This window comes from Sphingobium chlorophenolicum (assembly GCF_000722875.1).
Classification (GTDB): domain Bacteria; phylum Pseudomonadota; class Alphaproteobacteria; order Sphingomonadales; family Sphingomonadaceae; genus Sphingobium; species Sphingobium chlorophenolicum.
Genome location: NZ_JFHR01000030.1, coordinates 1 through 54,119, shown reverse-complemented (window position 1 = coordinate 54,119; position 54,119 = coordinate 1). Strand labels below are relative to the sequence as shown.

Genomic DNA, 54,119 nt, shown 5'->3' with positions numbered 1-54,119 from the left:
TCTAGATATCGAGGCCGATGCCGGGTCAGGGCTGGGGCTATTCAACGCTCTGCATGACGCCCCCAATGGTGGTGTCCTGTCGCAGCGGATCACCGTAGCAGAACTGTTCGCGCGTCAGGCGGCTAGCCAGCCCTCCGCGCTGGGTTTTCGGCAGCTCGCAGCCGTTCTGTTAATCCAGGCGGATTATGCCCTTGAGCAAGGTGAGCATCGGTTGGCGGCCGCCAAGACTGGCCATGCTGTGGCGATCTATGATCTGCTGGCGGATGCTGACGTTGGGAATGCGCCCGCGATCATCGAGCAGATGCTTGATGCGGCCCAATCAGCGGGCCTGCGGGAACAGGCTGTCTCCATTGCGAAGGTGCTGGCAGGCAGGGATCTGGCCTGCGTCTGAAACTAAAGTAGGGGAAAATAGATGACGCGCGCGAAGTCAGGCGGGCGACAGAAGGGCACGCCGAACAAGACCACGGCCATGATGAAGGCAGCGATCGAGGACGTTTTTCAAAAGCTTCAGGATGGGGATGGTGGGGACAATGCCCACTTCCTCGGCTGGGCGAAAGAGAACCCGACTGAGTTTTACAAGCTCTCGTCCAAGCTGCTGCCGCTTCAACTCACGGGCGCTGATGGAGGGGCGATCGAACTGAGCATTGCGGACAGGATCAATCGTGCCCGCGAACGCATGAACGGCAAGGATCAAGATCATGGCGAATGAGCAGCGCTGTATCGATGCGTCGACAGGGATGGCTGGCTTCGGTGCTCAGCTTCGGTCGCTGCGCAGAAATAAGCTCGGCCTGACCCAGCGCGGCTTTGCCGAGCGGTACAATCTGGGTCCGCGAACGATCCGCGACCTTGAGCAGGGAGTGACGAACCCCACTCCTGCCATGCGCCTTATTGTAGCGGCCATAGACCGCGATCCCGGAGGCATGGAGGAGGCGGCGATTATGGCTGCCAAACCGTCCGTCACAGTGTGACGAAATCACGGGCCCCGCTCCCCATCTTGACGACGCAGCCCGGGGGCTGGTTATTGCGAGAATGTTGCCCACGAATATTATGTACCGAACCTTCAAGGTGCGCTCTGTTCACGATGATGAAGGCACGGCTTTCACGGTTGACGTTGACGGTCGACAATATCTCATCACTGCGAAGCATGTGCTTGGCGGCACCGGAGAAACTGAATTTGCGTTTCTCAATAATGGTACTTGGCTAAGCACCCGAGGGACTTTCGTGGGCGAATCCGACGTAGACGTGTCGGTGTTAGCTTTGCCGCATCGGCTCACGGACCCCGGCTTTAAGGTAGATTTGACGCCTGGCGGGTTTCACATAGGTGAGGAAGTCTGGTTTGCCGGCTTCCCGTTAGATCTCTCGATGCAGGGGTATGAGCCACAGTTTGCTACCCCTAGTAAAGCATGCCTATATCGCTGGCGCTGCCGATACGGTGCCGAGAGGTCCATTCTTTCTAGATGCCATGGTGAATGAGGGATTCTCAGGCGGCCCGGTCTACAGGATACTCAACGGGGGAAAAGCCTTCGCTGTGTGCATGGTGATTTCCTCCTATCTCGCGGTGTCACAGCCAATCATCGATCGGCACGGTGATCCGACCGGGCACTTCGTTCATGCGAATAGCGGGATCGGACAAGCTTATAACATCAGTCACGCACTGAAGCTGATCCAATCCAACCCGATAGGATTTCCGCTTTAGTATTGGGGTCAGCCCATCGGTGAACCGGGACGACACTGATGCCGGTGCGCGGGCCTTATCAACGGCGCGAGAAATCGTCTGTACAGCAACCGGCCTCCGTCCCACACTGACGAGCATGGCATTTGCTGAATCATGGCGCGTCGGGTTCGAGCTTGAGCTGATCTTGGGCGATCTGAACGATCCCCGCTTCGAATATTTCAATTCGGATCCCATGGACGTCGCCAGTCACGAATATTGCCGGGCTGTAGCCGCTGATCTGACGCGGTTCACTGGCAAGCGATGGCTGGCCGCCCAGAAGAAGCAGCGCCGAACGGGATATTTCGTCTACCCTGAATATGATCTAGACCCCCTGGACTGGCCTGAGGGCACGGTCGCGGGCGTCGAACTGGTGACGCCGCCGCTATCGATCGCAGAGGCCGATGATCTCCGACGGATGATAGCCGAATGGGTCTACGAGGTTGATGGCGACATAAACTCCTACCCTAACCGGTTCTCGCTCGGCTCGGGCTGGCACATCAACATTGATCCGGGCGAAGATAGCCGACGCTTTGATGAGCCTAAGATCCTTCTCGGCGCAGACGAATTGCCCCCGTGCTGGGCATTGGTCGGTCGGATCATCAGCGGACCAGGCCAGTTTGACCGCCTCCAGGATGAATATGCCCGCGCCATGGAGCCGCTGGGGCTATGCCGGGGCGAGGTGAAGAGCGGCCGGAAGCATAAGCCGGTGCGCGGATATCTGGCCGAACTAAGGGCACAGGAGGTGGCGAATGCCAAGCAGGCGGCCGATTTGCAGGCTGAACTGGCCCGTCTGCGTGATCGGGCTTTGCGGACGGAAGTGGATCGTAGGGTCGCGCATAAGGACCGGCAGGCTGCCGCTTCGGCCAAGGCGGCGTGGGAGCAAGCCCGCGCGAAAGTGGAGGCGGAGCGCCTCGCGGTCGAAGAAGATCGGCGCCTGATTGGTCGCCTCTTCGATGCTCTGGGGCATACCAACAGGGTGGCGACGAAGTTCATGCAGATGGTGAAGCGGTTTCCCGAAAGCCGGTGGTCCGAGGAAACGTTGATGATGGCTGAAGCGGCATCAGCGGCTGCCGGGCCGTCCCTGGATGCGGTGGGTCGGCTGCGAGATTACATGGCGCTGACGCAGGGGCGGGGCCGGTGAGATGGCCCCCCTCTAACGGGCAGCACCAGGGAGTTGCGGGGGGGGGGGCTTCGAGCCCAACTGTCCCCATTATCCTATTGCCCCGAGGGTGCTTTCCCATATCCTACGCTGATGATGACCCGCGATCAGGAGCTATAGGGCATCGCTTGGCTGTTGCTCGATCAGCATGCAGATGGCGCGCCGCTGCTCGGGGCAGAGCAGCTGGTGCTGGTGCGGGCAGGCCAGCGAGGATGTCCTTGTACGGAATTGTTGGCCAGTGACTTGCCAACCTGAACGACTTCCTGCCGTTTTCATCGCGCGTGTTTCACGAACCGCCACCGCAGTGGTCGAGAACATTTGTGGAAAATCGCGCGAACGAATCGAGGTGCTGAGAAATTCAGGCGGGGGTGTAGCGTTTCAGGCGTCCACTACTCGAGACTGACTTTTTCAATTCGGAGTTGACTAAAATTTGCCCCAAACGGGTAGAACTGACTTTTTCAATCGCAAATTGAGTTCCTCAATCCTAAACTCGTAAAATGCCAACCCAACTTCCCGGCCGCCCATTCAATGCCCAACTTATGGGCTACGCGCAGTTAATCGAGGATTTTGAACTCGATTGCCCTCCCCCCCGGAGGATGACTGCACTGATGCCAATCGGTCAGAAAACCACGTCCGTGCGGGAAGGCGTTGAATGGGTTCTCCTTCCTCGCAACGCGAACTACCGCGTGCCCGAGCAGAGGATCGAGCACCTCACAGTTGCACTGAAACACGAAGGCGTCGATCTCCGAGTGATTAGCCAGTTGTTCCGCTGCAAGGGCATAACGGAGGAACTCACCGAGTTGGTCGCGGCTAAGCCGCGAGGTGTTTATATCAGGCGTGCCTGGTTTCTCTATGAATGGCTCACCGGCGAGCGACTTCCGCTCGAAGATCTTCAGGGAGTGCCATACATTCCTCTTTTGGATCCTAACCAATATATTGGCCGCCGCTCGACGCGCGCTCCCCGCCACAAGATCGAGAACAATCTGCCTGGCGTTCCGGGTTTCTGCCCATTGGTCAGGCGGACCGAGCGCCTCAGCACCGAAAGGATTGAGGCACTAAAAAATGAAGCGAAGGAGACGGTGGCTCGCGCAGATCCCGCCATCCTGAGACGAGCGACCAACTTCCTGCTGCTCAACGAGAGCAAGGGCTCTTTCGGCATCGAAGGGGAAGCACCCCCCCGTAACCGCTTGGAGCGTTGGGGCCGGGTCATTGCCGACGCAAAGGAGGTCGAGCTTTCCGTTCCTAGTCTGGAGAGCATGCACCGATCGCTGTTCGATCCGAAAGAAAGCCGGTTCGTTGTATATAACCTGCGGCAGCAGGGAGGCTTCGTAGGGCGGCACGATCCGCGCGACCAGACGCCCATCCCTGATCACATTTCAGCAAGGCATGAAGATCTTCCAGACCTTCTCGACAGCCTTTTTGCCGCTTACGATCTCTGCTTGCGGTCCCGTTTCGATCCCGCGCTCAACGCCACCTTGCTCGCATTCGGCTTTGTCTTCTTTCACCCATTCGAGGACGGCAATGGTCGTCTCCATCGCTTCCTTATTCAAAAGGCGCTGGCGGATGCCGGCTTTAATCCGGATGGTGTAGTTCTTCCCGTGTCGGCCGCGATACTTGAGGATCTACCCGGGTATCGGGTGGCTCTCGAGGACTACTCTACGGGTACTCTTCCATATATCGAGTGGCAGGCCACAGCGGACGGCAATGTCGAGGTGTTAAATGACACCGCGTATCTCTATCGCTTCTTCGACGCGACGCGCCAAGCGGAATATCTAATGGACAGGCTCGAGCGAACAGTGCGCTTCTCCCTTCCGGCTGAGCTCGATTATCTTGAGCGGTTTGACGATGCTAAGCGTCGATTGGCCAACAGGATCGATCTTCCCGACCGGCTATCCAGCCTCTTCATCCAGTTCTGCACGCAGAACGGAGGGCAGCTTTCGGCACGGAAGCGCGAGCAGTTTTTCCCCCAGCTGACAGATGACGAAGTGTCGGAACTGGAGGGCATTGTCGCAGCAGCCGAGGTGCCGGCGATGCAGGGAGGGTTGGGTTAGCAGGAGTTGCGCTCAAGCTCCTGTTTCTCCCGAAACTCATCGCCGTGCTTGCTATGTGATTGCTGGAACGAAAACGCCGCTCCTCGCGCTGAGCAAGAAACGGCGGTTTTCCTTGGTCGGGACGAGAGGATTCGAACCTCCGACCCCCACACCCCCAGTGTGATGCGCTACCAGGCTGCGCTACGTCCCGACCGGAGGGGCGCAATTAGAAGCAGTTTGAATTTTATGCAACCCCGACAATGTACGCTTTTTGCGCTTTCGTCCCAAACCCTAATCATGTTGCCTCCCCCGGCCCATCTGTGTTAGCCGCCCGCCTTTGATTTGCAGGCGCCCTGTGTCTGCGACTGGACAAGAGAATAAGGCGAAAGTCCCAAGCATGTTCATATCTCCAGCCTTTGCCCAGACCGCGGGCGGGGAATCGTCCGGCGCCTCCATGCTGGTGCAGATGGCCCCGCTGCTCCTCATCTTCGTCGTCTTCTATTTCCTGCTGATCCGCCCCCAGCAGAAGAAGATGAAGGAACATAAAGCCAAGATCGACGCCGTGAAGAAGGGCGATCAGGTCGTGACCGGCGGCGGTCTGGTCGGCAAGGTGGTCCGCGTCGACGAGTTCTATGCCGAGGTCGAACTGGCGCCGGGCATGAAGGTCAAGGCGGTGAAGTCGACCCTGACCGACGTGATCGACCCCGCCACCGCCAAGCCCGCGAACGACTGAGTCCGTCATGCTGAACTTCCCTCGCTGGGCGGTCGCCGGAATCCTGCTGCCGCTGCTGATCGGCATCTTCTGCGCCGTGCCGAGCTTCCTGCCGGACCGCGTTGTCGAGCAGATGCCCAAATTCATGCAGACCCGCGTGAATCTGGGCCTCGACCTGTCGGGGGGCAGCCATTTGCTGCTGGAAGCATCGACCCAGGACGTGGCGAAGCAGCGGATCGCCAATATGGAGGAGCAGGTCCGCACGGAACTGCGCCGGGGCGATACGAAGATCGCCATCGGGGACATTTCCAGCCGCGACGGGAAGCTCAGCTTCATGGTCCGCAATCCGTCGGAGGTCGACGCCGCCGTCGAGCGCATCCGGCCGCTGACCCAGGGCGCGGGCCTGACCGGCCAGCGCGACTTCAATGTCGAGGTGGTGAACAGTTCCACCATCGTCGTCACGCCGACCCAGGCGGGCATCGACAATGCGGTGAAGGGCGCGATGGAAGTCGCGACCGAGGTGATCCGCAAGCGCATCGACGAAATGGGCACCCGCGAACCGACCATCCAGCAGCAGGGCGCCAACCGCATCGTCGTGCAGGTGCCGGGTCTGCAAAATCCCAAGGCGCTGAAGGACCTGCTCGGCCAGACAGCGAAACTTGAATTCAAACTGGTCGACGTCAACGCCAACCCCGCCGAAGTGGCGCAGGGCCGCGCGCCAGTGGGCAGCGAAGTGCTGCCCTATCCGACCAATCCGGCCGGACCGCCGGTGATCGCCGTTTATCGGCAGGTGATGGTTTCCGGCGAAGACCTGACCGACGCTCAGCAGGGCTATAATCAGCAGGGCAACGAGCCGATCGTCAACATCCGCTTCAACGGGGCGGGCGGGCGCAAATTCGGCCAAGTGACGTCGCAGAATGTCAACCGGCCCTTCGCCATCATCCTGGACGGCAAGGTGCTGTCGGCGCCGAACATCAACGAACCGATCCTGGGCGGCAGCGCGCAGATCAGCGGCAGCTTCACCGTCGAAAGCGCCAACCAACTCGCCATCGCACTGCGTTCGGGCAAGCTGCCCGTCGCGTTGACCGTGGTTGAGGAGCGTACCGTCGGGCCCCAGCTTGGGGCCGATTCGATCAGGGCCGGCCTGACCGCCTCCATCATCGCTGTCGCCGCCGTCGCGGCCTTCATGTTCCTGAGCTACGGCCGTTTCGGCATGTATGCGAATCTGGCCGTCGCCATCAACGTGCTGGTGATCCTAGGCGTCATGGGCATACTCGGCGCGACGCTGACCTTGCCCGGCATCGCCGGTTTCGTGCTGACCATCGGTACGGCGGTCGATGCGAACGTGCTGATCTACGAACGCATCCGCGAGGAACGCCGCCGTGGCCGGAACGTGGTCCAGTCGATCGAGCATGGCTATAAGGAAGCCAGCCGCACCATTTTCGAAGCGAACGTGACCCACGCCATTGCTGGCGGCATCATGCTCGCGCTGGGATCGGGGCCGGTTAAAGGCTTCGCGATCGTGCTGCTGATCGGCATCGCCACCAGCGTGTTCACCGCCGTCACCTTCACGCGCCTGTTGGTTTCATATTGGGTCCGCGCCAAGCGCCCGACCGAAATCCACATCTGACGGGGCGGGAGAGAGAATATGAAACTGCTTAAGCTCGTCCCCGACAACACCAATATCGGCTTCGTCAAGCTGCGCCACTGGGCCTTTGCCCTGACGGCGTTGCTGACGGTGCTGGCGGTCGGCGCGACCTTCTACAAGGGGTTGAACATGGGCGTCGACTTCGTCGGCGGCTTGATGATCGAGGCGAAGTTCGAAACGCCGCCGCAGACTGACAGGGTGCGCACCGTGATCGACCGTTTGGGGGTAGGCGACGGCTCGCTCCAGCAGTTTGGCGACCCCCGGACTGTTCAGATCCGCCTTCCGCTGCCTGAGCAGGGCGGCGCGGGCGCGGCCAACGCCATCGTCGAAAAGGCGCGCAAGGCGATGACGGCGGAATTCCCCGGCGTCACCTTCTCCCGCTACGACACGGTGTCGGGCAAGGTATCGGGCGAGTTGATCCAGAACGGCGTGCTGGCGGTGATGCTGGCGGTGATCGGCATCGCCATCTTCTCCTGGCTTCGCTACGAATGGCAGTTCGGCGTCTCCACCTTCGTCGCGATCATGCATGACGTGTTGATGACGCTGGGCTTCTTCGCCCTCACCCAGTTGGAATTCGACCTCAACATCGTCGCCGCCGTGCTGACCATCGTGGGCTATTCGATCAACGACAAGATGGTGATCGACGACCGGATCCGCGAAAATATGCGCAAATATCGCAAGATGGACATGAAGGCGCTGATTGACCTGTCGGTCAACGAAACGCTGCCGCGCACGGTCATGACCTCTGTCACTGTGCTGTTGGCGCTGGGCGCGCTGCTGCTGCTCGGCGGGCATGTGCTGCGTGGCTTCACGGCGGCCATGATGCTGGGCATCATCGTTGGTACCTATTCGTCCGTCTATGTCTCTTCCTCGCTGCTTATCACGCTCGGCCTGTCGCCCGCGACGGCGGAGAAGAAGGCGGCCAAGGCCAATATCGCCGCCCAGGCCGAACGCATGGGCCCGCGCGATGATGGAGCGAAACCCTGAACGAAAAGCGGACAGGCATCGAACTGCGCCGCTATGAATCGGGGCAGGGACCGATCGTCACCGGCTTTCAGGGCAGGGGCTTTCGGGTCAGGGACGATGTCTTTCCTGATGGGCTGCTGCTTTCTCCGGTGCGGGCGCTGGCATGGCAGAATGCGCCTGTCGTCGATGCGCTGACCGTCGCCGATCTGGGCGATCTGCTCGACCTCGAAATCCAGCCCGAATTCCTGCTGATCGGCACTGGCGCGGGCCTGCGCCAGCCGCCCCGTTCCTTCGTGCGCGAACTGGAGGCGAGGGGCATCGGCGTCGAAGTCATGGGCAGTCGCGCCGCCGCCCGCGCCTGGGGCGTGTTGCGCGCCGAGGAGCGGTGGATCGTCGCCGCATTGCTTCCCCTCCTCTAGGGGCTTTTCTACCCCTCCTTGCGCTTTCTTTTTCCTTTGCCTACTCTTGGGGCAAGTTCCGGCGCCTTTCGGTGCTGGCGAAGAAGAAAAGAGATACGGCCATGGTGCAGCACAGCCGCCCATCGCCGCAGAGTTCCGGCCCAGCCGGCGGAGTTTCGGGCAAGGGGGTCCGTTCCGGTCAGGGCAATGGGAGCAAGGCTGCGGCCCTCACTCCCCCGGCGAAATCGCGGGGCCTTTCGCCTCATCCGCTGCGGGGGCGTCGTTCCTATGCGGCGATTGACCTGGGCACCAACAATTGCCGCCTGCTGATCGCCAAGCCATCGGCCGACGGCTTCATCGTCATCGACGCCTTTTCGCGAATCGTGCGGCTGGGGGAGGGGCTTGCCGCGTCGGGTCGGATCAGCGACGCGGCCATCGAGCGAGCCATTTCGGCGCTGTCCGTCTGCGCCGACAAGCTGCGCCGCCGCCATGTCACCCTGGCCCGATCGGTCGCGACGGAGGCATGCCGCCGCGCCTCCAATGGGGCCGAATTCATCCAGCGCGTCTATCGGGAGACCGGCATCGCGTTGGACATCATCAGCGCGCAGGAGGAGGCGCGGCTGGCGGTGTTGGGCTGTCATGCGCTGCTGGAGCCGGGCGACGGACCCGCGCTGATCTTCGACATTGGCGGCGGATCGACCGAACTGGTGCTGGTGGACGCCAATTGCCAGGGCGCGCCCCATATCGTCGATTGGGTGAGCGCGCCCTGGGGCGTGGTGTCGCTGACAGAGAGCGAGCCGTTCGACCATGCCGATCCCATGGACCGGCTGTCGGCCTATGGCCGGATGCGCGCGCGCGTGGCAGAGGCTTTCGCGCCTCTCGCCCGGCGCCTGCCCGATGCGCGGGCGGATATTCGCCTGTTGGGCACGTCGGGAACGGTGACGACGCTGGCCAGCCTGCATCTTGACCTGCCGCGTTACGACCGGCAGGCGATCGACGGACTGATCGTGCCGTCTACGTCGATGCGGTCGATTTCGGCGCGGCTTTCCTCCATGCCTTTGGCGGAGCGGCAGAAGCTGCCCTGCATCGGGACGGAGCGGGCCGATCTGGTCGTGGCGGGCTGCGCCATATTGGAATCGATCCTCGACATCTGGCCCGCCGAACGATTGGGCGTGGCCGATCGCGGCATTCGCGAAGGCATATTGCGCGGCCTGATGGACCGCGACGGAGTAAAGATGTGAGAGGCACTGGTGCCGGCAAGGTGCGGGTCAAGACGGCGAAGGGGCGGACGGCGCAGTCCACTCGCTGGCTCGAACGGCAGTTGAACGATCCCTATGTCCGCCGCGCCAAGGCGGAAGGATGGCGTAGCCGCGCCGCCTTCAAGCTGATCGAGCTGGACGAGAAATTCCACTTCGTGAAGGGATCGCGGGCGGTGGTCGACCTGGGCGTGGCGCCGGGCGGCTGGGCGCAGGTGGTGCGCAAGCTTTGTCCCAAGGCGAAGGTGGTGGGCATCGACCTGCTGCCGACCGATCCCATTCCGGGCGTGACGCTGTTCCAGATGGATTTCATGGACGACAAGGCGCCTGCCCTGCTGGCTGAGGCGCTGGGCGATGCGCCGGATCTGGTGATTTCCGACATGGCGGCGAACACGGTCGGCCATGCGGCGACGGACCATCTGCGCACCATGGGTCTGGTCGAGGCAGCGGCGATGTTCGCCGTCGAGAATCTGCGCAAGGGCGGCACTTTCGTCGCCAAGGTGTTCGCGGGCGGGACCGATGCCGACCTGCTCGCCATCCTCAAAAAGCATTTCACGACGATCAAGCACGCCAAGCCGCCTGCCAGCCGCAAGGGCAGCGTCGAATGGTATGTCGTCGCGCAGGGGTTCAAGGGGCGGCCAGAAGAAGGCTGATCGCGCCGGGTTGTGGGGATAGTCCTCCTGATAGCAAGAGATTGAAATGCCTGTGTGTTCCTGCGAAGGCAGGAACCTGGTTCGGCCCTCGGAACTGGACTCTTGCCTTCGCAGGAGTACGGCGGAGGCAAGCCGAATGGCGCAGGGGGATAATCATTGGTTTCGACGGTATCGACGGTCGCCTATCTGGGACTGGAAGCGCGGGGCGTGGAGGTTCAGTGCCAGCTTGTTCCGGGGCTGCCCAATTTCATCGTCGTCGGTCTGCCTGACAAGGCGGTGGCCGAGAGCCGGGAGCGGGTCCGCAACGCCATTGCCGCCATCGGCCTCTCGCTGCCGCCCAAGCGGATTACGGTGAATCTTTCGCCCGCCGACCTGCCCAAGGAAGGATCGCATTTCGACCTGCCCATCGCGCTGGCCCTGCTGGGCGCGATGGGGGTGATCGATGCCGAGACGCTGGCGGGCTATGTCGTCGTTGGCGAGTTGGGGCTGGATGGCCGGATCGCGCCGACGCCCGGCGTGCTGCTCGCGGCCCTGCATGCCGGGGAGCGGGAATTGGGGCTGGTCTGCCCGGTGGCGCAGGGTGCGGAGGCGGCCTGGGCCGGGCAAGTGGAGGTGATCGCCGCGCCGGATCTGCTGACCATTCTCAACCATTTCAAGGGAACCGTCGCCCTGTCGCCGCCGCAGCCGGGCGAAGTGGAGCCGCCGGTGCGCACCGCAGACCTGCGTCAGGTGAAGGGGCAGGAGACGGCCAAGCGGGCGCTGGAGATCGCGGCGGCGGGCGGTCATAATCTGCTGATGATCGGGCCGCCCGGCGCGGGCAAGTCCCTGATGGCGAGCTGCCTGCCGGGGATATTGCCGGAACTGACGCCGGGGGAGGCGCTGGAAACATCCATGGTGGCGAGTGTCGCCGGGACGCTGGAGGGCGGGCGGATCAGCCGGGCGCGGCCCTTCCGCAATCCGCATCATAGCGCGTCCATGGCGGCGCTGGTCGGCGGCGGGCAAAAGGCGCGGCCGGGCGAGGTCAGCATGGCGCATCTGGGCGTGCTGTTCCTCGACGAATTGCCGGAATTTCAGCGGACCGTGCTGGATTCGCTACGGCAGCCGCTGGAGTCCGGCGAGGTCATAGTGGCGCGGGCGAATGCGCATGTGACCTTCCCGGCGCGGGTGCAGTTGGTGGCGGCGATGAATCCTTGCCGGTGCGGGCATCTGGGCGATCCGGCGCTGGCTTGTTCAAGGGCGCCGCGTTGCGCGGCGGATTATCAGGCGAAGGTGTCGGGGCCTTTGCTGGACCGCATCGACCTGCATGTGGAGGTGCAGGCGGTGACGGCGGCGGACCTCGTGTTGCCGCCGCCCGCCGAAGGATCGGCCGAGGTCGCTGCGCGGGTGGCGGCGGCGCGCGAGGTGCAGACGCGGCGCTATGAGGGAACGCGCGTACGGACCAATGCGGAGGTGGATGGCGAGCGGCTGGAGGATGTCGCCGGGCCGGATCAGGCCGGGCGCGAGTTGCTGGCGCAGGCCGCGGCGGCGATGAAGCTGTCGGCGCGGGGCTATACGCGGGTGCTGCGGGTGGCGCGGACCATCGCCGACCTTGCCGGAGCCGAACGGGTCGGGCGGGTGCATGTGGCGGAGGCGCTGAGTTATCGGCGGCGGGCGCCGGTGAATTGATTCGGGAGAGATAGCCGGTTTTGGCCATGAGCGGACATCAATTCCTCCCTACGCGAAGCGTGGGGAGGGGGACCGTGCGAAGCATGGTGGAGGGGAAATTGCGGAGGTCGTGCCCCATTCCCCTCCACCAGCCTTCGGCCGGTCCCCCTCCCCATCTACCGATGGGGAGGAATAGGATAGGTCCGCTTCCCACCCAAACCGGCCGTCCCGTTCAAGTCCCGCTGTCGTTGGCGATCAGCTTGAGTTCGCCTGTTGCGACCGGACCGTTTTCCTTGTGGGTGAAGCGCCCCTCGATGCGGCTGCCCGGTGCGATGGAGATGCTGGCATAGAGGACGTCACCGGTGATGCGGGCGCTGCTTTCCACCACCAGTTCCTCCGCCGTGATCGATCCGTCGACCAGCCCGGCGAGGCGCGCGCTCTGCGCCGTGACATGGCCGGTGATGCGGCTGTCCGGACCCTGCACCAGCGCGGCGCAGCTTATGTCGCCCTCCACCATGCCGTCGATGTGCAGATCCACGCTGGCGGTCAAGTTGCCGCTGATCGTCACGTCGCCGCCGATCAGGGAGAAGGGGGTGTTCTTAGCCCCGGTCGCCGACATCTGCGAGGCGCGCCGTGGCGATTTGCTGGATCTGGAGAACATCTTTGCGAGCCTCTAGGAAGCGGCGGGGATTGATGGCGTTGCCATTCACGCGCACTTCGAAATGAAGGTGCGGGCCGGTGGAGCGGCCGGTCGAGCCCATGCGGGCGATCTTTTCCCCGCGCGCGACCGACTGGCCGATACGGGCGTCGAAGCGGGACAAATGGGCATAGCGGGTCATCAGGCCGTTGCCGTGCGTGACCTCCACCACATTGCCATATCCGCTGCGCTGGCCGACAAAGCTGACCTTGCCGGACGCTGCGGCCAGGATTGGCTGGCCCATGCTACCGGGGAAATCCAGCCCGGCGTGGAAGGCGGCATGGCCGTTGAACGGATCGCTGCGATAGCCGTAGCTGCTGCTGAGCATCGGTGTGGCGGTGGGCTTGCCGGAAGGGATGGCAAGCAGGCTGGCTTCTAGGAATTCCATGCGGGACAGCGCCTGGGCCAGCTTTTCGAACTCGTCTGGCATCGCGTCCTGCCCTTCCCACGGGACGAAGGGTCCGCCCTGGGAGCGGGCGGCCTTCCGCGCGAGGCTGTCGGGGTTAAGGCCGAAGCTGCGGATCGCGGCGGCGGCCTTGTCGGCGCGCTGCTGCACGGCATTGGTCAACAGGGCAGCAAAGCGGCGCTGGCGCGCGTCGATCTTGAGCAGCGGGGCGGCTTCGGGGGCGGCGCTGATCTTGGTGTCCAGCTTGTGCGCGCCTGTTTTGGTCTGTGCATCGGCTTTGCCGACTATATTTGGGGCAGGAGCCGCATCCTCCTTGCCAAAATGGGTGCGGTAGAGGTCGTCCATGAAATCCTGCCGCTCCTCCAACTCCTGGGCGAGTTGGTCGACGGACTTGCGATAGGTGGCGACCTGGCTGGCGGCGGTGGCGACGGCCTTGCCCTGGGCGGCAAGGGAGGCGCGCTCCTGTTCGGCCTTGGCGCTGCCGACGGCCATGGATAAGGTGAGACCGGACCCGCCGATCAGTGCGCAGGAAAGAAGGGAGGCGGCGGCCAATTGGGCCCTGCGCGAAATCCGGATGAACTTCACCTGGCCGCCGGAGCGCAGGAAAATCTCCCGTTCCGGGCACAATTTCGCGCACTGGGCAGTCATCCTGGCCCAGAGGCGTGCTGCCCCCATCTTGCTCTGCTGCGACAATTGCGACCCCGATCTTTTGCTGAACGGGGCGCTAACAAAAGGAATCGAGTCGCGCGAATCCGGGAAAGCGGACTCGTGACGAGTCGAACGATCGACGGGACGAAACGTGGATTCGTGATTTTGGTTCCGGCGGATCCGAAAAATTTCCGGAAGGGGAGGGCGGCTTCCACCCGGCCTGTCTCGTCCTTGACCCGTGGCCGCCGCATGGCTATAGGCGCGCCAGCCCAAAGGCCCGGAATGGACGGATTCGTCCGCACCCGATCCGGCTCTGGGGGCGTCAGAGCTGAACATTGCCGGTGCTCTTGCGGCTCCGGGCGGGTTTCCGCCGGGGCTTTTGCTGTTTGGAGGCGATTCGCCTTTTGGACGGCAAGGAACGCGGGAATGCAGGTAAAGTAACTGAAAAAGGTGAAGGGCTTCATGCCAACGATCAACCAGTTGGTCCGCAAGGGCCGCGAACTGCAGAAGACCAAGTCGAAGGTCCCTGCGATGGAGGCGAACCCGCAGAAGCGCGGCGTTTGCACCCGCGTCTATACGACGACCCCGAAGAAGCCGAACTCGGCTCTCCGCAAGGTGGCGAAGGTGCGTCTGGTCAACCAGCGCGAAGTCATCACCTATATTCCGGGCGAAGGCCACAATCTTCAGGAGCACAGCGTCGTGCTGATCCGCGGCGGCCGCGTGCGCGACCTTCCCGGTGTGCGCTATCACGTGCTGCGCGGCGTTCTGGATACCCAGGGCGTCAAGGACCGCAAGCAGAGCCGTTCGAAGTACGGCGCCAAGCGTCCGAAGTAAGGGGAGACCAGAAACATGTCACGTCGTCGTCGCCCCGAAAAGCGCGTTATCCTGCCCGATCCCAAGTTCGGCGATATCGTGCTGTCGAAGTTCATGAACAGCATCATGCAGGACGGCAAGAAGGCCGTCGCCGAGTCCATCGTCTACGGTGCGCTCGAAACCGTCGAAGCGAAGTCCAAGAAGGACCCGATCGGCATGTTCCATGACGCGCTGAACAATGTGAAGCCCGGCATCGAAGTCCGCAGCCGCCGCGTCGGCGGTGCGACCTACCAGGTCCCCGTCGAGGTGCGCCCGGAGCGCGCCCAGGCGCTGGCGATCCGCTGGCTGATCACCGCTTCGCGCAACCGCAGCGAAACCACCATGGCCGCCCGCCTTTCGGGCGAGCTGCTGGACGCCGCCAACAACCGCGGCAATGCCGTCAAGAAGCGCGAAGACACGCACCGCATGGCGGAAGCGAACCGCGCCTTCTCGCACTACCGCTGGTAAAGAAGAGCGGGCGCCCCGGTGCCCGCTTTTTCCATCTGGTTTTGAATATCGGTCCGTTCGCCGTGGGACTACCCATGGCGGACGGATTGGTTTAGGGGCCAGCCGCAAGACTCATTCACTCACCGCCGGCGCGCCGGCAACGGAGAAGCATCATGGCCCGCAGCCATCCGCTCGAACGCTATCGCAATTTCGGTATCATGGCGCATATCGACGCCGGCAAGACCACCACGACCGAGCGTATCCTTTACTACACCGGCAAGTCCTACAAGATCGGCGAAGTCCATGACGGCGCCGCCACCATGGACTGGATGGAGCAGGAGCAGGAGCGTGGCATCACCATCACGTCGGCTGCGACGACCTGCGTGTGGAAGGCCGAAGAGGGCAAGGGCCCCGAGCATCGTCTGAACATCATCGATACTCCCGGCCACGTCGACTTCACCATCGAAGTCGAGCGTTCGCTGCGCGTGCTGGACGGCGCGGTCGCCGCGTTCGACGGCGTTGCCGGCGTTGAGCCGCAGTCGGAAACCGTGTGGCGTCAGGCGGACAAGTACAAGGTGCCGCGGATGTGCTTCATCAACAAGCTCGACCGCACCGGCGCCAACTTCTATTATTGCGTGCAGACGATCATCGACCGTCTGGGCGCCACCCCGGCCGTCCTGTACCTCCCCATCGGTGCGGAATCGGACTTCAAGGGTCTCGTCGACCTGGTCGAGAATCGCGCGATCATCTGGAAGGACGAGAATCTGGGCGCCGAATTCTCCTATGAGGAAATTCCGGCCGATCTCGCCGACAAGGCTGCCGAATATCGCGAAAAGCTGATCGAACTCGCCGTCGAACAGGACGACGAGGTGATGGAAGCCTATCTGGAGGGCAATGAGCCCGATACCGCCACGCTCAAGAAGCTGATCCGCAAGGGCACGCTCAACCAGTCGTTCGTGCCGGTGCTTTGCGGTTCGGCGTTCAAGAACAAGGGCGTGCAGCCCCTGCTCGACGCGGTCGTCGATTACCTGCCTTCGCCGCTCGACATCGAAGACGTGCAGGGCATCAATCCCGACACCGAGCAGCCCGATAGCCGCGCGACGGCGGACGACGCGCCCTTCTCCGGCCTGGCGTTCAAGATCATGAACGATCCGTTCGTCGGCTCGCTGACCTTCCTGCGCGTTTATTCGGGCACCCTGACCAAGGGTACCTATCTGAACTCGGTCAAGGACAAGAAGGAAAAGATCGGTCGCATGCTGCTGATGCATGCCAACAGCCGCGAAGACATCGAGGCGGCTTATGCGGGCGATATCGTTGCGCTGGCCGGCATGAAGGAAACCACCACGGGCGATACGCTGTGCGCCGAGCGTCAGCCGATCATCCTGGAGCGGATGGAATTCCCCGAGCCGGTGATCGAACTGTCGGTGGAGCCGAAGACTAAGGCCGACCAGGAGAAGATGGGCGTCGCGCTCAACCGCCTGGCCGCCGAGGATCCGTCCTTCCGCGTCACGACCGATCACGAATCGGGCCAGACCATCATCAAGGGCATGGGCGAACTTCACCTCGAAATCCTGGTCGACCGCATGAAGCGCGAGTTCAAGGTCGAGGCGAATGTCGGCGCGCCGCAGGTGGCCTATCGCGAATATCTGAAGAAGCCGGTCGACATCGACTACACCCACAAGAAGCAGTCGGGCGGCACCGGCCAGTTCGGCCGCATCAAGGTGAAGCTGACGCCGGGCGAGCGCGGCGCGGGCATTATCTTCAAGGACGAAATCAAGGGCGGCAATATTCCCAAGGAATATATTCCCGCGATCGAAAAGGGCATGCGCGAAACGGCGGCCACCGGCTCGCTCATTGGCTTCCCGATCATTGACTTCGAAATCCTGCTCTATGACGGCGCGTACCACGACGTCGACTCGTCGGCGCTGGCGTTCGAAATCACGGGCCGCGCCGCGATGCGCGAAGCGGCTCAGAAGTCGGGCATCACCCTGCTTGAGCCGGTCATGAAGGTCGAGGTCGTCACTCCGGAGGAATATCTGGGCGACGTCATCGGCGACATGAACAGCCGTCGCGGCCAGATCCAGGGCACCGACACCCGCGGCAACGCGCAGGTGGTGGAAGCCATGGTCCCGCTGGCCAACATGTTCGGCTATGTGAACTCGCTGCGTTCCTTCACCCAGGGCCGCGCGAACTACTCGATGATCTTCTCCCACTATGACGAAGTGCCGCAGAATGTGGCGGACGAAGTCAAGGCGAAGATGGCCTGAAGAATCCTCTGACCGAACCGGGCAACCGGTTCGGTTAGGGCTGGTAATCTGTAAATTTGCTGCTATGGACGCGCCTTCGCGAGGCGCGGCCGAGCGGTCAGACCAAAGCTGATTTGATTAGAAGGTAGGATAAAATGGCTAAGGCTAAGTTTGAGCGGAACAAGCCGCACTGCAACATCGGCACCATCGGTCACGTCGACCATGGCAAGACCTCGCTGACCGCGGCGATCACCAAGGTGCTCGCCGAAACCGGCGGCGCGACCTTCGTCGACTATGCCAACATCGACAAGGCTCCCGAAGAGCGCGAGCGCGGCATCACCATCTCGACCGCCCACGTCGAATATGAGACCGAAGCCCGTCACTACGCGCACGTCGACTGCCCGGGTCACGCTGACTACGTCAAGAACATGATCACCGGCGCGGCCCAGATGGACGGCGCGATCCTCGTCGTTTCGGCCACCGACGGCCCGATGCCGCAGACCCGCGAGCACATTCTGCTCGCCCGCCAGGTCGGCGTGCCGCAGCTCGTCGTGTTCATGAACAAGGTTGACCTGGTCGACGACGCCGAAATCCTCGAGCTGGTCGAGCTGGAAATCCGCGAGCTGCTGTCGTCCTACGACTTCGACGGCGACAACATCCCCGTCATCCCCGGCTCGGCCGTGAAGGCGCTGGACGGTTCGAACGACGAAATCGGCAAGAATGCCGTTCTCAAGCTGATGGCTGCCGTCGACTCGTTCATCCCGCAGCCGGAGCGTCCGATCGACAAGCCCTTCCTGATGCCGATCGAAGACGTGTTCTCGATCTCGGGTCGCGGCACCGTCGTGACCGGCCGCGTCGAGACCGGCATCGTCAAGGTTGGTGAAGAAGTCGAAATCGTCGGCATCAAGGACACCCGCAAGACCACCGTCACTGGCGTGGAAATGTTCCGCAAGCTGCTCGACGAAGGTCGCGCTGGCGACAATATCGGCGCGCTGATCCGTGGCGTGGGCCGTGAAGAAGTCGAGCGTGGCCAGGTTCTGGCCAAGCCCGGCACCATCACCCCGCACACCGAATTCGACGCGGAAGTCTACGTCCTGTCGAAGGAAGAAGGCGGTCGTCATACCCCGTTCTTCGCCAACTATCGTCCGCAGTTCTACTTCCGCACCACTGACGTGACCGGCGAAGTGATCCTGCCCGAAGGCACCGAGATGGTCATGCCCGGCGACAATGTGAAGCTGAACATCAAGCTGATCGCTCCGATCGCCATGGATCAGGGTCTGCGCTTCGCTATCCGCGAAGGCGGCCGCACCGTCGGCGCAGGGGTTGTCGGCACGATCTCGAAGTAATATAGGACCGCAGCGGCGCGAATCGCCTGATTCGCGCCGCTAGGTTTTTTAACCGCCCCGGATCGCCTTTCTCCGGCTCTCATGAGCTAGAAGGGCAAGAAACGGGGCGGTAAATTTTTGTTGGCGCATTTTCGCAAATCATCGGCTGCTCCGGCTGATTTTTGAAAATGCTCCGGTTTTTTGGCTCTTTCGCATCGGTACAGGAACAATGGACAGCAACATCCGCATTCGCCTCAAGGCGTTCGATCATCGCGTGCTTGATCAGGCGACCGGCGACATCGCCGACACCGCTCGCCGCACCGGCGCCCTTATCCGCGGTCCGATTCCCCTTCCGACGCGCATCGAAAAGTTCACGGTCAACCGTGGTCCGCACATCGACAAGAAGTCGCGCGAGCAGTTCGAAGTCCGCACCTACAAGCGCATGCTTGACATTGTGCAGCCGACGCCGCAGACGGTTGACGCGCTGATGAAGCTGGACTTGGCTGCCGGCGTGAACGTCGAAATCAAGCTGGCCTAAACGCCGGCAAGTCCCTGCTTTTCTTTGGGAAGGCAGGGTATCGGGTATTCCGGCTTGCCGGAAGCTCAAAAGACACAGGGATACCGCACGGCCTGATTCCGGTGAGCCGGTCAGGCGCGTGGTCCTGGTCCCCCGTCGCTGGTCCCGCCTAGGGGTCGGCATCCAACCCGGACGGGGTGATCTATATTTGGGTTGGGCCGCGAAGGAGAAATCCTGAGCGGTTTTTTCGTTGGATACGCCCGCTGCTAAGGCGGGCCTCTATGGGAGTAACAGTGATGCGCACAGGCGTGATCGCTAAGAAAGTCGGGATGACCCGTCTGTTCCAGGAGGACGGACGACATATTCCGGTTACGGTTCTGGCCCTTGAGGGCAATCAGGTCGTAGCCCGCAAGGAAGTCGAACGTGACGGTTATGTCGCCGTTCAGCTTGGTGCGGGCGTCGCGAAGGTCAAGAATGTCGCCAAGCCGCAGCGCGGCCACTTCGCCAAGGCGGAAGTGGAGCCGAAGGCGCGTCTGGTCGAATTCCGTGTCGCCGAGGACGCGCTCCTCGATGTCGGCGCCGAGATCGCGGCCGATCATTTCATCGCCGGCCAGTTGGTCGACGTCGCCGGTCACACCCAGGGTAAGGGTTTCGCCGGCGCCATGAAGCGCTGGGGCTTCGGCGGTATGCGCGCCACCCACGGCGTGTCCATCAGCCACCGTGCCCATGGTTCGACCGGTAACCGCCAGGATCCGGGCCGCGTCTTCAAGAACAAGAAGATGGCCGGTCACATGGGCGACCGCGAGCGGACTCAGCAGAACCTCGAAATCGTTCGCACGGACGTCGAGCGCGGCCTGCTGTTCGTCAAGGGCAGCGTTCCGGGCGCCAAGGGTACCTGGCTGACCGTCAGCGACGCCGTCAAGGTGAAGCGTCCGGCGGACGCGCCGTATCCGGCAAGCCTGAAGCAGGCTGCCAACAGCAACAACGCTCCGGCTGAAACGCCCGCTGAAGAAGCGGCTGCGCCCGAAGCGACCGAAGGCCAGGAGGGCTAATCATGAAGGTCAATGTACAGACCCTCGACGCGCAGGCCGCCGGTGATCTGGAGCTGAACGATGCCGTGTTCGGCGTCGAGCCCCGCACCGACATTCTGCACCGCGTCGTCCTCTGGCAGCTCGAAAAGCGCCGGGCTCCCACCCGCGCCACCCGCGAGCGTTCGGACGTCGCCCGCACTGGCAAGAAGTTCGGTCGTCAGAAGGGTGGCGGTACCGCCCGTCACGGCGACCGCAAGGCGCCCGTGTTCATCGGCGGCGGTAAGGCGCACGGTGCCCGTGCCCGCACCTTCGGTCACGACCTCAACAAGAAGGTTCGCGCGCTCGGCCTGAAAATGGCCCTGTCGACGAAGGCCAAGAACGGCTCGCTGATTGTGCTCGACAATCTCGACGTGGCGGAAGGTAAGACCAAGGCTTTGGTCGCGCACCTCGCCAAGCTGAACCTCAACAAGGCGCTGTTCATCGACGGTGACGCGGTAAATGTCAGCTTCGCGAAGGCTTCGGCGAACATCGTCGGCGTGAACCTGTTGCCGGCCGTCGGCGCCAATGTCTACGACATCCTTAGGGCGGATTCGCTGGTGCTGACGCGCGCCGCGGTCGAAAAGCTGGAGGCGCGTTTCAATGGCTAAGAAGGAAGCCGCGACCGTGGACAACCGTCATTATGACGTCGTCGTCGCGCCGGTCATCACCGAGAAGTCGACCCTTCTCTCCGAGAATAACGCCGTGGTCTTCAAGGTCGCCAATGATGCGTCCAAGCCGGAGATCAAGGCCGCCGTCGAAGCCATTTGGGGCGTGACCGTCAAGAGCGTGAACACGCTGGTCGCCAAGGGCAAGACGAAGCGCTGGAAGGGCAAGCCCTACACGCGTTCGGACGTGAAGAAGGCGATCGTTCGCCTGGCTGACGGCCAGTCGATCGACATCACCGAAGGAGTGCGCTGACCATGGCGCTTAAGAGCTACAACCCGACGAGCCCGGCCCAGCGCGGCCTGATCCTCGTCGATCGCAGCGGTTTGCACAAGGGTAAGCCCGTCAAGGCGCTGACCGAAGGCAAGCGCAAGACCGGCGGCCGCAACAACAAGGGTCATGTGACCTCGCGCGGCATCGCCGGCGGTCACAAGCAGCGTTACCGCATCATCGACTTCAAGCGTCGCCTGTGGGACGTCGAAGGCACGGTCGAGCGTCTGGAATATGACCCCAACCGCACCGCCTTCATCGCGCTGGTCAACTATCCCGACGGCACCCAGGCCTATATCCTGGCGCCGCAGCGTCTGGCTCCGGGTGACAAGGTCGTCGCGGGCAAGAAAACCGACGTGAAGCCGGGCAATGCGATGGAACTGGGCCAGATGCCGGTCGGCACCATCATCCACAATATCGAGATGAAGCCGGGCAAGGGCGGTCAGCTCTGCCGTTCGGCGGGCACCTATGCCCAGCTCGTCGGCCGCGATCGCGGCATGGTGATGGTCCGCCTGTCTTCGGGTGAGCAGCGCTACATCCGTTCGGACTGCATGGGCACCGTGGGCGCCGTGTCGAACCCGGACAATGCCAACACCAATCTCGCCAAGGCCGGCCGCAACCGCTGGCTGGGCAAGCGTCCGCTGACGCGCGGCGTGGCGAAGAACCCGGTCGACCACCCGCATGGCGGTGGTGAAGGCCGGACCTCCGGTGGCCGTCATCCTGTGACGCCCTGGGGCAAGCCGACCAAGGGTGCCCGCACCCGCCACAACAAGGCGACGGACAAGTTCATCATCCGTAGCCGCCACGCGAAGAAGAAGAGGTAAGCGAGATGGCTCGTTCCGTCTGGAAAGGTCCGTTCGTGGACCTCAGCCTTCTGAAGAAGGCGGAAGTCGCTCAGGATGCCGGTGGCCGTGCTGGTCCGATCAAGACCTGGTCGCGCCGTTCCACCATCCTGCCACAGTTCGTCGGCCTGACGTTCAACGTCTATAATGGCCGCAAGCATGTGCCGGTCTCGGTGAACGAGGACATGGTGGGTCACAAGCTGGGCGAATTCGCCCCGACCCGCTACTTCCCCGGCCACGCCGCCGACAAGAAGGGCAAGCGCTAATGAGCAAGGAAAAGGCTCCCCGTCGCGTCGCCGACAATGAGGCGCTGGCCGTCGGCACGCAGATCCGCGGTTCGGCCCAGAAGCTGAACCTTGTCGCCACGCTCATCCGCGGCCGCAAGGTCGAGGACGCGCTGAACATCCTCGCTTTCTCGAAGAAGGCGATGGCGGTCGACGTGCGCAAGGTGCTGGCCTCGGCCATCGCCAATGCGGAAAACAACCACAATCTGGACGTCGACTCGCTGGTCGTCGCGGAAGCATCGGTGGGCAAGAGCTTCACCATGAAGCGCTTCCACGCTCGCGGCCGCGGCAAGTCGACCCGGATCCTGAAGCCCTTCAGCCGCGTGCGCATCGTCGTTCGCGAAGCGGCCGAAGAAGCGGAGGCGTAAGACTATGGGTCACAAGAGCAATCCGATCGGTCTGCGCCTGCAGATCAACCGTACCTGGGACAGCCGCTGGTTCGCGGAGGGCGCCGACTATGGCCGCCTGCTGCTGGAGGATCTGAAGATCCGCCAGTATATCATGAAGAACCTGCCGCAGGCCGCGATCTCCAAGGTGGTGATCGAGCGTCCCGCCAAGCTGTGCCGCGTATCGATCTACGCTGCCCGTCCCGGTGTCATCATCGGCAAGAAGGGCGCGGACATCGAAAAGCTGCGCAAGAAGCTGGGCAGCCTGACCTCTTCGGACGTCAGCCTGAACATCGTCGAAATCCGCAAGCCGGAAGTCGATTCCAAGCTCGTCGCGCAGGGCATCGCCGATCAGCTTGAGCGCCGCGTGGCGTTCCGGCGCGCGATGAAGCGCGCGGTGCAGTCGGCCCTGCGTCTCGGTGCCGAAGGCATCAAGATCACCTGCGGCGGCCGTCTGGGCGGCGCGGAGATCGCCCGCGTGGAATGGTATCGCGAAGGCCGCGTTCCGTTGCACACGCTGCGTGCGAATGTCGACTATGCCGAAGCCGAGGCGCACACCGCCTATGGCGTTTGCGGCATCAAGGTCTGGATCTTCAAGGGCGAAATCCTTGGCCACGATCCGATGGCTACCGACCGGCTGATGCTGGAGGCTCAGACCTCCGGCGTGCGCCCGGCGCGCTGAGAATAGGGTAGGTATAGCGTCATGCTGCAACCGAAAAAAATGAAGTTCCGCAAGACCTTCAAGGGCCGGATCAAGGGCGACGCCAAGGGCGGTTCGGCTCTGAACTTCGGCGCCTATGGTCTGAAGGCGCTGGAACCCGAGCGCGTCACCGCGCGCCAGATCGAGGCGGCCCGCCGCGCGATCCAGCGTCACCTTCGCCGTCAGGGCCGTCTGTGGATCCGCGTGTTCCCCGACGTGCCGGTTTCCAAGAAGCCTGCCGAAGTCCGTCAGGGCAAGGGCAAGGGTTCGGTCGAATATTGGGCAGCTCGCGTCAAGCCGGGCCGCATCCTGTTCGAACTGGACGGCGTGCCCGGCCCGCTCGCAGCAGAGGCTTTCTCGCGCGCCGCGATGAAGCTGCCGATCAAGACGAAGGTTGTCGCTCGCCTCGGCGACACCTCCCACCTGGAGGGCTAAGCCGTGGCGAATGTTGCCGACCTCAAGACCAAGACGGACGACGAACTGTCGACCGAACTCAACAACCTGAAGCGCGAGCAGTTCAACCTGCGTTTCCAGGCGGCCACCAACCAGCTCGAAAAGCCGAGCCGGGTGCGTGAAGTCCGCCGGTCGATCGCGCAGATCAAGACCCTGCAATCCGAGCGTTCGCGCTCGGTCGCGAAGTAAAGGAAACACACGATGCCCAAGCGCGTGCTGACGGGAACGGTGGTTTCCGACAAGACCGACAAGACGGTGGTGGTTCGCGTGGAGCGCAAGGTTAAGCATGCGCTCTACGGCAAGATCATCCGCCGCTCGAAGAAGTACCATGCCCATGACGAGGGCAATGTCTACAAGGAAGGCGAAACGGTCCGCATCGAGGAGACCGCTCCGATTTCCAAGCTCAAGACCTGGAAGGTCATCGAGCGCGTGGACACCCACAAGTCGCCGGAAACGGCTGCTTAAGGGAGGCTCGCTGAGCCTTTGGATTAAAAGTGTCGCGCGGGGCTGGCCTTTTCCTCTGGGAAAGGGTACAGGCCCGCGCTTCGCGTAGAGTCAAAGGTTCGGCTGAGGACTCTAGGCTGTGAAATTCGGAACCGCCGGGAATTGCCCCGGTAGGCCAAATAAGAAGGAACCGGATCAATGATCCAGATGCAATCCAATCTTGACGTCGCTGACAACAGCGGCGCCAAGCGCGTCCAGTGCATCAAGGTGCTGGGCGGCTCGAAGCGTCGCTTCGCGAGCGTGGGCGACATCATCGTCGTCTCGATCAAGGAAGCAGCGCCTCGTGGCAAGGTGAAGAAGGGTGACGTGCACCGCGCCGTCATCGTGCGCACCGCCAAGGACGTGCGTCGCGCTGACGGCAGCGTGATTCGCTTCGACGGCAATGCCGCTGTGCTGATCAACAAGAACGAGGAGCCCATCGGCACCCGTATCTTTGGCCCGGTCGTTCGCGAACTGCGCGCCAAGAAGCACATGAAGATCATCTCGCTCGCCCCTGAGGTGCTGTAATGAGCGCTGCGAAGATCAAGAAGGGCGACAAGGTCGTCATCCTGGCCGGCAAGGACAAGGGCCGCACCGGCGCCGTCCTGCAGGTGCTGCCCAAGGACGACAAGGTCCTGGTGGAAGGCATCAACTTGCATGTGCGCCATCGCAAGCCCGACCAGGCGAACCCGCAGGGCGGCATCGAGCGCAAGCCCGCGCCGCTCCACATTTCGAACGTCGCTGTCGCCGACAAGGATGGCAAGCCGACCCGCGTCCGTTTCGAGGATCGCGACGGCAAGAAGGTCCGCGTCGCCGTCAAGTCCGGTGAGGTGCTGTAATGAGCGACAAGTACACTCCGCGCTCGAAGGCGCTCTATGACGCCGAAATCGCCAAGGCGATGACCGCCAAGTTCGGTTACAAGAACGTCATGGAAGTGCCGAAGATCGAGAAGATCACGCTCAACATGGGCGTTGGCGAAGCCACCCAGGACAAGAAGAAGGTGACTTCGGCGGCCGAGGAAATGGAATTGATCGCCGGCCAGAAGCCGGTCATCACCAAGGCCCGCAAGTCGATCGCGCAGTTCAAGCTGCGTGAAGGCATGCCGATTGGCGCCAAGGTCACGCTGCGCCGCGAGCGCATGTATGAATTCCTGGATCGTCTGATCAACATCGCGTTGCCCCGCGTGCGCGACTTCCGTGGTCTGAACCCGAAGAGCTTCGACGGCCGCGGCAACTATGCCTTCGGCATCAAGGAGCAGATCATCTTCCCGGAGATCAACTATGACCGCATCGACAAGGTGCGCGGCATGGATATCATCGTGACCACCACGGCGAAGACGGACGAGGAAGCGCGCGAACTGCTGCGTCTCTTCGGCTTCCCCTTCCCGCTCGAAGAGAAGCAGGCGGCCTGAAACGGCCCCGCTTCTCTTTCCGACAAACCCAAGGAAAGAGAACTTAAGTCATGGCGAAACTGAGTTCGATCAACAAGAACGAGCGTCGCAAGAAGCTGGTGAAGAAGTACGCCGGCCGTTACGCGAAGCTCAAGGCGATCGCGAATGATACCGCGGCCGATGACAGCGATCGTCTGATCGCGCGTCTGAAGATGGCGGAGATCCCGCGCAACGGCAACCCGACCCGCGTTCGGAACCGCTGCGAACTGACGGGGCGTCCCCGCGCATATTACCGCAAATTCCGTCTCTGCCGCGTGCAGCTGCGTGATCTGGCCAACAAGGGCCTGATCCCCGGCGTCACCAAGTCGAGCTGGTAAGGATCATTTGAAATGGCATTGACCGATCCCCTGGGTGATATGCTCACCCGCATCCGCAACGGGCAGCAGGCGAAGAAGGACAGCGTTATGTCCCCCGCTTCGAAGCTCCGTGCCCGCGTGCTCGACGTGCTGCAGCGCGAAGGCTATATCCGTGGCTATTCCGAGGAACTGCTCGGCAATCATCCCGGCCTGCGCATCGAGCTGAAATATTTCGAAGGCCAGCCGGCGATCAAGCATGTCGCCCGCGTGTCCAAGCCGGGCCGCCGCGTTTACTCCGGTTCCAAGGAACTGCCGGTAATCCGCAATGGCCTGGGCATCACCATTGTCTCGACGCCCCGCGGCGTTCTGTCCGACGCCGAAGCGCGTGAGCAGAATGTCGGCGGCGAAGTGCTGGCGGAGGTGTTCTGATGAGCCGTACTGGTAAGAAGCCGGTTGCCGTCCCCGCGGGCGTCACCGCCGCCATCGCCGACGGTCAGCTTTCGGTGAAGGGGCCCAAGGGCACCCTGTCGCTGCCGCTGGCCGACGAAGTGACCTACAGCATCGAGGAAGGCTCGATTGCCGTGAAGCCTGCGAACGACAGCAAGCGCGCCCGCGCTTTCTGGGGCATGCAGCGCACGCTGATCGCGAACCTGATCACCGGCGTGACCGAGGGCTTCTCGAAGAAGCTGCTCATCACCGGTGTCGGCTACCGCGCCAACGCCCAGGGCAAGACCCTGAAGCTGCAGCTCGGCTATTCGCATGACGTCGACTTCGCGGTGCCCGAAGGCATCGAGATCAAGACCCCGGACAACACCACGGTCGAGATCAGCGGCATCGACAAGCAGAAGGTGGGTCAGGTTGCCGCCGAGATCCGCCGCTGGCGCAAGCCCGAGCCCTATAAGGGCAAGGGCATCAAGTACGCCGGCGAGTTCATCTTCCGCAAGGAAGGGAAGAAGAAGTAAGATGGCAAAGCTTTCCCTCTTCGCGCGGCGTCGTCGCCGCGTTCGCACCGCGCTCAAGGCTGTTTCGGGCCACAAGCCCCGCCTTAGCGTCCACCGTTCGGGCCGTCACATCTACGCCCAGGTCATCGACGACGCGCAGGGCAAGACCCTGGCGTCGGCCTCGACCCTGGACAAGGCTGTGGGTTCGAAGGCTCTGGGCAAGACCGGCGCCTCCTCCGAAGCCGCTGCCGATGTCGGCAAGCGCGTTGCCGCTGCGGCGACCGCCGCCGGCGTCACCAAGGTCGTGTTCGATCGTGGTGGCTTCCTGTTCCATGGCCGCGTCAAGGCGCTGGCCGATGCGGCCCGTGAAGCCGGGCTGGAGTTCTGATCATGGCTGACGAAAACACCAACGAAGTCGTCGCACCCGTCGAGGGTGCCGAGGCTCAGACCGAAGGTCGCGGCCGTGGCCGTGGCCGTGGCGGTGACCGCAACCGTGGCGAGCGTGGCGGCCGTGGCCGTCGCGACGACCGTCGCGGCAACCGTGACGAGGAACAGGGCGAAGAACTGATCGAGAAGCTGGTTCACATCAACCGCGTCTCGAAGACCGTCAAGGGCGGCAAGCGCTTCGGTTTCGCCGCTCTGGTCGTCGTCGGCGACGGCAAGGGTCGCGCTGGCTTCGGCCATGGCAAGGCGCGCGAAGTGCCTGAAGCCATCAGCAAGGCGACCGCTTCGGCCAAGAAGGCGATGGTTCGCGTTCCGCTGAAGGAAGGCCGCACGCTGCACCATGACGGCCTTGGCCATTTCGGTGCGGGCAAGGTGACGGTTCGTTCGGCCCCGGCCGGTACGGGCATCATCGCCGGTGGTCCGATGCGCGCCGTGTTCGAAAGCCTGGGCGTCGCGGACGTCGTGACCAAGTCGAACGGCACGTCGAACCCCTACAACATGATCCGGGCGACCTTCGCGGCGCTGGGTGAGCAGGTCAGCCCCAAGGCGGTGGCGCAGCGTCGCGGCAAGAAGGTTGCCGACCTGCTTCGTCGCGGCGGTGCCTCGGCCGAAGTCGCTCAGGCCGACGCCGAAGCGATTGCGGAGTAACTGATATGGCGAAGATCAAGATCAAGCAGATCGGTTCGCCGATCCGTCGCCCCGAAGCGCAGAAGAAGATTCTGATCGGTCTGGGCCTTGGGAAGATGCACCGCGTGGTGGAGCTGGAAGACACTGCGGAAGTCCGCGGCGCCATTGCCAAGCTGCCCCACATGGTGGCCGTGGTCGACTAATCGACCATGGGTGAGGGTGAAAACCCTTTCCAACTTCGGCTGACCAGCAAGCTGGTAAGCCTTCATATCCTCTCCCGCCTGCGGGAGAGGATTACGTGTTTTTAGCGCGAACATAGCGAAAGCGAGTGCACAATGACCAAGCTTAACGAACTCAACGACAATGCCGGCGCCCGCAAGGGCCGGATGCGCGTCGGCCGTGGTATCGGTTCCGGCAAGGGCAAGACCGCCGGTCGCGGCCAGAAGGGTGCGAAGGCGCGTTCGGGCGTCAGCATCAACGGCTTCGAGGGTGGCCAGATGCCGCTCCACATGCGTCTGCCGAAGCGCGGCTTCAACAACATCTTCGCCAAGGATTTCGCGATCGTGAACCTGGGCGCCGTGCAGAAGGCGATCGACGCCGGCAAGCTGGACGCCAATGCGACCATCGACCATGCCGCGCTGAAGGCCGCTGCCCTGGCCCGTGGCGGCAAGGACGGCGTGCGCCTGCTCGCCAAGGGCGATCTGACCGTCAAGGTCAGCTTCCTGGTCGCCGGCGCGTCAAAGGGGGCTGTCGAAGCGGTCGAGAAGGCTGGCGGCAAGGTCGATGTGATCGAAGTCGTTCCGGCGGCTGAAAAGGCCAAGGCCAAGAAGGGCACCGCCCTGGCCGCGAAGAAGGCTGCCGCAAAGGCCTGATCCGGCCTGCAAGTCTTGCAAGCATGACCCCGCTGCCCGATATGGGTCGGCGGGGTCATGTGCATCGGGGGTGCTATTTGTCGCAAGCGCGGCAAATCCCGGTTCGACAGCACCCCGTGACCCCGCTAAGGGGTAAGCGATTCAGGCTGGAGCGTTGGCTCCGGCAAGATGTTTTGAAGGGCAGCCAAGATGGCATCGAGAGCCGACCAGCTCGCATCCAATCTCAGCCTGGCGAAGTTCAGCCAGGCGACCGACCTCAAGAAGCGCCTGTGGTTCACGCTGGGCGCGCTGATCGTCTTCCGCTTCCTGAGCTTCGTGCCGCTGCCAGGCGTCGATCCGACCGCCCTGTCGCAGCTCTACAAGCAGACCAATGGCGGCATCCTCGACATCTTCAACACCTTTTCGGGCGGTTCGCTCTCGCGCATGAGCCTGATCGCGCTCGGCGTGATGCCCTATATCACCGCGTCCATCGTGGTCCAGCTTGCCGCCAGCCTCTCGCCGCAACTCGCGGCGATCAAGAAGGAAGGCGAAAGCGGCCGCAAGAAGCTGAACCAATACACCCGCTACGGTACCGTCGGCCTGACCGCCGTTCAGGGCTATTTCATCGCCGTGGGGCTGGAGAGCTTCGGCGCGCAGTCTGGCGTGCAGGCGGTGGTCGATCCGGGCATGTTGTTCCGGGTCGCGGCGGTGATCTCGCTGATCGGCGGCACCATGTTCCTGATGTGGCTGGGTGAGCAGATCACCTCGCGCGGCATCGGCAACGGCGTGTCGCTCATCATCATGGCGGGCATCGTCGCGCAGTTGCCGGTGACGCTGAGCAACCTGTTCAAGTCGAGCAGCACGGGCGCGATTTCCGGTCTGGTCATCTTCCTGGTGATCGTGCTGGGCTTTGGCCTGATCGCTTTCATCTGCTTCATGGAGCGGGCGCAGCGGCGCGTGCTTATTCAGTATCCCAAGCGGCAGACGCGTCAGGGATTGATGCAGGCCGACCGCAGCCATCTGCCGCTGAAGGTCAACACTGCGGGCGTGATCCCGCCGATCTTCGCTTCGTCGTTGCTGCTGATGCCGCTGACCGTCTCGCAATTCGCGGGCAATACTGTGGCGGGCGAAAGCAAGTTGGGCGATTTCGTGCTGACGCTGAACCAGTATCTGTCGCACGGCAGCCCGGTCTATATGGCGCTTTACGGCCTCGGCATCGTCTTCTTCTGCTTCTTCTACACCGCCGTAGTGTTCAATCCGGAAGAGACGGCCGACAACCTCAAGCGCAACGGCGGCTTCATTCCCGGCATTCGTCCGGGCAAGAATACCGAAAATTATCTCGACTATGTGCTGACCCGGATCACGGTGATCGGCGCGGCCTATCTGGCCTTCATCTGCTTGGTGCCGGAATTCGTCATCGCCCGCGCCGGCATTCCCTTCTACCTTGGTGGGACTAGCCTGTTGATCGTGGTCAATGTTACGGTCGACACCGTGACGCAGATTCAGAGCCACCTGCTCGCCCATCAATATGGGGATCTGATCAAGAAGGCGAAGCTGAAGGGGCGTCTGCGCTAACGCGGCGCGGCACGGTTAAAAGCGCGAAAAAACAGGGGAGAATGCGCGACATGAATATCATTCTGCTCGGCCCTCCGGGCGCCGGCAAGGGAACGCAGGCGACTCGTCTGGTGGATAGCCGGGGCATGGTGCAGCTATCGACTGGCGACATGCTGCGCGCCGCGGTGAAGGCGGGGACGCCGATTGGCCTCAAGGCCAAGGCCGTGATGGAAGCGGGCGAACTGGTTTCGGACGAGATCGTGTCGGGCATCATCGGCGAGGCGCTGGATGCGCTGGCGCCGAAAACCGGCGTGATCTTCGACGGCTATCCCCGGACCGAGGCGCAGGCCCATTCGCTCGACGGCATATTGGCGGACCGCAATCGGACGCTCGACCATGTGATCGAACTGGAAGTGGACGAGGACGCGCTGGTCGAGCGCATCACCGGCCGCTTCACCTGCGCGACCTGTGGTGAGGGCTATCACGACAGGTTCAAGACGCCGAAGGTCGAGGGTAGCTGCGACAAATGCGGCGGGCATGAGTTCAAGCGCCGACCGGACGATAATGAGGAAACCGTGCGGACCCGCATGGCCGAATATCGCGCTAAGACTGCGCCGATCCTGCCGATCTACGAAGCGCGGGGCATCGTGTCGCGGGTCGACGGCATGGCCGACATGGACGATGTGACCGTTGCGATCGCCGCTATCCTTGACGGCAAGGGCGCCTGAGCCAAGGCATTTTCCGGCTCGGACAACGCATCGGGCGACTCGGAAAATCCGGTGAAGGGGATTATCCTGCCCTCCTGCATGGGAGGGTGTGATGAAACGATATAGAGCTTGGATATGGGCTGGTGTGGCGATGGCCGCGCCGGCCCATTCTGCTGTCACAGGTAGCAGCGCCGTCGGCTTTGCGGTGGAGAACGGCGTGGATGTCTCCGCCGATGCGGCGACCGTCTACCGGCTGTTGGGGCAACCGGCGCGCTGGTGGAATGGCGAGCACAGCTATAGCGGGGATGCCACCAATCTTAGCCTTGATCCCGTGGCGGGGGGCTGTTTCTGCGAAAAGGTGCCGGGCAAGGATGGGAAGGCTGGAAGCGTCGAGCATGGCCGGGTGATCCATGCCGCGCCGGATAGGCAGTTGCGCCTTTCCGGAGCGCTGGGGCCTTTGCAGGCGGAGGCGGTGACCGGGACGCTGACTTTCGACATTGCGCCTGCGGGGAAAGGCTCAAGGGTCGTGATGAGCTATGTCGCCGGCGGCTATATGCGCTTCGAGGCGGCCAAAATCGCGCCCGTCGTTGACAAGGTTTTGGCCGAGCAGTTGCAGGGGCTGAAGCGGGCGGCAGAGGCGAAGCGGCCTTAGCAGGCCGGGCACGGTTCCTCCAGGACGTCTCTCCGCCTCTCCTGAAGGGGACGGGGCGGCCATCATGTCCGCATTCTGGCGATAAGTGCCAGCTTAACCACGATATTAACGGAATGATTGCTGTTCCGTTGCTATGGCGCAGGCATGCCGGGGTCGCGCCCTTCTTCCCGCCGCTTGACGGAACTGGACGCCTTGCGCGGGCTGGGGGCGCTGTGCGTGCTGGTCTTCCATTATTCCACCCGCTTCCATGAGCTGTTCCCGCAGGCGGCCCATGTGCCTTTCAGTTTCCTGGGCGGCAATTACCGGGTGCTGCTGTTCTTCGCCATTTCCGGCTTTGCGATCTTCTTCACGCTCGACCGCATCCGAACCGTCGCGGATTTCCTGATCAACCGCTTCGCCCGGCTATATCCCGCCTACCTGGTTGCGATGCTGCTGACGCTGGGAATCGAATATCTGGCCCGGGCGTCGCAACTGCTGATCGGGCCTGGCGCGATCCTGGCCAATTTCACCATGTTGCAGGGCTTCGCTTTCCTGCCGGAGGTCGATGGCGCCTATTGGACGCTGACGGTCGAGATTGCCTTTTATTTCTGTATGATGTCGATCTGGAAATGGACCGGCCTGAGGCGGCTGGAGCCGGTGTTGGCCGCTTGGCTGGCTTTGCGCTGGCTGTATGCGCTATGGCCGGGCATGCCGGAGCGGGTCGTGATGCTGTTGGTGTTGCGCTATGTGCCCTTCTTCATCATCGGCATATTATCCTATCGCATCTGGTCCGGGCAAAGGCGCTGGCGGGACCAGGCGCCCTATGCCGCGCTGGCGCTGCTGTCGATCGCGACGATCGATAGTTGGGACATCGCCCTCGCGGGCTTTGTCCTGTTGGTGGTTTTCGGGGCGCTGGTGGCCGGGAAGCTGCGGTTCCTGCGCCTTCGACCGCTCGTCTGGATGGGTGGGATCAGCTATTCCTTCTACCTTATCCACCAGCATGTCGGATTTGTCGTGATGCTGAAGATGGCGGAGGCAGGCTATAACCCCTGGGCGGGCTTCGCGACGGCTTTTGCGGTGGCGCTGGCTTTGGGGACGATCATCAACCGGGCGGTCGAGCGGCCGGCCGGGGAGGCGATTTTGAGCTGGTGGCGACGGCGTCGGGAGCGGGCGGTGTTGACGGAGGTGGCGTCGGGCCGAGTTTAAGCGGGCATCTTGTGGCGTGGATGGGTGGGGCGCGGACCTATCCTATTCCTCCCCATCGGGAGATGGGGAGGGGGACCGGCCGAAGGCTGGTGGAGGGGAAATGGGCACGACCTGCGTATTTCCCCTCCACCATCGGCTACGCCGACGCCGAAGAGAGTCACGTGCCTCTCTTCGACCCTCCCCACGCTGCGCGTAGGGAGGATCTTAACGGCCGCGCATGGCCAAAAGCAGGCGGATCGAACTGGTCTAAGGTCGACACAAAAAGGGCACCGCCGGAATCTCCGGCGGCGCCCTTTCCGCAATAACCGTCGTTTACTGCGCGCGAGGCGCCGCTGCCGCTGCGTTGGCGGGCAGGCCGCCAAGTTGCGTCACCAGCTTGGTATAGGCGTCGAGATAGGCCAGCACGATCACCTGCCCGATCTCCGTATTCTGATAGCCGCCGCCGCCGGCTGCGGCGAAACCGCCCCACCAGCCGGCACCGCCGCCGCCGCCGAAGCTCAGGTCAGACTTGCGGGCATAGCCCTCCGTCAGCGCCTCTTCCTCGGTCGTGCGGGCGTTGACGATGGAGAGCGTCACATTGGCCTCGCTCTTCTTGATCGAGATGCCGCCCGCCAGGGCGCCGAAGGTCCGGCCGCCGAGCATGCCGCCGAGCATGCCGCCCAGCGCGTTGCCGCCCGAATTCTTGTTGGAGGAGACGATGTCCGGCTGCAGATAATAGTCCGCCGCCTTCACCTGGCCCTTGCCCAGGTTCGACCCGGCCTGCAATTCGCCGGAGTCGGCCATGGCGCGCTCCATATTGCGGCTGGCCATGGCGCGGCCGCGGTTGACGATGCCGAAGCAGCCCGACTGCTGGATGAACACCTTGAGGATCGCCTCCGGGCTGCCCAGGTTCAGCTCCCGCCACCACTGATTGTCCGGCTCGACAATGGCAACCGTGCCGAGGCGCCGGGTGCAATGAGGGATTTCGGCGGTTTTCTTGGCCTGCTGCTGCCGGGCGGACGAGCCCTTGTCGGCGGCCATCGCCGGAGAAGCCGCGACAGCCAGACCGGCTGCAGCAGCGACGAACTTCGCGAACACACGCATTGTCACGCACCCCTGAAAGTTGCTGAAGTCGTTTTGATTTTATGGCGCCCCGATATTCGACCCAAGCTCTAGCACAACCGTGTCGTCGCGCAAGCAATGCGAATGGGTATCGCCGCTATTGCCTTCCATGCGCGATCCTGCTGACAGGCCTTTAAATGGCTGCTATCGGCGCGGCCATGACCGATCTTTCGCACATTCGTAATTTCTCGATCATCGCGCACATCGACCATGGCAAGTCGACCCTGGCCGACCGCCTGATCCAGCGCACCGGGGGCCTGACTGACCGGGAGATGTCGGCCCAGGTCCTCGACAATATGGATATCGAGAAGGAGCGTGGCATCACCATCAAGGCGCAGACCGTGCGCCTGGATTATGTCGCGAAGAATGGCGAGACCTATGAGCTGAACCTGATGGACACGCCGGGCCATGTCGACTTTGCCTATGAGGTGAGCCGGTCGCTGGCCGCGTGCGAGGGCGCGCTGCTGGTGGTGGATGCAGCGCAGGGCGTGGAAGCGCAGACGCTGGCGAACGTCTACCAGTCCATCGAGCATGACCATGAGATCGTGCCGGTGATCAACAAGATCGACCTGCCCGCCGCCGAGCCGGAGAAGGTGAAGGCGGAGATTGAGGAAGTGATCGGCCTCGACGCGTCGGAAGCGGTGCTGGCCAGCGCCAAGGCCGGGATCGGCATCGACGACATATTGGAAGCCGTGGTCGCCAAGATCCCCGCGCCCAAGGGCGACAGGGACGCGCCGCTGGAGGCGATGCTGGTCGATAGCTGGTACGACCCTTATCTGGGCGTCGTCATCCTGGTGCGCGTCGTGAACGGCGTCATCAAGAAGGGTCAGAACATCAAGTTCATGATCGGCGGCACGGAGCATCTGATCGACCGCGTCGGCTGTTTCCGCCCGAAGATCGAGCAACTGGGTGAATTGGGGCCGGGTGAGATCGGCTTCATTACCGCGCAGATCAAGGAGATCAGCCAGACCCGCGTCGGCGATACTATTACCACGGTCAAGAATCCGGCGAAGGAAGCGCTGCCCGGCTTCAAGGAAGTGCAGCCGGTGGTGTTCTGCGGCCTTTTCCCGGTCGACGCCAATGATTTCGAGAAGCTGCGCGAATCGATCTCCAAGCTGCGGCTGAACGATGCGTCCTTCTCCTTCGAGATGGAGACGTCGGCGGCATTGGGCTTCGGTTTTCGTTGCGGCTTCCTGGGCCTGCTGCATCTGGAGATCATCCAGGAGCGGTTGAGCCGGGAATATGATCTGGACCTGATCACCACCGCGCCGTCGGTGGTCTACGACATTCACATGAACGACGGGACGACGCGGCATCTGCACAATCCCGCTGACATGCCCGATGCCAACTATATCGATTTCATCGAGGAACCGTGGATCGAGGCGGTGATCTACTGCCCCGACGAATATCTGGGTTCGATCCTGAAGCTCTGTCAGGACCGGCGCGGCATCCAGAAGAATCTGACCTATGTCGGCGGCCGCGCACAGGTGACCTATGAACTGCCGCTCAACGAGGTGGTGTTCGATTTCTACGACCGGCTGAAATCGATTTCGCGGGGCTATGCCAGCTTCGACTATCATCAGATCGGGGCGCGGGAAGGCGACCTCGTCAAGATGAGCATCCTCGTCAACAATGAGCCGGTCGACGCGCTCAGCATGATTGTCCACCGCGGCACCGCCGAATCGCGCGGGCGCGGCATGTGCGAGCGGTTGAAGGATTTGATCCCCCGCCATTTGTTCAAGATTCCGATCCAGGCGGCCATCGGCGGCAAGGTGATCGCCCGCGAGACCATCGCCGCGATGCGCAAGGATGTGACAGCCAAATGCTATGGCGGCGATATCACCCGCAAGAAGAAGCTGCTGGAGAAGCAGAAAGAGGGCAAGAAGCGGATGCGCGAATATGGGTCCGTGCAGATTCCGCAGGAGGCCTTCATCGCGGCGCTGCGCATGGGGGATGAGAATTAGGGTCTGCCCTGACTGGATTGAAGCGCGTTGCTCCCTGTCCTGGCGAAGTGGCCCTATTCCGCCGCCGCCAGATGGTCCCGGAACCAGACGGCGGTTTCCTCCTCGCCGAGTTCGCCCGCCGCGAGGGCGAGGAACGCGACCACCAATTCGGCATCGCTGGCTGTCAGCGCATAGCCGTTCAGCACTAGGAAAGTTTCGCTGACGACCGCCGCCGTGCGCTTGTTGCCGTCGACGAACGGGTGATTACGCGCAATGCCAAAGGCATAGGCGGCAGCCAGTTCCGCCGCGTCAGGTTCATGATAGGCGGCCAGATTCCGCGGGCGCGCCATGGCGCTTTCCAGCAGCCCCGCGTCGCGCACGCCTTCACCGCCGCCATGCTCGGCTAGCTGTTCGGCATGCGCCGCCATTGCCGCTTCGGCGCTGATCCAAACCCAATTGCGGGACATGCTTTTATTTCGCAAGTTCGCGCAGCGCTCGCTTGCGACGCTGCATAACCTCTCGCGCTGCGGCCATCTGGGCGTCGAAATCGGGTTCGGCGGCGCTCAGTTCGATGCCGCGTGGAGTGGTCACGATCGACAGAGTCTCGCCAATCCCGACATTGAGGTGCGCCAATACCTCCTTGGGCAGGATGACCCCGGCGGAATTGCCGATCTTCGTAATCTTGAGCGGTGCGTTCATACAGATGTTATAACAATCATGGCTTGCCATGGCAAGGTCAAGCGGCCTTGACGGCGGCGTGGCGTCCATGGTCAATGCAGGCCAGTCAGCGACAGGGGACCGGCATGAGCGAGACATGGCTGTATGACGAGCATCCCGCGATGTTCCGCGCCCATCCTTTCCTGTTCGTCCTGCTGTTGATTTCTGTTGTCGGCATATTGGCCATCGGCGTGTGGTGGGTGTTGCATAAGGGCGAGCGTCTGGCGCTTTCCGACCGGGAAGTGTTGCTGGAGCGCGGCCTGCTCGCCAAGCAGCGGACGGAGATCGCGCTTTCCAGCATCCGCAGCGTGCGCATCACCCAGACGCTGGGCCAGCGCATCTTCAATGTGGGCAATGTAGAGCTGTTCAGCGCGGGCGATGTCGCGGAAATCGCGATCAAATCCATGCCGAGACCGGACCGCATCCGGGCCATTGCGGCATCGCGCAACCTCGACCTGCTGCCCCAGCGGTAAGAGAATGGCGAACAGCCTCTTGACTTGTCCGCATTTATTTCAACGATAGTGCAATAGCGAGAGGGGCCGTTCGAAACGCCCCCGAACCAGCAGGAAGGACGCCGGAGGAAAGCCGGTCCGCAGTGGCGCGGGCAGGTGAGCAAGGGGTCGTCGTGCATGGGCTTGCGTGTGATGCCGTCGCTGCCAGAACTGACCGCGCAGCAGCAGGACGATGTCCGCCAGGCTTGCGGTTTCGCTTGCGTCCGCTGCGGCGTGACCATTTACCGTTACCTGCGACTGCCTGAAAGTCATGGCGTGACGCTGCTTTGCCCGACCTGCCATGGGCTGGTCGAGGAAGGGCGGCTGACGCCGATGCAGGTGCAGGGCTTCCACGCCAATCCGGTCGTGCGGCAGCGCCATTTCGCGCGCGACCGCCTGCCTTTTTCGCCGGAACTGCCGACGCTGATCATGGGTGGTTCGCCGATGCTGAGGGATACGCCGATCCCGCTGACGCTGGAGGGGGAACCGATCCTGATCTTCGCCCCGCCGCGCCGGAGCAATGGGGCGACGCGAATCAGCCTGCGCATGGGCGGGCCGGACGGCGAGCCGGTGCAGGTGGTGAACGGCAATGAATGGATGCCTACGGACGGAAGCTGGCACTTCCTGCTGCGCGGCGACCGCTACAGCATGATGGCGGCGCGGGGCGAGGGGCTGGCGGTGCTGCGGATCGTGGCGCGCAACCGGATCGCGGTGGAGCATCTGCGCACCACCATTCGCGGACGTCGGCTGGAGGCGACGCCCGACTGGCTGGAGATCGACGGCAAACGCTATGTCGGGCGCATCGGCAGCGGGACGTTGATCGGACTGGAATGTTGATCGGGAAGATTTGGTTCAGCGCAAGGCCGGATGTGTTTTGAAGCGTGCTCCCGCGAAGGCAGGAGCCCAGTTCCAACCTCTGATCTGGGCTCCTGGCTTCGCAGGAGCACGTCACCCTCCCGACTTTTTGGTCCCGTTGAGCGCCGCGGCGGCGCGGATCAGCGCCTTAAAGGCTTCCGCATCGATGTTTTCGCCTTCGCTTATGTCGATGGCGCGGCGAGCATTGCCCTCCAGGCTGGCGTTGAAAAGGCCCGTCGAATCATCCAGCGCCGCGCCGTTCATGAAGGTCAGCTTGACCACAGCCTTGTAGCTTTCTCCAGTGCAGAGGATGCCGTCATGCGACCAGACCGGCACGCCGCGCCATTTCCATTCCTCGACCATTTCGGGATCGGCTTCCCTGATCAAGGCGCGGATCCGGCCAAGCGTTTCGCCGCGCCAGTCGTCCAGTTCCGCGATGCGGGCGTCGATTCGGGCGGAGGGGGAGTCATTGTCGTCCATCAGGCCGCTCCTGTCATCGCGGCTACTTTAACAGATGGCGAGCCGACCGGAATGGCTTAGCGACGCATTTTACTCCATCGCGATCCTCAGCCGCAGCGGGCGGAGGTGATCGCCATCTTCGCGTCATAGCCGACAGTCAGCCGGTCGGCGCGGAAATCCATGGTCATCGCCATGCCGGGGGCGCCCCAGCGCAGCGTGCGCGCACCCGACGCCTTCAGCAATTCCGTGCCCGTCGCCGCGCTGGCGGTCTGGCCGATGAAGCGGTCCAGCCCTTCGTTGCGGCACGGTCCCTCTACGGTGGGCGGCTGCATCGCAGGGCCTTCGCCGCCCGCGCAAGCGACCAGCAGGGGAAGGAAAATCAGCGCCGCCGTCCGCATCGATCCTGACTCCTATTGCGTACGGGTCATCTTGAGGCGGCCGTTCCTGACCGCGAAGGCCAGGCGACCCTCCACCAGATCGACCGCATCGCGGCCGAACTGTTCATAGCGCCAGCCTTCCAGGATCGACAGATCCTCCCGCACGCCTGCCGCCAGCGCGTCGATATCGTCGCTGCGGGCGATCAGGCGGGCCGCGACATTGATGTCCCGCGAGCGGATTTTCAGCAGCAGCTTCAACAGGTCCGCCACCAGCGCGCCGTCCTTGCCCAGACCGGGGCGCTTGGGATCGCGCTCAGGCATCTCCTCCTTGGCGAGCGGCGTATGGCTTGCCAGCGCCAGCATCAGGCGGTTGCCGATGTCGTTGGTCTTCCAGGTGGCGGAAAGGCCGCGCACCTTGCCCAGGTCTTCCTGCGTGCGGGGCGGGTGGCTGGCGATGTCGGCCAGCGTCTCGTCCTTGACGATGCGGCCGCGGGGTAAATTCTTGTCCTGCGCCTCCATCTCGCGCCAGGCGGCCAGCGCCTTCAGGCGGCCGAGGACATCGGCCTTGCGGCTGGCGATGCGGACGCGCTGCCAGGCTTCGTCGGGCTTGTTCTCGTAATTGGAGGGGTCGCTGATCCGCTCCATCTCCTGGTCCAGCCAGTCGCCGCGTCCGGTGCGGCGCAGTTCCTCCAGCATCTTGGGGAATATCTGGATCAGATAGGTGACGTCGCCGATGGCGTAATCGATCTGCCGCTTGTCGAGAGGGCGGCGCGCCCAGTCGGTGAAGCGGGCGCCCTTGTCGAGTTGGACCCCCAGCCATGCGTCGACCAGATTGCCGTAGCCGATCTGTTCGCCCAGCCCCAGCGCCATCGCCGCGATCTGCGTGTCGAACAGCGGATGGGGCGTCTTGCCGGTCAGGTTGTAGATGATCTCCAAATCCTGCCCCCCCGCATGGAAGACCTTCAGCACATCCTCATTGTCGACCATCAGGTCGAGCAGGGGCGACAGGTCGATGCCCGGCGCCTTGGGATCGATGGCGGCGGCCTCATGCTCGTCCGCGACCTGAACCAGGCAGAGGTCGGGCCAATAGCTGTTTTCGCGCATGAATTCGGTATCGATCGCGATATAGGGCGATTTGGCGATCCGGGCGCAGAATGAAGCGAGAGTCTTGCTGTCGGTAATCAGCGGATGGATTTGCATATGGTCTTCGATCTTATTATGGGCTGGCCCGTCGCGCACGGGCTCGTCAATGCTTGACAGGACTGCCCATAGCGGCGCTGCAACAATTTGTCATTTCCGTAAAACGAAGCTGAAAGACCAAAAACGCCATGCATGCCTATCGCACCCATAATTGCGGCGCCCTTACGACGGCGGAGGTCGGCAATGAGGTGCGCGTGTCCGGATGGGTGCACCGCAAGCGCGACCATGGCGATCTGGTCTTCATCGACCTGCGCGACCATTATGGCATGGTGCAGATCGTCACGGAGGTCGACGGGCCGGTGTTTCAGGTGATCGAATCGCTGCGCGCCGAAAGCGTCGTGACCGTGACCGGCAAGGTCGTGGCCCGCGCCAAGGAAGCGGTCAACCCCAACCTGCCGACCGGCGAGATCGAGATTCGCGCTCTGGACGCGGTTGTGCTCTCCGCCGCCGCCGACCTGCCACTGCCGGTGGCGGGCGAGCAGGAATATCCCGAAGACATCCGCCTGCGCTACCGATTCCTCGACCTGCGGCGCGAGACGCTGCACGCGAACATCGTCAAGCGGACGAAGATCATCTCCGACATGCGCCGCCGCATGGAAGGGGCGGGCTTCACCGAATATTCGACGCCGATCCTGACCGCCTCCTCGCCGGAGGGCGCGCGCGACTTTCTGGTGCCCAGCCGCATCCATCCGGGCAAATTCTACGCCCTGCCGCAGGCGCCGCAGCAATATAAGCAGTTGCTGATGGTCGCGGGTTTCGACCGCTATTTCCAGATCGCGCCCTGCTTCCGCGACGAAGACCCCCGCGCCGACCGGTTGCCGGGCGAATTCTACCAGCTTGACCTGGAGATGAGCTTCGTCACGCAGGAAGATGTGTGGAACACGATGGAACCGGTGATCGCCCAGGTGTTCGAACAGTTCGCCGACGGCAAGCCAGTGACCCCGGCTGGCAGCTTCCCGCGCATCCCGCATGCCGAGGCGATGCTGAAATATGGGTCGGACAAGCCCGACCTGCGCAACCCGATCCTGATCACCGACGTCACTGAACATTTCCATGGATCGGGCTTCGGCATCTTCGCCTCTCTGGTGGAGAGCGGCAGCGTGATCCGCGCCATCCCGGCGCCGGGCGCTGGGGCGGGCAGCCGCAAATTCTTCGACGACATGAATAATTGGGCGCGGACCGAAGGCTATTCGGGCCTTGGCTATATCAACATCAAGGACGGCGTGCCCGGCGGCCCCATCGCCAAAAATCATGGCGAGGAACGGACGGCGAAGCTGATCGAGGCTTTGGGCCTGGGACCGAACGACGGCGTGTTCTTCGCGGCGGGCAAGGAAAGCCAGGCGGCGAAGCTGGCGGGTCTGGCGCGGATTCGCGTGGGCGAGCAGCTCGACCTGATCGACAAGGATCGCTTCGAACTCTGCTGGATCGTGGACTTCCCCTTCTACGAATATGATGAGGATACGAAGTCCATCGACTTCGCGCACAACCCCTTCTCCATGCCGCAGGGCGGGCTGGATGCGCTGAACGACCAGGACCCGCTGACGATCAACGCCTATCAATATGACATGGTCTGCAACGGCTATGAAATCGCTTCGGGTTCGATCCGCAACCAGTCGCCGGAACTGATGGTGAAGGCGTTCGAGAAGGTCGGCCTCAGCCAGCAGGATGTGGAGGAACGTTTCGGCGGGCTTTACCGGGCGTTCCAGTACGGCGCGCCGCCGCATGGCGGCATGGCGGCGGGCGTGGACCGCATCGTGATGCTGCTCTGCGGCGCGCAGAATCTGCGCGAGATCACGCTGTTCCCGATGAACCAGCGCGCCGAAGACCTGCTGATGGGCGCGCCCAGCGCCGCCGAGTTCAAGCAGTTGCGCGAACTCAACATCCGGGTCGTGGAGCCGCAAACCAAAGCCTGAAACCATTTCGGTCCCGTGCTTGTTAAAGCCCCGCTCCCGTTCTCTAACGGAGCGGGGCTTTTGCTGTTCGGGAGCTTGGGAATGACCATCGACCTTGCCGATTTTGAGAAGGGCGCGAAGTTCAAGGGCGACTATGAGGCGAGGCTGGCCGAATTGCAGGAACGGCTCGCCAAGATACAGGTCGCGCACATCATCCACGACCGGCGCAGCGTCATCCTGCTGGAAGGTTGGGATGCGGCGGGCAAGGGCGGCATCATCAAGCGCATGAGCGCGCAATGGGATCCGCGCTATTATAATGTCCATCCCATCTCCGCGCCGACCGAGGAAGAGCGGGACCGGCATTTCCTCTGGCGATTCTGGACGCGTTTGCCCGCCGGGCGGAACATCGCGATCTTCGACCGGAGCTGGTATGGCCGGGTGCTGGTCGAACGGGTGGAGGGCTTCTGTTCCAAGGGCGAGTGGAAGCGCGCCTATGACGAGATCAACGCCTTCGAAAAGCAGCAGGTGGATGCCGGGACCAACATCGTCAAGCTGTTCATCCACATCACGCAGGAGGTGCAGGACGAACAGCTTGCCGAGCGGCTAGATACGCCCTGGAAGCGGTGGAAGACAGGCGCGGACGATTATCGCAACCGGGCAAGGCGGGCGGATTATCTGGATGCCATGCACGAAATGTTCCGCAAGACCGACACGAAGGCGGCGCCTTGGCACGCCATCGACAATAATCACCGCCGCGCCGGGCGGATCGCCGCGCTGGATCATGTGGCCGAGCGACTGGAAAAGCTGGTCCCGATGGATTTTCCGGAGGCTGATCCGGAGGTGGTGAAGCTGGCGACCAAGGCTTATGGTTATAAGAAAATTGTTTGAAAACAATCGATTGTCATAAAACTGTCATCAAATCCTAACGTGTCGTTTACCATTGCTGGCCTAATCGGCGCTTATGTACGCGCCCCAGATGCTTGACCCATGCTCGCCCGAAACCATCCCTTCACAGGGGGCGGGGCTTGCGCTTGTGACGCCCAGTCCGGCGATCCGGCTGGGGCGGCCGCTCAGCGAGGCGGTCGATCATTTTCAGCATGATCCCGCCTTGCGGCTGTTGCCGGTGCTGGATGGCGCTAACCGTCCGGTGGGCGCCATCTATGAATGCGACATGCGGCGCATCCTGTTCAATCCCTTCGGCCATGCGCTGCTGCGCAATCCCAGTTTCGGCGGGCGGCTGGACGACCATGTGCGGCCTTGCGCGACGGTGGAACGGCGCGCCAGCATAGAGGCGCTGATCGACCTTTACGCCGCGCAGGGCAGGGGGTGCGAAGGGCTGATCGTGGTGGATGGCGACCGCTATGCCGGAATCGCCGGGGGGCAGCTCTTGCTCAAGCTGGCGGCGGAGCGGGATGCGCGGGTGGCGCTGGCGCGGGTCGAGCGGCTGGAGATGGTGACGCGGGAAAGCGCGACCTTTCGCGGCGACATCCGGACGCTGATAGCGGACCTGGTGGCCATGGCGGACATGCTGTCGCGGCTGGCGGAAGATGCGGCGGAGCGGTCGGCGCATAACGGTCATGCATCGGCGGGCATGGCGGTCGCCGCGGCGCAGACGGCGGACAATCTGTCGGGCATCGCGGCGTCCGGGCGGGAATTGGGACTGCTGTTCCAGTCAATGGAGGAAGAAGTGCGCGAGGCGGGGGCCGCCATTCGCGCCGCCGTGGACCGGACGCAATCGGGCGCGGCGCAGACGCGGACGCTGAGCGCGCAGGCCGACGGGATCGGCGAAGTGACCGCGCTGATCGACGCGATTGCGCGGGCGACGACCACGCTGGCGCTCAATGCCGGGATCGAGGCGGCGCGCGCCGGGGACGCCGGGCGCGGCTTTGCGGTGGTCGCGCGGGAGGTCAAGACGCTGGCCGGGCAGACCCGCGACGCGGCGGCGGAGATTGCGCGGCGGATCGACCATATCCGCGCCACCGTCGGCCAGGTCGCTCTGGGCCATGCGCATATGGATGCGGCCATCGCGACGGCGGACCGGCTGTCTGCCTCCGTTTTCGAAGCGGTGGCGCGGCATGGTGCCTTCAGCCGGGCGATTGCGGGCAGCGTGGAGGAGGCGGGGGAAGCGAGCGGGCATATCCGCGCCAGCGCCAGCCAGATCAGCGTCAATGCGGGGGTGGCGGTGGAAGGCGCGCAGGCCATGCGCGACGCGGCCAGCCGTCTGTCGGCAGAGGCGCACCGGCTGGATGATCGCGCCAGTGCCTTCATCCGGGCGATTCAGGCGGTTTGACGGGAAAAGGGCTGGCTTCGGGCGGAATTCGGGTTAGGCTCTCCTTCCATAAAGAAGGAGAGGATGCATGCTCGTCATGTTCGTGGGCGCCGACCGGACCGAAACCGCCGTCAATGCCGAACAGGTCACCTTCATATCCTCCGTGACCGACGGCACCCGCATCCGCTTCGGAGAAGGACGCAGCGTCACCGTGATCGAGCCGATCGCCGAAGTGATGGAGCGGCTCAACGTCATATTGCGGCGGGATGATTAGCGGGGTGTTCGGCGGGAAGCGGACCTATCCCAATCCTCCCCATCGGTAGATGGGGAGGGGGACCGCGCGAAGCGTGGTGGAGGGGAATGGGGCACGACCTCCGAATTTCCCCTCCACCATCGGCTGCGCCGACGGTCCCCCTCCCCACGCTTCGCGCAGGGAGGAATTACTCCGGATAGCGGATTTCCATCACCTCATATTCCTTCTCCCCCGCCGGGAGCATCACGCGGCGCAGGTCGCCCACCGCCGCGCCGCGCAGGGCGCGGGCTATGGGGGTGCTCCAGCCGATGCGGCCCGCGCTTGCCTCCGTCTCGTCATTGCCGACCAGGGTGACGGTGCGGCGCTTGTCGTCCTCGTCCGCGATGGTCACGGTGGCGCCGAAATAGACCTTGCTCTTGTCGGGCTGCTGTCGCGGGTCGACGACCTTGGCGTCCTTCATCTTGCGTGAGAGGCGCTTCAACTGCCCGTCAATCTCGCGCATCCGCTTGCGGCCGTAGAGATAATCGCCATTTTCGCTGCGGTCGCCATTGCCCGCCGCCCAGCTCACCACTTCCACGATCTTCGGGCGCTCATGCCCAAGAAGCTGGTCATATTCGGCGCGCAGCTTCGCGAAGCCTTCGGGGGTGATGTAATTGGGGTGAGGGGTGTTCATGATGAATCTTCCCTACCCGTTCGTGTCGAGCGAAGTCGAGACACGTCATGCGCAGCGTTTCTAGACTTCGCTCGAAACGAACGGAGGGGGCGTCCTTAGCCCGGCGTCTGCTTGCCGAGATATTTGGACAGCGGCGTCGTCGTGCCCCGGAAGCGCGCTCGCCCAGGGTTCATCGCCTCGTATACCACCGCATTTTCCAGCACACGCTGGACATAGTTGCGCGTTTCGAACAGCGGAATCTGCTCAATCCAGCGCAGCATATCTGCGCCCGGCAGGCGGGGGTCGCCGTTAGCGGAGATCCAGCGGTTCACATTGCCCGGCCCGGCATTATAGGCCGCCACCGCCAGCGGATAGCTTCCGCCATAATAGTCCAACATCCGCTGGAAATAGGAGGAACCCAGCATGATGTTGTAGCTGGGGTCGTTGAGCGAACTGGGGTCGTAGCTCATCCCCAGTTTGCCCGCCTGTTCGCGGGCGGTGCCGGGCATCAACTGCATCAGGCCGCGCGCGCCCGCATGGCTGACGATCTGCCGGTCGAACTGGCTTTCCTGCCGGGCGATGGCGTGGACCATGGTCCAGTTATATTGCGCTTCGGACGGCACGGGCACGCGGGGGAAGGCACTCTCGCCATAGCCGGTGAGCCCACTCGACACGGCGCGGCGGCCGACCATCACGCCCATGTCGGGACGGCCGATGCTTTGCGCCAGTTCCACCGCCAGATAATGGTCGGCGTCGCTGTCGGCATTATTGGCGATGGCGCGGGCGAATTTGCTCTGATCCTCCCAATAGCCCATCTGCCCCAGCGCCTTCACCGCCCGGACGACCGAACGGTTGGCGAAAGCGGCGCGTTCACCGGCGGAGATTTCCACCGGACGCTCGACGGCGGCGGGCGCGGGGATCGGGCGGCCCAGCCGTTCGAGCGCAAGCTGGCCGTAAAACTGGTCTGGAAAGGCCCCGGCGCGTGTGAAATAACTGTTCGCGCTCGCCGCGTCCCCGGCCTGAAGCGCGGCGCGACCGGCCCAGTAGAAGCCTTTGGACTGGGTCTGCGGCGATTTGGCGGCGGTGGCGTAGCGGCGGAACATCTCCACCGCGTCCTGCGGCCTGCCCAGATTATAGAAGGCGGTCGATCCCGCCAGCCAGGCGAGGCTGGTATAATCGTCGCGCTCGCCAATGGGCCGGGTGTTGACGTCGGTGCCGGGCAGATAGGCGTCGTCCAGCTTACTGGCGATGCCATAGGCGAAGCTCCACTGGCTGTCGTTCGCGGCGGCGCGGGCCTGGGTCAGCAGCACCTCATACCATTTTTCCGCGTCGCCCGGCCGGAAGGTCAGCGCCGGGCGGTTGGCCAGATATTGGCGTCCCGCGATCCAGTTGCCGGTGTTGAGCAGCCATGTCGCCTTGTCCGCTATGAAGCCCGCGTCGGTCGCGCCCACGGCTTCGGCCAACTGCATCTTGATGGCCGCATCGGGCGCTTTCTGACGGAAGGCGATGCGCGCTTCATAGACCGGGCGACGGGCAGGCGACACATAGGCCAGCCTGCGCTGCGCGCCGATGATGTCGCCCTTCCACAGCAATGCGTCGGCGCGCAGATCATGCTCGGCGGAGGTCCAGCCGGAGCCGAAGAACGAGAGCAACCGCGCCTCGTCATCGGGCGAGAGGGTGCCGCCGACCCAGGCGTTGCGCGCCGCGATCCGTGCCTCCCCCATGCGGCCCTGCTGCATCAGCGCCAGCGCGTAACGGGCGTTGCCGGTCGCTGTGCGCGGCGGGAAGCGGGCGAAGAAGGCGACGACCTGCCCCGGATCGTAGCTGTTGGGATTGATGCCAGTTTCCGCCAGCCGCCGCATCCGGTCCTCCCCCGGCCAGCCGGGGTTCGCCATGATGAAGCTCATATAGGTGGAGGCGCCCAGGGCATCGCTCTGCTGGAGCGCGCGCCATTGGCTGATCGTGCCGGAAATGGCGGGATCGCTCGCCACGCCGATTCGGCCTTGCGCCTGCTGCCAGGGACTCGGCTCCGTCGAGCGGGGAATCGGCTGCACGACCGCGCCCCGCGGATAGGCCGAGGCGGGCGGCGGTGGGGGCGTTTCCGTCTGCGCGCTGGCGCCGGCGGTGAAAAGCAAAAGGGCAATCAAAGGCATACGGACCATGACAGTTTCGGAACAGGAGGGCGACAGCCTACTAGACATGATCGCAAATGCATCCTTATCAGGCCATGAATGACGCGCTATAGCGCGCCCTTCGTGTATTTGACGCTATGATGCCCCGGAATCCCGGTGAATTGAAGGAGTTTGTTTGCCATGTTTTCCGGGTCGATTCCGGCGCTGATCACGCCCTTCCGCGACGGGGCGGTGGATGAGGCGGCTTTCCGCGCCTTCGTCGACTGGCAGATAGAGGAAGGCAGCAGCGCCCTGGTCCCCTGCGGCACCACGGGCGAAAGCGCGACCATGACGGTCGAGGAGCATAATCGCGTCATCGCCATCTGTGTGGATCAGGCGGCGGGCCGGGTGCCGGTGATCGCGGGTTGCGGGTCGAACGACACCCGGATCGCGCTGGAACATATGTTCGCGGCGCAGGCGGCGGGCGCGGACGCGGCGCTGGTCGTCGCACCCTATTACAACAAGCCCAATCAGGAGGGCGTCTACCGCCATTTCGCCTGGCTGGCCGAGCGCTGCTCATTGCCGATCCTGCTCTATAATGTGCCCAGCCGCACCATCACCGACATCGGCGTGCCGGTGATCCACCGCCTGTCGGAGGAATTTCAGACCATCGTCGGCGTCAAGGACGCCACCGGGAATCTGGGGCGGGTCACCGCGCAGCGGCTCGCCTGCCGCCCCGATTTCTGCCAGCTTTCCGGAAATGACGAGACGGCGCTGGGTTTCAACGCGATGGGAGGCAAGGGCTGCATTTCGGTCACGGCCAATGTCGCGCCGCGCCTGTGCGCCGAATTTCAGAAAGCGACGGCGAACGGCGATTGGGATGGTGCCCTGGCGCTCCAGGATCGTCTTTACCCGCTGCATGATGCCCTGTTCAGCGACGCTTCACCCGGCCCGGTCAAATATGCCCTTACGCGGGTTCGCCCCGACATGCCCGGCGACGTCCGCCTGCCGATCACCTGGCCGTCGGAATCCAGCCGTGCCGCCGTTGACCGGGCGTTGGAGATTGCCGGGCTGGTATAAGGCCGCGCCGTCCCCATATTCCCTCCTTCCGGGCCGCGTGCCTGGAATAAGGACCGGGCGCGGCGCGTATATGCGGCTGCGCTCGACACGAATGGAAGTTTAGAAAAAGACCGATGGCCCGCCCCCGTCCCGAAGCCTTCGACAAGAAGAAGATCGTCGCCGAGAACCGGCGCGCCCGTTTCGAATATTTCCTGGAGGATGTGTTCGAGGCGGGCATCGCCCTGCAAGGCACGGAGGTCAAGTCGCTGCGCTTCGGCGAGGGCAATATCGCGGAAAGCTATGCCGAGGTGAAGGGCGAGCAGGTGTGGCTGGTCAACAGCAATATCCCCGAATTCAGCCACGGCAACCGCTTCAACCATGAGCCCAAGCGCCCCCGCAAGCTGCTGCTGCACCAGCGGGAGATCGCCCGCATGCACGGCGCGGTGGAGCGCAAGGGCATGACGCTGGTGCCCCTGTCCATCTATTTCAACAGCCGGGGCAAGGCGAAGGTCGAACTGGCGCTGGCCAAGGGCAAGAAGACCCATGACAAGCGCGACACGATCAAGGAACGCGACTGGAAGCGGGACCAGCAGCGCATCATGAAGGCGCATCGCTGATGCACGCGAAGGAAGGGATGGGGAGGCTCTCCCGCTGGTGGCACGCTAATGCGCCGACCCGCGAGTCGCTGGAACATAACCGCTTTTTGGCCCCCGTGGCGCATCGGGTGCTGGAACCCTCGCTGTGGCGGTTCACCCGGCGGTCCGTGCCGCGTGGCGTGGCGCTGGGGCTGCTGGTGGGCATCTTCCTGCTGATTCCCGGCGTGCAGATTGCGGGCGCGGCGCTGCTGGCGCTGCCGTTCCGGGCGAATATACCGCTGGCGGCGGCGATGACCTTCCTCTCCAACCCGGCGACGACGCCCCTGTTCCTGATGGCGTCGGTGTGGATGGGCAATTGGATGTTGGGGCGGACGGCGGACGCATCGGGCTTCATGGCGCTGATCGACAGGCATGCCTCCATCCGTGACTGGTGCGCGTGGCTCTTTTCGGAGGCCGCGCCCGCGATGCTGCTGGGACTGGCGCTGATTTCGCTGGCTTTCGCTGTGGTCGGCTACTTCCTGGCCGACTGGATCTGGCGCCATCGCATGGGCCGGAAATGGCATGCGCGCAAATTGAGGATTGGCAAGCCACGCGAAAGCAGCGCATTGGAGGAAATCGCTTCGGCCTGAGCGGCTTGGGGCGGCAAGTCCATTGTGGATGCAGGGGGCGCGTGTGATCAGGGATGGAGACGCTTGGGCGGCTGACCGGCCGTCGCCGCTTGCCCTGCCGATGCTGATCCTGTTGGCGCTGATTTCGGCCGGGCTGGTGCTTTATGCCGCGGGCAATTGGGCGCTGGGCGCGGGTTTTGGTGCGATGGTGCTGGCGGGCGCGGCGTTGCTGGGCTGGTATCGCAGGCTCTATCCCCAGGAAGTGGCGGTGGGCGAGGCGGTGCCGGACTGGACAGTGGCGCGGGCGGCGGCGGACGCATCCAACATGGCGATCGCCGTCACCGACCGCGCCGGACGGCTGGTTTGCGCCAGCGATCTGTTCGGGGAGTGGTTTCCGGGCTTTCCCGCGCCGCCGCACATCACCGGCGATGCCGCATTGTCGGAAAATCTGGGCAATGCCGCCCGCGCCGCCTGGCGTGACGGCGAAGCGCGGGTGGAGGGGATCGTGCAGGGCGCGCTGCGGCTGGACGCCATCATCGGGCGTACGGGGCGGTCGGAGGATTATCTGCTCTGGCGCTTTTCCCCGGTGCGGCAGCCAAGCGCGCTGGACGATGTGCACCGCCTGCTGACCGGGGAGGCCGGGCGGCAATTGGGCGAAGCGGGCATCATGGCGGTGATGATCGGCGGGGAGGGGCGCATCCGGGCGGCCAACGGCGCTTTCCTGCTGCGCGCCGCTGGGCGGATCGACGCCAATATCACTGGGCGCGATTTCGCCGCGCATATGCGGGTGGACGACAAGGCCCGTCTGTTCCTGGCGCGGGAGGAATCGGGCGGCATTCCGCTGCGGCTGCTGCAAGTGCCGTTGAAGCGCGCCGCCCAACCCATCGGCGCGCAATCGGGCGCGCAGGACGGTCCGATGCTGCTGCTGCTGATCGACGAACCGGCGGGCAATGCCGGCGGGACGTCGGCGCTTTCCTATATCGAAACCTTGTTGTCGCTGCTGCCCTTCGGCCTGGCCATGGCGGATCGCGACGGGCGGGTGCTGTTCCTGAACAAGGCCTTTTCGCGGGCGGCTGGCCTCAAGGAAGGCGAAAAGCCGAGCTATCCGGGCGATCTGGTCGTGCGGGAAGATCAGGCTGCGGTGGCCGACGCGGTGCGGCGCTTCGCCGTGGGGCCGCAAATGTCGGGCGACGTTGCCGTGCGCATGCGCGAGCAGCCGGACGAACCGATCGCGCTCAGCCTGGCGGGCGTGCGTGGCCTGGGCGAGGCGGCGGTGCTCCTGTCCCTCAAGGATAATAGCGAGGAGAGCAAGCTCAAGCGGCAGGTAGCGCAGGCGACCAAGATGCAGGCCATCGGCCAGCTTGCGGGCGGCGTGGCGCATGATTTCAACAATATCCTGACCGCGATCATCGGCCATTGCGACCTGATGCTGATGCGCCATACGCCGGGCGACAGCGATTATGACGACATCCAGCAGATCAAATCGAACAGCAACCGCGCCGCAGGGTTGACGCGGCAGTTGTTGGCCTTCTCGCGCCAGCAGACGCTGCGGCCGCAGATATTGCAGTTGCCCGACATCGTCGCGGACGTCTCCAACCTGCTGAAGCGGCTGCTCGGCGAGAGCGTGAAGCTGGAAGTCACCCATGGCCGCAATCTGGGCGCTGTACGGGCCGACCCCGGCCAGTTGGAGCAGGTGATCGTCAACCTCGCGGTGAACGCCCGCGACGCCATGCCGGATGGCGGCACGCTCAACATCCAGACCTATGCCGTGCCCGCCGCCAAGGTGCGGGAGATGCGGACGGACATATTGCCGCCCGCCGACTATACGGCGGTGCGGGTGTCGGACACGGGCCTGGGCATTCCGCCGGATATTCTTTCGAAGATCTTCGAACCTTTCTTCACCACCAAGGAATTGGGCAAGGGCACCGGCCTTGGCCTCTCCACCGTCTACGGCATCGTCAAGCAGTCGGGCGGGTTCATCTTCGCGGAGTCGGAACTGGGGCGGGGGGCGAGCTTCGTCATCTACCTGCCCGTCTATCAGGGCGCCGACGCCGATCAGGCCGCGCAGCCCAAGGCGCCCGTCCGCCGCAGCGAAACCTGGGGCACCGGCACCGTGCTGCTGGTGGAGGATGAGGATATGGTCCGCGCCGTCGCCGAACGGGCGCTGACGCGGCAGGGCTATAAGGTGCTGACCGCCAATGACGGCGAACAGGGGCTGGAGGTGCTGAACGGCGGCGAGAAGATCGACCTGCTGATTTCCGACGTGGTGATGCCGAACATGGACGGCCCGTCCATGGTGGCGCGGGCCAGGGCGGCCCATCCCGACCTGCCGGTATTGTTCATGTCGGGATATGCCGAGGAACAGTTGCGCAAATCGATCGACATTGCCAATGTGGCCTTCCTGCCAAAACCCTTTTCCGTCAGCCAGTTGGCGGAAGCGGCGCGGGATGCGCTGGCGACGCGACCGGCGCCGCCGGAATGAGAGGGAATGAACTTCTCCGCATCCCGGCGATTATGCTGGTGAGAGACTGTACCGGGGGGTGCGGGGGCATATTGGGGAAACGCAAGCATGTCTGACGGCAAGACCATCCTGATCGTCGAGGATGAAGCAATGATCGGCATGATGCTAGAGGATTATCTCGACACGCTGGGATACCGGCTGCACGCCATTGCCGAATCGGTCGATGACGCCTGCGCTAAGGCGCGCGAGGGCGGGTTTGACGCGGCGCTGCTCGATTGCAACCTGCATGGCGAGAAAAGCTGGCCGGTCGCCGACATATTGGCGCAAAGCGGCATTCCCTTCGTCTTCGCGACAGGCGGCATGGCCGACGATCTGCCCACCGGCCATGCGAGCCGGCCGACACTGGCCAAGCCCTTCACCATCGGGGCGGTCGAACGGGCGCTGAGCAAGGCGCTGGGAGCAGGGTAAGAAATTTTCGTTCCCCTCTTGTTCCATTAGAACAAACAGGATACATGATGGCCACGCGCCACATGAATCGGCGTGTTCCGCTTGACAGGGGATAGGCCGATGACAGCAATGCTCTCACTCATCGATTCCAAGAAGACAGGAACAATGGACAGACAGAAAGCATTGGAAGCGGCCCTTTCCCAGATCGACCGTGCCTTTGGCAAAGGTTCGGCGATGAAGCTGGGCAGCCGCGAGAAGATCGAGATCGAGGCGATCTCGACCGGATCGCTGGGGCTGGACATCGCGCTCGGCATCGGCGGCCTGCCGCGTGGACGCATTATCGAGATTTATGGACCGGAAAGCTCGGGCAAGACCACGCTGGCGCTGCATGCCATCGCCGAAGCGCAGAAGACCGGCGGCATCGCGGCCTTCGTGGACGCGGAACATGCGCTCGACCCCGGTTATGCGAAGAAGTTGGGCGTCGACATCGACGAGCTGATCGTGTCGCAGCCGGACACCGGCGAACAGGCGCTGGAGATCGTCGACACGCTGGTGCGATCGAACGCCATCGACGTGCTGGTGGTCGACTCGGTCGCCGCGCTGGTGCCGCGGGCGGAAATCGAGGGGGAAATGGGCGACAGCCATGTCGGCCTGCAAGCCCGCCTGATGAGCCAGGCGCTACGTAAGCTGACCGGGTCTATCTCGCGTTCCAAGTGCATGGTGATCTTCATCAACCAGGTGCGCATGAAGATCGGCGTGATGTACGGCAATCCGGAAACGACGACCGGCGGCAATGCGCTCAAATTCTATGCGTCCGTCCGTCTCGACATCCGCCGCACGGGCCAGATCAAGGACCGCGAGGACATTGTCGGCAACGCGACCCGCGTGAAGGTGGTCAAGAACAAGGTCGCCCCGCCGTTCAAGCAGGTCGAATTCGACATCATGTATGGCGAGGGCGTGTCCAAGATCGGCGAACTGCTCGACATCGGCGTGAAGGCCGGGCTGGTTGAGAAGTCGGGCGCCTGGTTCTCCTATGACTCGGTCCGCATCGGCCAGGGTCGGGAAAATGCGAAAACCTATCTGAAAGAACATCCCGAAATGGCGGATAAGCTGGAGAAGGCGATCCGCGGCAAGACCGAGGAAGTCGCCGAAGGGATGATGGCCGGACCCGAAGCGGAGGATGATGGCGAATAAGCGCTGACAGGTTTTCCGGCCGGATCAGCCGGAAAGCCCCAGCGCGGCACTGCCCGCCTGCTGCTTCACGCACTGAAAAGGCCCGCTGCGCGAATGGCGCGGCGGGCCTTTTACCGTTGTGATGGAGCTGGCGGTGACTGTTGGCCAGCCCAAGACATTCCCCTCCCGCAGGCGGGAGGGGTTAGGGGTGGGCGCGAGCGAAGCGAGCTTCTGACTTAACCGTTGCAAAACAACGCAGATGTCGCGCCAGCCCACCCC

65 protein-coding genes and 1 tRNA gene (1 of these 66 running past the window's edge) are annotated in these 54,119 nt (G+C 63.4%); 54 read left to right on the top strand and 12 right to left on the bottom strand.

All coding sequences use genetic code 11. The features are described from left to right. The 5 genes from BV95_RS13430 to BV95_RS13410 form a co-directional block, all read left to right on the top strand. Positions 1-391: the end of a DUF927 domain-containing protein gene (locus tag BV95_RS13430; protein WP_162179749.1), read on the top strand. The gene continues 1,046 nt to the left of window position 1, outside the view; only the last 391 of its 1,437 coding nucleotides appear in the window; its start codon lies beyond the left edge, outside the window; the stop codon is at positions 389-391. Positions 392-412: 21 nt separating this feature from the next. Next, positions 413-709, top strand: coding sequence for a hypothetical protein (locus tag BV95_RS13425; protein ID WP_051749772.1), 297 nt, complete (start codon positions 413-415; stop codon positions 707-709). Further along, positions 699-968 carry a helix-turn-helix domain-containing protein gene (locus tag BV95_RS13420; protein ID WP_037452685.1) on the top strand — a complete coding sequence of 90 codons (270 nt, stop codon included), beginning with the start codon at positions 699-701 and terminating at the stop codon, positions 966-968. The genes BV95_RS13425 and BV95_RS13420 overlap by 11 nt, the downstream gene beginning before the upstream one ends. Positions 969-1,715: 747 nt before the next feature. Then, positions 1,716-2,855: a hypothetical protein gene (locus BV95_RS13415; protein ID WP_156028656.1), complete on the top strand. Its 1,140-nt coding sequence runs from the start codon at positions 1,716-1,718 to the stop codon at positions 2,853-2,855. 614 nt (positions 2,856-3,469) lie between these two features. Next, complete coding sequence (locus BV95_RS13410; RefSeq protein WP_162179748.1) at positions 3,470-4,924, top strand: Fic family protein; 1,455 nt, start codon at positions 3,470-3,472, stop codon at positions 4,922-4,924. Positions 4,925-5,037: 113 nt separating this feature from the next. On the opposite strand, the gene BV95_RS13405 is transcribed toward BV95_RS13410, so the two are convergent. After that, positions 5,038-5,114: transfer RNA gene (locus BV95_RS13405), tRNA-Pro, on the bottom strand. Positions 5,115-5,300: 186 nt separating this feature from the next. Between BV95_RS13405 and yajC the strand changes: the two genes are divergently transcribed. The 7 genes from yajC (at position 5,301) to BV95_RS13370 (ending at position 12,201) form a co-directional block, all read left to right on the top strand. Then, positions 5,301-5,636: a preprotein translocase subunit YajC gene (gene yajC, locus BV95_RS13400; protein WP_037452679.1), complete on the top strand. Its 336-nt coding sequence runs from the start codon at positions 5,301-5,303 to the stop codon at positions 5,634-5,636. 7 nt (positions 5,637-5,643) lie between these two features. After that, positions 5,644-7,245, top strand: a complete 1,602-nt coding sequence (gene secD, locus BV95_RS13395) for a protein translocase subunit SecD (RefSeq protein WP_037452676.1) — start codon at positions 5,644-5,646, stop codon at positions 7,243-7,245. Positions 7,246-7,263: 18 nt separating this feature from the next. Continuing rightward, positions 7,264-8,250, top strand: coding sequence for a protein translocase subunit SecF (gene secF, locus BV95_RS13390; RefSeq protein WP_037452673.1), 987 nt, complete (start codon positions 7,264-7,266; stop codon positions 8,248-8,250). A gap of 113 nt (positions 8,251-8,363) precedes the next feature. Beyond that, positions 8,364-8,648 (top strand): Mth938-like domain-containing protein, encoded by a 285-nt coding sequence (locus BV95_RS13385; RefSeq protein WP_037452669.1) that lies wholly within the window; start codon positions 8,364-8,366, stop codon positions 8,646-8,648. 101 nt (positions 8,649-8,749) lie between these two features. Beyond that, a complete protein-coding gene (locus BV95_RS13380; RefSeq protein ID WP_037452659.1) occupies positions 8,750-9,868 on the top strand; it encodes a Ppx/GppA phosphatase family protein in 1,119 nt (372 codons plus the stop codon). After that, entirely contained in the window at positions 9,865-10,536 is a 672-nt protein-coding gene (locus BV95_RS13375) for an RlmE family RNA methyltransferase (protein WP_037452656.1), read from the top strand. Before BV95_RS13380 ends, BV95_RS13375 begins: the two co-directional genes overlap by 4 nt. Before the next feature lie 156 nt (positions 10,537-10,692). Then, positions 10,693-12,201, top strand: a complete 1,509-nt coding sequence (locus BV95_RS13370) for a YifB family Mg chelatase-like AAA ATPase (protein ID WP_037452653.1) — start codon at positions 10,693-10,695, stop codon at positions 12,199-12,201. Positions 12,202-12,412: 211 nt separating this feature from the next. Here the strand turns inward: BV95_RS13370 and BV95_RS13365 are convergent, their stop codons facing one another. After that, on the bottom strand, positions 12,413-12,799 hold the full coding sequence (locus BV95_RS13365; protein ID WP_037452650.1) for a bactofilin family protein: 387 nt from the start codon (positions 12,797-12,799) through the stop codon (positions 12,413-12,415). Further along, the gene (locus tag BV95_RS13360; protein ID WP_037452714.1) at positions 12,780-13,958 is read right to left on the bottom strand and encodes a M23 family metallopeptidase; all 1,179 of its coding nucleotides are present in this window, start codon (positions 13,956-13,958) and stop codon (positions 12,780-12,782) included. Before BV95_RS13360 ends, BV95_RS13365 begins: the two co-directional genes overlap by 20 nt. A 435-nt stretch (positions 13,959-14,393) precedes the next feature. Between BV95_RS13360 and rpsL the strand changes: the two genes are divergently transcribed. The 29 genes from rpsL to BV95_RS13215 all read left to right on the top strand — a co-directional run bounded on the left by rpsL (position 14,394) and on the right by BV95_RS13215 (position 33,176). Further along, the gene (rpsL, locus tag BV95_RS13355) at positions 14,394-14,765 is read left to right on the top strand and encodes a 30S ribosomal protein S12 (protein WP_007686591.1); all 372 of its coding nucleotides are present in this window, start codon (positions 14,394-14,396) and stop codon (positions 14,763-14,765) included. A gap of 15 nt (positions 14,766-14,780) precedes the next feature. Next, positions 14,781-15,251 carry a 30S ribosomal protein S7 gene (rpsG, locus tag BV95_RS13350; protein WP_013847768.1) on the top strand — a complete coding sequence of 157 codons (471 nt, stop codon included), beginning with the start codon at positions 14,781-14,783 and terminating at the stop codon, positions 15,249-15,251. 152 nt (positions 15,252-15,403) lie between these two features. Further along, a complete protein-coding gene (gene fusA / locus BV95_RS13345; protein WP_013847767.1) occupies positions 15,404-17,497 on the top strand; it encodes an elongation factor G in 2,094 nt (697 codons plus the stop codon). Between the two features lie 134 nt (positions 17,498-17,631). Beyond that, positions 17,632-18,822 (top strand): elongation factor Tu, encoded by a 1,191-nt coding sequence (tuf, locus tag BV95_RS13340; protein WP_013847766.1) that lies wholly within the window; start codon positions 17,632-17,634, stop codon positions 18,820-18,822. Between the two features lie 208 nt (positions 18,823-19,030). Beyond that, entirely contained in the window at positions 19,031-19,339 is a 309-nt protein-coding gene (rpsJ, locus tag BV95_RS13335; protein ID WP_007686587.1) for a 30S ribosomal protein S10, read from the top strand. A 275-nt stretch (positions 19,340-19,614) separates the two neighbouring features. Continuing rightward, a complete protein-coding gene (gene rplC / locus BV95_RS13330; protein ID WP_013847765.1) occupies positions 19,615-20,370 on the top strand; it encodes a 50S ribosomal protein L3 in 756 nt (251 codons plus the stop codon). Between the two features lie 2 nt (positions 20,371-20,372). After that, positions 20,373-20,996 (top strand): 50S ribosomal protein L4, encoded by a 624-nt coding sequence (rplD, locus tag BV95_RS13325; RefSeq protein ID WP_013847764.1) that lies wholly within the window; start codon positions 20,373-20,375, stop codon positions 20,994-20,996. Continuing rightward, positions 20,989-21,306 (top strand): 50S ribosomal protein L23, encoded by a 318-nt coding sequence (locus BV95_RS13320; protein WP_013847763.1) that lies wholly within the window; start codon positions 20,989-20,991, stop codon positions 21,304-21,306. The genes rplD and BV95_RS13320 overlap by 8 nt, the downstream gene beginning before the upstream one ends. Positions 21,307-21,308: 2 nt before the next feature. Further along, positions 21,309-22,145, top strand: a complete 837-nt coding sequence (gene rplB / locus BV95_RS13315) for a 50S ribosomal protein L2 (RefSeq protein WP_021239761.1) — start codon at positions 21,309-21,311, stop codon at positions 22,143-22,145. Between the two features lie 5 nt (positions 22,146-22,150). Continuing rightward, entirely contained in the window at positions 22,151-22,429 is a 279-nt protein-coding gene (rpsS, locus tag BV95_RS13310; RefSeq protein WP_021239760.1) for a 30S ribosomal protein S19, read from the top strand. Continuing rightward, the gene (gene rplV, locus BV95_RS13305; protein ID WP_025547267.1) at positions 22,429-22,815 is read left to right on the top strand and encodes a 50S ribosomal protein L22; all 387 of its coding nucleotides are present in this window, start codon (positions 22,429-22,431) and stop codon (positions 22,813-22,815) included. The genes rpsS and rplV overlap by 1 nt, the downstream gene beginning before the upstream one ends. 4 nt (positions 22,816-22,819) lie before the next feature. Beyond that, entirely contained in the window at positions 22,820-23,515 is a 696-nt protein-coding gene (rpsC, locus tag BV95_RS13300) for a 30S ribosomal protein S3 (protein WP_013847760.1), read from the top strand. Between the two features lie 21 nt (positions 23,516-23,536). Next, entirely contained in the window at positions 23,537-23,968 is a 432-nt protein-coding gene (rplP, locus tag BV95_RS13295) for a 50S ribosomal protein L16 (RefSeq protein WP_007686573.1), read from the top strand. 3 nt (positions 23,969-23,971) lie between these two features. Next, positions 23,972-24,175, top strand: a complete 204-nt coding sequence (gene rpmC, locus BV95_RS13290) for a 50S ribosomal protein L29 (protein WP_007686572.1) — start codon at positions 23,972-23,974, stop codon at positions 24,173-24,175. Between the two features lie 12 nt (positions 24,176-24,187). Next, a complete protein-coding gene (gene rpsQ, locus BV95_RS13285; RefSeq protein ID WP_006960320.1) occupies positions 24,188-24,451 on the top strand; it encodes a 30S ribosomal protein S17 in 264 nt (87 codons plus the stop codon). A 177-nt stretch (positions 24,452-24,628) separates the two neighbouring features. Continuing rightward, complete coding sequence (gene rplN, locus BV95_RS13280) at positions 24,629-24,997, top strand: 50S ribosomal protein L14 (RefSeq protein WP_007686569.1); 369 nt, start codon at positions 24,629-24,631, stop codon at positions 24,995-24,997. Continuing rightward, a complete protein-coding gene (gene rplX / locus BV95_RS13275) occupies positions 24,997-25,308 on the top strand; it encodes a 50S ribosomal protein L24 (protein ID WP_037452636.1) in 312 nt (103 codons plus the stop codon). Before rplN ends, rplX begins: the two co-directional genes overlap by 1 nt. After that, a complete protein-coding gene (gene rplE, locus BV95_RS13270) occupies positions 25,308-25,880 on the top strand; it encodes a 50S ribosomal protein L5 (RefSeq protein WP_037452633.1) in 573 nt (190 codons plus the stop codon). The genes rplX and rplE overlap by 1 nt, the downstream gene beginning before the upstream one ends. Positions 25,881-25,930: 50 nt before the next feature. Next, positions 25,931-26,236 (top strand): 30S ribosomal protein S14, encoded by a 306-nt coding sequence (gene rpsN, locus BV95_RS13265; protein ID WP_007707881.1) that lies wholly within the window; start codon positions 25,931-25,933, stop codon positions 26,234-26,236. A gap of 12 nt (positions 26,237-26,248) precedes the next feature. Beyond that, the gene (gene rpsH / locus BV95_RS13260) at positions 26,249-26,644 is read left to right on the top strand and encodes a 30S ribosomal protein S8 (RefSeq protein WP_013847757.1); all 396 of its coding nucleotides are present in this window, start codon (positions 26,249-26,251) and stop codon (positions 26,642-26,644) included. After that, positions 26,644-27,177, top strand: coding sequence for a 50S ribosomal protein L6 (rplF, locus tag BV95_RS13255; RefSeq protein ID WP_007686562.1), 534 nt, complete (start codon positions 26,644-26,646; stop codon positions 27,175-27,177). Before rpsH ends, rplF begins: the two co-directional genes overlap by 1 nt. Position 27,178: 1 nt before the next feature. Then, a complete protein-coding gene (rplR, locus tag BV95_RS13250; RefSeq protein WP_037452627.1) occupies positions 27,179-27,544 on the top strand; it encodes a 50S ribosomal protein L18 in 366 nt (121 codons plus the stop codon). A 2-nt stretch (positions 27,545-27,546) separates the two neighbouring features. After that, positions 27,547-28,248, top strand: coding sequence for a 30S ribosomal protein S5 (rpsE, locus tag BV95_RS13245; RefSeq protein WP_037452622.1), 702 nt, complete (start codon positions 27,547-27,549; stop codon positions 28,246-28,248). A gap of 5 nt (positions 28,249-28,253) precedes the next feature. After that, positions 28,254-28,430, top strand: coding sequence for a 50S ribosomal protein L30 (gene rpmD / locus BV95_RS13240; RefSeq protein WP_013847753.1), 177 nt, complete (start codon positions 28,254-28,256; stop codon positions 28,428-28,430). 132 nt (positions 28,431-28,562) lie between these two features. Next, positions 28,563-29,099, top strand: a complete 537-nt coding sequence (gene rplO, locus BV95_RS13235; RefSeq protein ID WP_037452619.1) for a 50S ribosomal protein L15 — start codon at positions 28,563-28,565, stop codon at positions 29,097-29,099. Positions 29,100-29,288: 189 nt separating this feature from the next. Further along, the gene (secY, locus tag BV95_RS13230) at positions 29,289-30,653 is read left to right on the top strand and encodes a preprotein translocase subunit SecY (protein WP_037452616.1); all 1,365 of its coding nucleotides are present in this window, start codon (positions 29,289-29,291) and stop codon (positions 30,651-30,653) included. A gap of 50 nt (positions 30,654-30,703) precedes the next feature. Beyond that, positions 30,704-31,360, top strand: a complete 657-nt coding sequence (locus BV95_RS13225; RefSeq protein WP_037452614.1) for an adenylate kinase — start codon at positions 30,704-30,706, stop codon at positions 31,358-31,360. A gap of 91 nt (positions 31,361-31,451) precedes the next feature. Then, positions 31,452-31,991: an SRPBCC family protein gene (locus BV95_RS13220; RefSeq protein ID WP_037452612.1), complete on the top strand. Its 540-nt coding sequence runs from the start codon at positions 31,452-31,454 to the stop codon at positions 31,989-31,991. A gap of 144 nt (positions 31,992-32,135) precedes the next feature. Further along, complete coding sequence (locus BV95_RS13215) at positions 32,136-33,176, top strand: acyltransferase family protein (protein ID WP_037452711.1); 1,041 nt, start codon at positions 32,136-32,138, stop codon at positions 33,174-33,176. Between the two features lie 312 nt (positions 33,177-33,488). On the opposite strand, the gene BV95_RS13210 is transcribed toward BV95_RS13215, so the two are convergent. Further along, complete coding sequence (locus tag BV95_RS13210) at positions 33,489-34,259, bottom strand: CsgG/HfaB family protein (protein WP_037452610.1); 771 nt, start codon at positions 34,257-34,259, stop codon at positions 33,489-33,491. 176 nt (positions 34,260-34,435) lie between these two features. On the opposite strand from BV95_RS13210, the gene lepA reads away from it, so the two are divergent. Next, positions 34,436-36,241 carry a translation elongation factor 4 gene (gene lepA / locus BV95_RS13205; RefSeq protein ID WP_037452708.1) on the top strand — a complete coding sequence of 602 codons (1,806 nt, stop codon included), beginning with the start codon at positions 34,436-34,438 and terminating at the stop codon, positions 36,239-36,241. A gap of 53 nt (positions 36,242-36,294) precedes the next feature. Here lepA and BV95_RS13200 read toward each other — a convergent pair whose 3' ends face one another. Together BV95_RS13200 and BV95_RS13195 are read right to left on the bottom strand one after the other, a co-directional pair. Further along, positions 36,295-36,687: a type II toxin-antitoxin system death-on-curing family toxin gene (locus BV95_RS13200; RefSeq protein ID WP_037452608.1), complete on the bottom strand. Its 393-nt coding sequence runs from the start codon at positions 36,685-36,687 to the stop codon at positions 36,295-36,297. A 4-nt stretch (positions 36,688-36,691) separates the two neighbouring features. Then, positions 36,692-36,919 (bottom strand): AbrB/MazE/SpoVT family DNA-binding domain-containing protein, encoded by a 228-nt coding sequence (locus BV95_RS13195; RefSeq protein ID WP_013847745.1) that lies wholly within the window; start codon positions 36,917-36,919, stop codon positions 36,692-36,694. Between the two features lie 104 nt (positions 36,920-37,023). Here BV95_RS13195 and BV95_RS13190 point away from each other — a divergent pair, with 104 nt between their 5' ends. Then, on the top strand, positions 37,024-37,410 hold the full coding sequence (locus tag BV95_RS13190) for a PH domain-containing protein (protein WP_037452705.1): 387 nt from the start codon (positions 37,024-37,026) through the stop codon (positions 37,408-37,410). A gap of 171 nt (positions 37,411-37,581) precedes the next feature. Continuing rightward, a complete protein-coding gene (locus tag BV95_RS13185; RefSeq protein WP_051749777.1) occupies positions 37,582-38,265 on the top strand; it encodes a hypothetical protein in 684 nt (227 codons plus the stop codon). Positions 38,266-38,376: 111 nt separating this feature from the next. On the opposite strand, the gene BV95_RS13180 is transcribed toward BV95_RS13185, so the two are convergent. From BV95_RS13180 to rnd, 3 genes are all read right to left on the bottom strand, one after another. Beyond that, on the bottom strand, positions 38,377-38,763 hold the full coding sequence (locus BV95_RS13180) for a DUF1801 domain-containing protein (RefSeq protein ID WP_037452600.1): 387 nt from the start codon (positions 38,761-38,763) through the stop codon (positions 38,377-38,379). Positions 38,764-38,849: 86 nt separating this feature from the next. Next, positions 38,850-39,140 carry an I78 family peptidase inhibitor gene (locus BV95_RS13175; RefSeq protein WP_037452597.1) on the bottom strand — a complete coding sequence of 97 codons (291 nt, stop codon included), beginning with the start codon at positions 39,138-39,140 and terminating at the stop codon, positions 38,850-38,852. A 12-nt stretch (positions 39,141-39,152) separates the two neighbouring features. Next, positions 39,153-40,319: a ribonuclease D gene (rnd, locus tag BV95_RS13170; RefSeq protein WP_037452702.1), complete on the bottom strand. Its 1,167-nt coding sequence runs from the start codon at positions 40,317-40,319 to the stop codon at positions 39,153-39,155. Positions 40,320-40,447: 128 nt separating this feature from the next. Between rnd and aspS the strand changes: the two genes are divergently transcribed. The 4 genes from aspS to BV95_RS13150 all read left to right on the top strand — a co-directional run bounded on the left by aspS (position 40,448) and on the right by BV95_RS13150 (position 44,754). Next, positions 40,448-42,232 carry an aspartate--tRNA ligase gene (gene aspS, locus BV95_RS13165; protein ID WP_037452594.1) on the top strand — a complete coding sequence of 595 codons (1,785 nt, stop codon included), beginning with the start codon at positions 40,448-40,450 and terminating at the stop codon, positions 42,230-42,232. Positions 42,233-42,313: 81 nt separating this feature from the next. Next, positions 42,314-43,099 carry a polyphosphate kinase 2 family protein gene (locus BV95_RS13160; RefSeq protein ID WP_037452591.1) on the top strand — a complete coding sequence of 262 codons (786 nt, stop codon included), beginning with the start codon at positions 42,314-42,316 and terminating at the stop codon, positions 43,097-43,099. 145 nt (positions 43,100-43,244) lie between these two features. Continuing rightward, positions 43,245-44,501 (top strand): methyl-accepting chemotaxis protein, encoded by a 1,257-nt coding sequence (locus BV95_RS13155; protein WP_276525116.1) that lies wholly within the window; start codon positions 43,245-43,247, stop codon positions 44,499-44,501. A gap of 67 nt (positions 44,502-44,568) precedes the next feature. Continuing rightward, the gene (locus BV95_RS13150; protein WP_013847737.1) at positions 44,569-44,754 is read left to right on the top strand and encodes a hypothetical protein; all 186 of its coding nucleotides are present in this window, start codon (positions 44,569-44,571) and stop codon (positions 44,752-44,754) included. A 166-nt stretch (positions 44,755-44,920) separates the two neighbouring features. Here the strand turns inward: BV95_RS13150 and greB are convergent, their stop codons facing one another. Both greB and BV95_RS13140 read right to left on the bottom strand, forming a co-directional pair. Then, on the bottom strand, positions 44,921-45,406 hold the full coding sequence (greB, locus tag BV95_RS13145; protein ID WP_037452585.1) for a transcription elongation factor GreB: 486 nt from the start codon (positions 45,404-45,406) through the stop codon (positions 44,921-44,923). A gap of 95 nt (positions 45,407-45,501) precedes the next feature. After that, positions 45,502-47,538: a lytic transglycosylase domain-containing protein gene (locus tag BV95_RS13140; protein WP_409372089.1), complete on the bottom strand. Its 2,037-nt coding sequence runs from the start codon at positions 47,536-47,538 to the stop codon at positions 45,502-45,504. 159 nt (positions 47,539-47,697) lie between these two features. Between BV95_RS13140 and dapA the strand changes: the two genes are divergently transcribed. The 6 genes from dapA (at position 47,698) to recA (ending at position 53,861) form a co-directional block, all read left to right on the top strand. Next, positions 47,698-48,576: a 4-hydroxy-tetrahydrodipicolinate synthase gene (gene dapA, locus BV95_RS13135; protein WP_013847734.1), complete on the top strand. Its 879-nt coding sequence runs from the start codon at positions 47,698-47,700 to the stop codon at positions 48,574-48,576. 113 nt (positions 48,577-48,689) lie between these two features. After that, complete coding sequence (gene smpB / locus BV95_RS13130) at positions 48,690-49,172, top strand: SsrA-binding protein SmpB (RefSeq protein WP_007683053.1); 483 nt, start codon at positions 48,690-48,692, stop codon at positions 49,170-49,172. After that, positions 49,172-49,780: a DUF2062 domain-containing protein gene (locus BV95_RS13125; protein WP_013847733.1), complete on the top strand. Its 609-nt coding sequence runs from the start codon at positions 49,172-49,174 to the stop codon at positions 49,778-49,780. Before smpB ends, BV95_RS13125 begins: the two co-directional genes overlap by 1 nt. 28 nt (positions 49,781-49,808) lie before the next feature. After that, the gene (locus BV95_RS13120; protein WP_051749768.1) at positions 49,809-52,241 is read left to right on the top strand and encodes a PAS domain-containing sensor histidine kinase; all 2,433 of its coding nucleotides are present in this window, start codon (positions 49,809-49,811) and stop codon (positions 52,239-52,241) included. A gap of 87 nt (positions 52,242-52,328) precedes the next feature. Beyond that, positions 52,329-52,688, top strand: a complete 360-nt coding sequence (locus BV95_RS13115; RefSeq protein WP_037452577.1) for a response regulator — start codon at positions 52,329-52,331, stop codon at positions 52,686-52,688. A gap of 99 nt (positions 52,689-52,787) precedes the next feature. Next, positions 52,788-53,861: a recombinase RecA gene (recA, locus tag BV95_RS13110; protein WP_037452574.1), complete on the top strand. Its 1,074-nt coding sequence runs from the start codon at positions 52,788-52,790 to the stop codon at positions 53,859-53,861. A gap of 24 nt (positions 53,862-53,885) precedes the next feature. On the opposite strand, the gene BV95_RS24435 is transcribed toward recA, so the two are convergent. Beyond that, on the bottom strand, positions 53,886-54,119 hold a 234-nt coding region (locus BV95_RS24435; protein ID WP_214442610.1), incomplete at its 5' end, for a hypothetical protein.

Bases quoted from the DNA above. Each gene is read 5' to 3' on its own strand.
- BV95_RS13425 (WP_051749772.1), top strand. From the start codon at position 413: ATGACGCGCGCGAAGTCAGGCGGGCGACAGAAGGGCACGCCGAACAAG.
- BV95_RS13420 (WP_037452685.1), top strand. From the start codon at position 699: ATGGCGAATGAGCAGCGCTGTATCGATGCGTCGACAGGGATGGCTGGC.
- BV95_RS13410 (WP_162179748.1), top strand. From the start codon at position 3,470: ATGACTGCACTGATGCCAATCGGTCAGAAAACCACGTCCGTGCGGGAA.
- yajC (WP_037452679.1), top strand. From the start codon at position 5,301: ATGTTCATATCTCCAGCCTTTGCCCAGACCGCGGGCGGGGAATCGTCC.
- secD (WP_037452676.1), top strand. From the start codon at position 5,644: ATGCTGAACTTCCCTCGCTGGGCGGTCGCCGGAATCCTGCTGCCGCTG.
- secF (WP_037452673.1), top strand. From the start codon at position 7,264: ATGAAACTGCTTAAGCTCGTCCCCGACAACACCAATATCGGCTTCGTC.
- BV95_RS13380 (WP_037452659.1), top strand. From the start codon at position 8,750: ATGGTGCAGCACAGCCGCCCATCGCCGCAGAGTTCCGGCCCAGCCGGC.
- BV95_RS13365 (WP_037452650.1), bottom strand. From the start codon at position 12,799: ATGTCGGCGACCGGGGCTAAGAACACCCCCTTCTCCCTGATCGGCGGC.
- BV95_RS13360 (WP_037452714.1), bottom strand. From the start codon at position 13,958: ATGGGGGCAGCACGCCTCTGGGCCAGGATGACTGCCCAGTGCGCGAAA.
- rpsL (WP_007686591.1), top strand. From the start codon at position 14,394: ATGCCAACGATCAACCAGTTGGTCCGCAAGGGCCGCGAACTGCAGAAG.
- rpsG (WP_013847768.1), top strand. From the start codon at position 14,781: ATGTCACGTCGTCGTCGCCCCGAAAAGCGCGTTATCCTGCCCGATCCC.
- fusA (WP_013847767.1), top strand. From the start codon at position 15,404: ATGGCCCGCAGCCATCCGCTCGAACGCTATCGCAATTTCGGTATCATG.
- tuf (WP_013847766.1), top strand. From the start codon at position 17,632: ATGGCTAAGGCTAAGTTTGAGCGGAACAAGCCGCACTGCAACATCGGC.
- rpsJ (WP_007686587.1), top strand. From the start codon at position 19,031: ATGGACAGCAACATCCGCATTCGCCTCAAGGCGTTCGATCATCGCGTG.
- rplC (WP_013847765.1), top strand. From the start codon at position 19,615: ATGCGCACAGGCGTGATCGCTAAGAAAGTCGGGATGACCCGTCTGTTC.
- rplD (WP_013847764.1), top strand. From the start codon at position 20,373: ATGAAGGTCAATGTACAGACCCTCGACGCGCAGGCCGCCGGTGATCTG.
- BV95_RS13320 (WP_013847763.1), top strand. From the start codon at position 20,989: ATGGCTAAGAAGGAAGCCGCGACCGTGGACAACCGTCATTATGACGTC.
- rplB (WP_021239761.1), top strand. From the start codon at position 21,309: ATGGCGCTTAAGAGCTACAACCCGACGAGCCCGGCCCAGCGCGGCCTG.
- rpsS (WP_021239760.1), top strand. From the start codon at position 22,151: ATGGCTCGTTCCGTCTGGAAAGGTCCGTTCGTGGACCTCAGCCTTCTG.
- rplV (WP_025547267.1), top strand. From the start codon at position 22,429: ATGAGCAAGGAAAAGGCTCCCCGTCGCGTCGCCGACAATGAGGCGCTG.
- rpsC (WP_013847760.1), top strand. From the start codon at position 22,820: ATGGGTCACAAGAGCAATCCGATCGGTCTGCGCCTGCAGATCAACCGT.
- rplP (WP_007686573.1), top strand. From the start codon at position 23,537: ATGCTGCAACCGAAAAAAATGAAGTTCCGCAAGACCTTCAAGGGCCGG.
- rpsQ (WP_006960320.1), top strand. From the start codon at position 24,188: ATGCCCAAGCGCGTGCTGACGGGAACGGTGGTTTCCGACAAGACCGAC.
- rplN (WP_007686569.1), top strand. From the start codon at position 24,629: ATGATCCAGATGCAATCCAATCTTGACGTCGCTGACAACAGCGGCGCC.
- rplX (WP_037452636.1), top strand. From the start codon at position 24,997: ATGAGCGCTGCGAAGATCAAGAAGGGCGACAAGGTCGTCATCCTGGCC.
- rplE (WP_037452633.1), top strand. From the start codon at position 25,308: ATGAGCGACAAGTACACTCCGCGCTCGAAGGCGCTCTATGACGCCGAA.
- rpsN (WP_007707881.1), top strand. From the start codon at position 25,931: ATGGCGAAACTGAGTTCGATCAACAAGAACGAGCGTCGCAAGAAGCTG.
- rpsH (WP_013847757.1), top strand. From the start codon at position 26,249: ATGGCATTGACCGATCCCCTGGGTGATATGCTCACCCGCATCCGCAAC.
- rplF (WP_007686562.1), top strand. From the start codon at position 26,644: ATGAGCCGTACTGGTAAGAAGCCGGTTGCCGTCCCCGCGGGCGTCACC.
- rplR (WP_037452627.1), top strand. From the start codon at position 27,179: ATGGCAAAGCTTTCCCTCTTCGCGCGGCGTCGTCGCCGCGTTCGCACC.
- rpsE (WP_037452622.1), top strand. From the start codon at position 27,547: ATGGCTGACGAAAACACCAACGAAGTCGTCGCACCCGTCGAGGGTGCC.
- rpmD (WP_013847753.1), top strand. From the start codon at position 28,254: ATGGCGAAGATCAAGATCAAGCAGATCGGTTCGCCGATCCGTCGCCCC.
- rplO (WP_037452619.1), top strand. From the start codon at position 28,563: ATGACCAAGCTTAACGAACTCAACGACAATGCCGGCGCCCGCAAGGGC.
- secY (WP_037452616.1), top strand. From the start codon at position 29,289: ATGGCATCGAGAGCCGACCAGCTCGCATCCAATCTCAGCCTGGCGAAG.
- BV95_RS13225 (WP_037452614.1), top strand. From the start codon at position 30,704: ATGAATATCATTCTGCTCGGCCCTCCGGGCGCCGGCAAGGGAACGCAG.
- BV95_RS13220 (WP_037452612.1), top strand. From the start codon at position 31,452: ATGAAACGATATAGAGCTTGGATATGGGCTGGTGTGGCGATGGCCGCG.
- BV95_RS13215 (WP_037452711.1), top strand. From the start codon at position 32,136: ATGCCGGGGTCGCGCCCTTCTTCCCGCCGCTTGACGGAACTGGACGCC.
- BV95_RS13210 (WP_037452610.1), bottom strand. From the start codon at position 34,259: ATGCGTGTGTTCGCGAAGTTCGTCGCTGCTGCAGCCGGTCTGGCTGTC.
- lepA (WP_037452708.1), top strand. From the start codon at position 34,436: ATGACCGATCTTTCGCACATTCGTAATTTCTCGATCATCGCGCACATC.
- BV95_RS13200 (WP_037452608.1), bottom strand. From the start codon at position 36,687: ATGTCCCGCAATTGGGTTTGGATCAGCGCCGAAGCGGCAATGGCGGCG.
- BV95_RS13195 (WP_013847745.1), bottom strand. From the start codon at position 36,919: ATGAACGCACCGCTCAAGATTACGAAGATCGGCAATTCCGCCGGGGTC.
- BV95_RS13190 (WP_037452705.1), top strand. From the start codon at position 37,024: ATGAGCGAGACATGGCTGTATGACGAGCATCCCGCGATGTTCCGCGCC.
- BV95_RS13185 (WP_051749777.1), top strand. From the start codon at position 37,582: ATGCCGTCGCTGCCAGAACTGACCGCGCAGCAGCAGGACGATGTCCGC.
- BV95_RS13180 (WP_037452600.1), bottom strand. From the start codon at position 38,763: ATGGACGACAATGACTCCCCCTCCGCCCGAATCGACGCCCGCATCGCG.
- BV95_RS13175 (WP_037452597.1), bottom strand. From the start codon at position 39,140: ATGCGGACGGCGGCGCTGATTTTCCTTCCCCTGCTGGTCGCTTGCGCG.
- rnd (WP_037452702.1), bottom strand. From the start codon at position 40,319: ATGCAAATCCATCCGCTGATTACCGACAGCAAGACTCTCGCTTCATTC.
- aspS (WP_037452594.1), top strand. From the start codon at position 40,448: ATGCATGCCTATCGCACCCATAATTGCGGCGCCCTTACGACGGCGGAG.
- BV95_RS13160 (WP_037452591.1), top strand. From the start codon at position 42,314: ATGACCATCGACCTTGCCGATTTTGAGAAGGGCGCGAAGTTCAAGGGC.
- BV95_RS13150 (WP_013847737.1), top strand. From the start codon at position 44,569: ATGCTCGTCATGTTCGTGGGCGCCGACCGGACCGAAACCGCCGTCAAT.
- greB (WP_037452585.1), bottom strand. From the start codon at position 45,406: ATGAACACCCCTCACCCCAATTACATCACCCCCGAAGGCTTCGCGAAG.
- BV95_RS13140 (WP_409372089.1), bottom strand. From the start codon at position 47,538: ATGCCTTTGATTGCCCTTTTGCTTTTCACCGCCGGCGCCAGCGCGCAG.
- dapA (WP_013847734.1), top strand. From the start codon at position 47,698: ATGTTTTCCGGGTCGATTCCGGCGCTGATCACGCCCTTCCGCGACGGG.
- smpB (WP_007683053.1), top strand. From the start codon at position 48,690: ATGGCCCGCCCCCGTCCCGAAGCCTTCGACAAGAAGAAGATCGTCGCC.
- BV95_RS13125 (WP_013847733.1), top strand. From the start codon at position 49,172: ATGCACGCGAAGGAAGGGATGGGGAGGCTCTCCCGCTGGTGGCACGCT.
- BV95_RS13120 (WP_051749768.1), top strand. From the start codon at position 49,809: ATGCAGGGGGCGCGTGTGATCAGGGATGGAGACGCTTGGGCGGCTGAC.
- BV95_RS13115 (WP_037452577.1), top strand. From the start codon at position 52,329: ATGTCTGACGGCAAGACCATCCTGATCGTCGAGGATGAAGCAATGATC.
- recA (WP_037452574.1), top strand. From the start codon at position 52,788: ATGACAGCAATGCTCTCACTCATCGATTCCAAGAAGACAGGAACAATG.